This window comes from Streptomyces sp. NPDC058274 (assembly GCF_042881375.1).
Taxonomy (GTDB): domain Bacteria; phylum Actinomycetota; class Actinomycetes; order Streptomycetales; family Streptomycetaceae; genus Streptomyces.
Genome location: NZ_JBHVXW010000028.1, coordinates 1 through 57,671 on the forward strand (window position 1 = coordinate 1; position 57,671 = coordinate 57,671).

The 57,671-nt window shown below is 69.6% G+C and carries 45 protein-coding genes (1 of these 45 running past the window's edge); 26 read left to right on the forward strand and 19 right to left on the reverse strand.

What is annotated here, in order from left to right; all coding sequences use genetic code 11:
• Positions 1 to 409: 409 nt before the first annotated feature.
• Complete coding sequence (locus tag ACFVYF_RS35565) at positions 410 to 1,870, forward strand: aldehyde dehydrogenase family protein (RefSeq protein ID WP_389462175.1); 1,461 nt, start codon at positions 410 to 412, stop codon at positions 1,868 to 1,870.
• Positions 1,871 to 2,193: 323 nt separating this feature from the next.
• Positions 2,194 to 4,131, forward strand: coding sequence for an acyl-CoA dehydrogenase family protein (locus ACFVYF_RS35570; RefSeq protein WP_389462176.1), 1,938 nt, complete (start codon positions 2,194 to 2,196; stop codon positions 4,129 to 4,131).
• A 62-nt stretch (positions 4,132 to 4,193) separates the two neighbouring features.
• Here ACFVYF_RS35570 and ACFVYF_RS35575 read toward each other — a convergent pair whose 3' ends face one another.
• Positions 4,194 to 4,643: a lamin tail domain-containing protein gene (locus ACFVYF_RS35575; RefSeq protein WP_389462177.1), complete on the reverse strand. Its 450-nt coding sequence runs from the start codon at positions 4,641 to 4,643 to the stop codon at positions 4,194 to 4,196.
• Positions 4,644 to 4,827: 184 nt separating this feature from the next.
• On the opposite strand from ACFVYF_RS35575, the gene dxr reads away from it, so the two are divergent.
• The 6 genes from dxr (at position 4,828) to ACFVYF_RS35605 (ending at position 12,161) form a co-directional block, all read left to right on the forward strand.
• A complete protein-coding gene (gene dxr, locus ACFVYF_RS35580; RefSeq protein ID WP_389462178.1) occupies positions 4,828 to 6,090 on the forward strand; it encodes a 1-deoxy-D-xylulose-5-phosphate reductoisomerase in 1,263 nt (420 codons plus the stop codon).
• Positions 6,087 to 7,391, forward strand: coding sequence for a M50 family metallopeptidase (locus ACFVYF_RS35585; RefSeq protein ID WP_389462179.1), 1,305 nt, complete (start codon positions 6,087 to 6,089; stop codon positions 7,389 to 7,391). Before dxr ends, ACFVYF_RS35585 begins: the two co-directional genes overlap by 4 nt.
• 162 nt (positions 7,392 to 7,553) lie before the next feature.
• Positions 7,554 to 8,711 carry a flavodoxin-dependent (E)-4-hydroxy-3-methylbut-2-enyl-diphosphate synthase gene (gene ispG, locus ACFVYF_RS35590; RefSeq protein ID WP_389462180.1) on the forward strand — a complete coding sequence of 386 codons (1,158 nt, stop codon included), beginning with the start codon at positions 7,554 to 7,556 and terminating at the stop codon, positions 8,709 to 8,711.
• Between the two features lie 221 nt (positions 8,712 to 8,932).
• Positions 8,933 to 9,781 carry a GNAT family N-acetyltransferase gene (locus ACFVYF_RS35595; RefSeq protein WP_389462181.1) on the forward strand — a complete coding sequence of 283 codons (849 nt, stop codon included), beginning with the start codon at positions 8,933 to 8,935 and terminating at the stop codon, positions 9,779 to 9,781.
• Positions 9,782 to 9,811: 30 nt separating this feature from the next.
• Positions 9,812 to 10,381, forward strand: coding sequence for a GNAT family N-acetyltransferase (locus ACFVYF_RS35600; protein WP_389462182.1), 570 nt, complete (start codon positions 9,812 to 9,814; stop codon positions 10,379 to 10,381).
• An 88-nt stretch (positions 10,382 to 10,469) separates the two neighbouring features.
• Positions 10,470 to 12,161: a proline--tRNA ligase gene (locus ACFVYF_RS35605; RefSeq protein WP_389462183.1), complete on the forward strand. Its 1,692-nt coding sequence runs from the start codon at positions 10,470 to 10,472 to the stop codon at positions 12,159 to 12,161.
• A 110-nt stretch (positions 12,162 to 12,271) separates the two neighbouring features.
• On the opposite strand, the gene ACFVYF_RS35610 is transcribed toward ACFVYF_RS35605, so the two are convergent.
• The 3 genes from ACFVYF_RS35610 to ACFVYF_RS35620 are packed head-to-tail and all read right to left on the reverse strand — an operon-like array spanning position 12,272 to position 14,259.
• The gene (locus tag ACFVYF_RS35610; RefSeq protein ID WP_389462184.1) at positions 12,272 to 13,177 is read right to left on the reverse strand and encodes an aminoglycoside phosphotransferase family protein; all 906 of its coding nucleotides are present in this window, start codon (positions 13,175 to 13,177) and stop codon (positions 12,272 to 12,274) included.
• Positions 13,178 to 13,204: 27 nt separating this feature from the next.
• On the reverse strand, positions 13,205 to 13,678 hold the full coding sequence (locus ACFVYF_RS35615) for a ferritin-like domain-containing protein (protein WP_389462185.1): 474 nt from the start codon (positions 13,676 to 13,678) through the stop codon (positions 13,205 to 13,207).
• Entirely contained in the window at positions 13,675 to 14,259 is a 585-nt protein-coding gene (locus ACFVYF_RS35620) for a hypothetical protein (RefSeq protein WP_389462186.1), read from the reverse strand. Before ACFVYF_RS35620 ends, ACFVYF_RS35615 begins: the two co-directional genes overlap by 4 nt.
• 253 nt (positions 14,260 to 14,512) lie before the next feature.
• On the opposite strand from ACFVYF_RS35620, the gene rimP reads away from it, so the two are divergent.
• From rimP to ACFVYF_RS35665, 9 genes are all read left to right on the forward strand, one after another.
• Positions 14,513 to 15,019, forward strand: a complete 507-nt coding sequence (rimP, locus tag ACFVYF_RS35625; protein ID WP_389462187.1) for a ribosome maturation factor RimP — start codon at positions 14,513 to 14,515, stop codon at positions 15,017 to 15,019.
• Between the two features lie 2 nt (positions 15,020 to 15,021).
• Complete coding sequence (gene nusA / locus ACFVYF_RS35630; RefSeq protein ID WP_383281260.1) at positions 15,022 to 16,032, forward strand: transcription termination factor NusA; 1,011 nt, start codon at positions 15,022 to 15,024, stop codon at positions 16,030 to 16,032.
• 102 nt (positions 16,033 to 16,134) lie between these two features.
• On the forward strand, positions 16,135 to 16,428 hold the full coding sequence (locus ACFVYF_RS35635; RefSeq protein WP_389462188.1) for a YlxR family protein: 294 nt from the start codon (positions 16,135 to 16,137) through the stop codon (positions 16,426 to 16,428).
• A gap of 146 nt (positions 16,429 to 16,574) precedes the next feature.
• Complete coding sequence (infB, locus tag ACFVYF_RS35640) at positions 16,575 to 19,727, forward strand: translation initiation factor IF-2 (RefSeq protein WP_389462189.1); 3,153 nt, start codon at positions 16,575 to 16,577, stop codon at positions 19,725 to 19,727.
• A gap of 276 nt (positions 19,728 to 20,003) precedes the next feature.
• Positions 20,004 to 20,297 (forward strand): DUF503 domain-containing protein, encoded by a 294-nt coding sequence (locus tag ACFVYF_RS35645; RefSeq protein WP_355793302.1) that lies wholly within the window; start codon positions 20,004 to 20,006, stop codon positions 20,295 to 20,297.
• A 33-nt stretch (positions 20,298 to 20,330) separates the two neighbouring features.
• Entirely contained in the window at positions 20,331 to 20,780 is a 450-nt protein-coding gene (rbfA, locus tag ACFVYF_RS35650) for a 30S ribosome-binding factor RbfA (RefSeq protein ID WP_389462190.1), read from the forward strand.
• A complete protein-coding gene (gene truB, locus ACFVYF_RS35655) occupies positions 20,777 to 21,682 on the forward strand; it encodes a tRNA pseudouridine(55) synthase TruB (RefSeq protein WP_389462191.1) in 906 nt (301 codons plus the stop codon). The genes rbfA and truB overlap by 4 nt, the downstream gene beginning before the upstream one ends.
• A 346-nt stretch (positions 21,683 to 22,028) precedes the next feature.
• On the forward strand, positions 22,029 to 26,390 hold the full coding sequence (locus ACFVYF_RS35660) for a serine protease (RefSeq protein ID WP_389462192.1): 4,362 nt from the start codon (positions 22,029 to 22,031) through the stop codon (positions 26,388 to 26,390).
• Positions 26,391 to 26,527: 137 nt separating this feature from the next.
• On the forward strand, positions 26,528 to 27,481 hold the full coding sequence (locus tag ACFVYF_RS35665; RefSeq protein ID WP_389462193.1) for a bifunctional riboflavin kinase/FAD synthetase: 954 nt from the start codon (positions 26,528 to 26,530) through the stop codon (positions 27,479 to 27,481).
• 118 nt (positions 27,482 to 27,599) lie between these two features.
• Here the strand turns inward: ACFVYF_RS35665 and ACFVYF_RS35670 are convergent, their stop codons facing one another.
• The 8 genes from ACFVYF_RS35670 to eccE form a co-directional block, all read right to left on the reverse strand.
• On the reverse strand, positions 27,600 to 28,640 hold the full coding sequence (locus tag ACFVYF_RS35670; RefSeq protein ID WP_389462194.1) for an ABC transporter ATP-binding protein: 1,041 nt from the start codon (positions 28,638 to 28,640) through the stop codon (positions 27,600 to 27,602).
• The gene (locus tag ACFVYF_RS35675) at positions 28,637 to 29,632 is read right to left on the reverse strand and encodes an ABC transporter ATP-binding protein (RefSeq protein ID WP_389462195.1); all 996 of its coding nucleotides are present in this window, start codon (positions 29,630 to 29,632) and stop codon (positions 28,637 to 28,639) included. The genes ACFVYF_RS35670 and ACFVYF_RS35675 overlap by 4 nt, the downstream gene beginning before the upstream one ends.
• The gene (locus ACFVYF_RS35680; RefSeq protein ID WP_389462196.1) at positions 29,629 to 30,594 is read right to left on the reverse strand and encodes an ABC transporter permease; all 966 of its coding nucleotides are present in this window, start codon (positions 30,592 to 30,594) and stop codon (positions 29,629 to 29,631) included. The genes ACFVYF_RS35675 and ACFVYF_RS35680 overlap by 4 nt, the downstream gene beginning before the upstream one ends.
• Entirely contained in the window at positions 30,591 to 31,658 is a 1,068-nt protein-coding gene (locus ACFVYF_RS35685; RefSeq protein ID WP_389462197.1) for an ABC transporter permease, read from the reverse strand. Before ACFVYF_RS35685 ends, ACFVYF_RS35680 begins: the two co-directional genes overlap by 4 nt.
• A 20-nt stretch (positions 31,659 to 31,678) precedes the next feature.
• Positions 31,679 to 33,538: an ABC transporter substrate-binding protein gene (locus ACFVYF_RS35690; RefSeq protein WP_389462198.1), complete on the reverse strand. Its 1,860-nt coding sequence runs from the start codon at positions 33,536 to 33,538 to the stop codon at positions 31,679 to 31,681.
• 351 nt (positions 33,539 to 33,889) lie between these two features.
• The gene (locus tag ACFVYF_RS35695; protein WP_389462199.1) at positions 33,890 to 37,357 is read right to left on the reverse strand and encodes an SCO5717 family growth-regulating ATPase; all 3,468 of its coding nucleotides are present in this window, start codon (positions 37,355 to 37,357) and stop codon (positions 33,890 to 33,892) included.
• A gap of 336 nt (positions 37,358 to 37,693) precedes the next feature.
• Positions 37,694 to 38,488: a hypothetical protein gene (locus tag ACFVYF_RS35700; protein WP_389462200.1), complete on the reverse strand. Its 795-nt coding sequence runs from the start codon at positions 38,486 to 38,488 to the stop codon at positions 37,694 to 37,696.
• On the reverse strand, positions 38,485 to 39,819 hold the full coding sequence (eccE, locus tag ACFVYF_RS35705; RefSeq protein ID WP_389462201.1) for a type VII secretion protein EccE: 1,335 nt from the start codon (positions 39,817 to 39,819) through the stop codon (positions 38,485 to 38,487). Before eccE ends, ACFVYF_RS35700 begins: the two co-directional genes overlap by 4 nt.
• 207 nt (positions 39,820 to 40,026) lie before the next feature.
• Here eccE and eccB point away from each other — a divergent pair, with 207 nt between their 5' ends.
• The 3 genes from eccB (at position 40,027) to ACFVYF_RS35720 (ending at position 43,502) form a co-directional block, all read left to right on the forward strand.
• Positions 40,027 to 41,556: a type VII secretion protein EccB gene (eccB, locus tag ACFVYF_RS35710; RefSeq protein WP_389462202.1), complete on the forward strand. Its 1,530-nt coding sequence runs from the start codon at positions 40,027 to 40,029 to the stop codon at positions 41,554 to 41,556.
• A 132-nt stretch (positions 41,557 to 41,688) separates the two neighbouring features.
• Positions 41,689 to 42,903: a type VII secretion-associated serine protease mycosin gene (mycP, locus tag ACFVYF_RS35715; RefSeq protein WP_389462203.1), complete on the forward strand. Its 1,215-nt coding sequence runs from the start codon at positions 41,689 to 41,691 to the stop codon at positions 42,901 to 42,903.
• Positions 42,900 to 43,502 carry a hypothetical protein gene (locus tag ACFVYF_RS35720; protein ID WP_389462204.1) on the forward strand — a complete coding sequence of 201 codons (603 nt, stop codon included), beginning with the start codon at positions 42,900 to 42,902 and terminating at the stop codon, positions 43,500 to 43,502. Before mycP ends, ACFVYF_RS35720 begins: the two co-directional genes overlap by 4 nt.
• 86 nt (positions 43,503 to 43,588) lie before the next feature.
• Here the strand turns inward: ACFVYF_RS35720 and ACFVYF_RS35725 are convergent, their stop codons facing one another.
• The 7 genes from ACFVYF_RS35725 to ACFVYF_RS35755 all read right to left on the reverse strand — a co-directional run bounded on the left by ACFVYF_RS35725 (position 43,589) and on the right by ACFVYF_RS35755 (position 51,754).
• A complete protein-coding gene (locus tag ACFVYF_RS35725; RefSeq protein WP_389462205.1) occupies positions 43,589 to 44,083 on the reverse strand; it encodes a hypothetical protein in 495 nt (164 codons plus the stop codon).
• A 47-nt stretch (positions 44,084 to 44,130) separates the two neighbouring features.
• Positions 44,131 to 46,380, reverse strand: coding sequence for a hypothetical protein (locus ACFVYF_RS35730; protein WP_389462206.1), 2,250 nt, complete (start codon positions 46,378 to 46,380; stop codon positions 44,131 to 44,133).
• Between the two features lie 68 nt (positions 46,381 to 46,448).
• Entirely contained in the window at positions 46,449 to 46,922 is a 474-nt protein-coding gene (locus ACFVYF_RS35735; RefSeq protein ID WP_389462207.1) for a hypothetical protein, read from the reverse strand.
• Between the two features lie 164 nt (positions 46,923 to 47,086).
• A complete protein-coding gene (locus tag ACFVYF_RS35740; protein WP_389462208.1) occupies positions 47,087 to 47,728 on the reverse strand; it encodes a hypothetical protein in 642 nt (213 codons plus the stop codon).
• Between the two features lie 67 nt (positions 47,729 to 47,795).
• Positions 47,796 to 50,081 (reverse strand): hypothetical protein, encoded by a 2,286-nt coding sequence (locus ACFVYF_RS35745; protein ID WP_389462209.1) that lies wholly within the window; start codon positions 50,079 to 50,081, stop codon positions 47,796 to 47,798.
• 4 nt (positions 50,082 to 50,085) lie between these two features.
• Positions 50,086 to 50,535 (reverse strand): hypothetical protein, encoded by a 450-nt coding sequence (locus ACFVYF_RS35750; RefSeq protein ID WP_389462210.1) that lies wholly within the window; start codon positions 50,533 to 50,535, stop codon positions 50,086 to 50,088.
• Positions 50,536 to 51,349: 814 nt separating this feature from the next.
• Positions 51,350 to 51,754 carry a hypothetical protein gene (locus tag ACFVYF_RS35755; RefSeq protein WP_389462211.1) on the reverse strand — a complete coding sequence of 135 codons (405 nt, stop codon included), beginning with the start codon at positions 51,752 to 51,754 and terminating at the stop codon, positions 51,350 to 51,352.
• A gap of 498 nt (positions 51,755 to 52,252) precedes the next feature.
• On the opposite strand from ACFVYF_RS35755, the gene ACFVYF_RS35760 reads away from it, so the two are divergent.
• The 6 genes from ACFVYF_RS35760 to ACFVYF_RS35785 all read left to right on the forward strand — a co-directional run.
• Positions 52,253 to 52,687, forward strand: coding sequence for a DUF2563 family protein (locus ACFVYF_RS35760; RefSeq protein WP_389462212.1), 435 nt, complete (start codon positions 52,253 to 52,255; stop codon positions 52,685 to 52,687).
• Positions 52,688 to 52,689: 2 nt separating this feature from the next.
• Positions 52,690 to 54,468, forward strand: a complete 1,779-nt coding sequence (locus ACFVYF_RS35765) for a hypothetical protein (protein ID WP_389462213.1) — start codon at positions 52,690 to 52,692, stop codon at positions 54,466 to 54,468.
• A gap of 89 nt (positions 54,469 to 54,557) precedes the next feature.
• On the forward strand, positions 54,558 to 55,799 hold the full coding sequence (locus ACFVYF_RS35770; RefSeq protein WP_389462231.1) for a S8 family serine peptidase: 1,242 nt from the start codon (positions 54,558 to 54,560) through the stop codon (positions 55,797 to 55,799).
• A 120-nt stretch (positions 55,800 to 55,919) separates the two neighbouring features.
• Positions 55,920 to 56,267 (forward strand): WXG100 family type VII secretion target, encoded by a 348-nt coding sequence (locus ACFVYF_RS35775; RefSeq protein WP_389462214.1) that lies wholly within the window; start codon positions 55,920 to 55,922, stop codon positions 56,265 to 56,267.
• A 63-nt stretch (positions 56,268 to 56,330) separates the two neighbouring features.
• A complete protein-coding gene (locus tag ACFVYF_RS35780; RefSeq protein ID WP_389462215.1) occupies positions 56,331 to 56,633 on the forward strand; it encodes a WXG100 family type VII secretion target in 303 nt (100 codons plus the stop codon).
• Between the two features lie 141 nt (positions 56,634 to 56,774).
• A protein-coding gene (locus ACFVYF_RS35785) for a serine/threonine protein kinase (protein WP_389462216.1) crosses the window boundary here: on the forward strand, positions 56,775 to 57,671 show its 5' portion. 78 nt of this gene lie beyond the right edge of the window; 897 of the gene's 975 nt are visible here — the first part of the coding sequence; the start codon lies at positions 56,775 to 56,777; its stop codon lies beyond the right edge, outside the window.

A 57,671-nucleotide genomic window follows, 5' to 3' on the forward strand; every position in this document is an offset into this window, starting at 1 on the left:
CGGCTGTGCTGTCTTCTGGGGGCGCTCGGTTGGGTGTTCTCGCGCATGGCGACGGGCATTTGATGTACCGGCACGGACCCTTCGGCCGTCTTGCGACTGCAGACGGTCATAGCTGCGGGCATGCGTGCCGCTAGGGGCGGCACGGGTGGGCGCAGCGGCAACCCGTAGGCGCCGGGCTCGCCGACCCACCCCCACGCCGGCCCCGACGCCGGGTGCCCATGCAGGTACGGGACCTGGCCCACCCGGGCGGCACCCGCTCGCGCCGGGGGCGATGAGGGCTTGGACGGGGTGGAGCGTGCCGGTTGGCGAGTCCGACGTCGTGGATAAGTGGACGCGCCGCATCCCGGGCCTACCGTGGGGCAGGAAACGCCCAGGATCACCTCAACCTCGGAAGGGCCGGGACTCGAGAATGCCGAACGAGAACGTGGCAGCCCCCCACGCCTTCTGGCTCGCCGGCCGCCAGGCCACCGGCGAGACCACCTTCGACGTCACCTCCCCCTGGGACGGACGACTCGTCGCCCAGGTCAGCGTGCCGACCGAGGCCCAGGTCGAGGAGGCCGTGGCCGCCGCGTACGCCGTACGCGACGAGTTCGCCGCGACCCCGGCCCACGTCCGCGCCGCCGCCCTCGACCACGTCAGCAGGCGTCTGGCTGAGCGGACCGAGGAGATCGCGCAGCTCATCTCTGCCGAGAACGGCAAGCCGATCAAGTGGGCCCGCGGCGAGGTCGGCCGCGCGGTGTCCGTGTTCCGGTTCGCCGCCGAGGAGGCCCGCCGGTTCAACGGCGGCGAGGCGCAGCGCCTCGACACCGACCTGGGCGGACAGGGCCGGCTCGCGCTGACCCGCCGCTTCCCCAAGGGCGTCGTGCTGGGCATCGCCCCGTTCAACTTCCCGCTGAACCTGTGCGCCCACAAGATCGCCCCGGCGATCGCGGCCGGCGCGCCGATCATCCTGAAGCCCGCCCCCGCGACCCCGCTGTCCGGCCTCATCATCGGTGACCTGCTCGCCGAGACCGAGCTCCCGGCCGGTTCGTGGAGCATCCTCCCGGTGTCCAACGAGCGGATGCCCGCCCTGGTGCAGGACGAGCGGCTGCCCGTCATCTCCTTCACCGGTTCCGAGAAGGTCGGCTACGCGATCATGGACTCGGTGCCGCGCAAGCACTGCACCCTGGAGCTGGGCGGCAACGGCGCGGCCGTCGTGCTCGCCGACTTCGCGAGCGACGAGGACCTGGACTGGGCGGCGACCCGCATCGCCACCTTCTCCAACTACCAGGGCGGCCAGTCCTGCATCTCCGTGCAGCGGGTGATCGCCGACGCGTCCGTCTACGAGCGCCTGCTGCCGCGTATCGTCGCCGCCGTCGAGGCCCAGGTCACCGGCGACCCGACGGACGCCAGGACCGACGTCGGCCCCCTGGTCAGCGAGGACGCCGCCCAGCGCGTCGAGTCCTGGGTCGACGAGGCCGTCGGGTCCGGCGCCACGCTCCTCACCGGCGGCAAGCGCGACGGCGCCTCCTACGCGCCGACCGTCCTCGCCGACGTACCGGCCGACGCCACCCTCTCCTGCGAGGAGGTCTTCGGACCGGTCCTCACGGTGCAGAAGGTGGACGGGGAGGCGGCCGCCTTCGCCGCCGTCAACGAGTCCAAGTACGGCCTCCAGGCAGGCGTGTTCACCCACGACCTGCAGACCGCCTTCCGCGCCCACCGGGCGCTGGAGGTCGGCGGTGTCGTGATTGGTGACGTGCCCTCCTACCGCGCCGACCAGATGCCCTACGGCGGTGTGAAGCAGTCCGGCGTCGGCCGCGAGGGCGTGCGGTTCGCGATGGACGACTACACGTACGAGCGCGTTCTCGTGCTGACGGGCCTCGCCCTCTGAGCACTCCGTATACCGACGGCCGGAGCCCACTGTGCGGGGGCTCCGGCCGTTGTCGTATGCGGGAAGAGGGCGCCTGGCGTCAGGCGCCGGGCTCCCTGTGCGCCCGAAGGCGCCGGCGCGGTGGACGAGTTCAGGCCGTAGCGGCCGGCGGGTGGCGATCTGACCCGATGGATGACGGCTGTCGGCGGTCCGGGTCGGGCGCACGTTCGGCCGAACGCTGCGCGAAGACTGGTGGGGGCGAGCCGAATCGGGTACATACGATCGGGTAGCACCGGTCGGTAACGAACAGCCCCAAGATCCCTATTCGCGGCGAGGTGAGCCTCATGTCCGCAACACCCCCCAAGCCCACAGTCTCCGAACGTGAGGCACGCCAGGTCGCCGAGGCCGCGCGCGAACAGGACTGGCGCAAGCCCAGTTTCGCCAAGGAGCTGTTCCTCGGCCGCTTCCGGCTCGACCTGATCCATCCGCACCCCCTGCCGTCGGACGAGGCCGCCCAGCGCGGCGAGGAGTTCCTCGCCAAACTGCGCGACTTCTGCGAGACGAAGATCGACTCGGCCCGTATCGAGCGCGAGGCACAGATCCCGGACGAGGTGGTCAACGGGCTCAAGGAGCTCGGCGCCCTCGGCATGAAGATCGACACCAAGTACGGCGGCCTGGGCCTGACGCAGGTGTACTACAACAAGGCGCTCGCCCTGGTCGGCTCCGCGAGCCCGGCGATCGGCGCCCTGCTCTCCGCCCATCAGTCCATCGGCGTACCGCAGCCGCTGAAGCTCTTCGGCACCCAGGAGCAGCGGGACGTCTTCCTGCCGCGCTGCGCCCGCACCGACATCTCGGCCTTCCTGCTGACCGAGCCGGACGTCGGCTCGGACCCGGCCCGGCTCGCCACGACCGCCGTACCGGACGGGGACGACTACGTCCTCGACGGAGTGAAGCTCTGGACGACCAACGGCGTGGTCGCCGACCTGCTCGTCGTCATGGCGCGCGTGCCGAAGTCCGAGGGCCACAAGGGCGGCATCACGGCCTTCGTCGTCGAGGCGGCCTCCGAGGGCATCACCGTCGAGAACCGCAACTCCTTCATGGGCCTGCGCGGCCTGGAGAACGGGGTCACCCGCTTCCACCAGGTGCGCGTCCCCGCCGCGAACCGGATCGGCCCCGAGGGTTCCGGTCTGAAGATCGCCCTGACCACGCTGAACACCGGACGGCTCTCGCTGCCCGCCATGTGCGTGGGCGCGGGCAAGTGGTGCCTGAAGATCGCCCGCGAGTGGTCTTCGGCGCGCGAGCAGTGGGGCAAGCCGGTGGCCTTCCACGAGGCGGTCGGCGCGAAGATCTCCTTCATCGCGGCGACCACGTTCGCCCTGGAGGCCGTCCTCGACCTGTCCTCCCAGATGGCCGACGAGAACCGCAACGACATCCGTATCGAAGCCGCTCTCGCCAAGCTGTACGGCTCAGAGATGGCCTGGCTCATGGCCGACGAGCTGGTCCAGATCCGCGGCGGCCGGGGCTTCGAGACCGCCGAGTCGCTCGCTGCCCGCGGAGAGCGCGCCGTGCCGACCGAGCAGATCCTGCGCGACCTGCGCATCAACCGCATCTTCGAGGGCTCTACGGAGATCATGCATCTGCTGATCGCCCGCGAGGCCGTGGACGCGCATCTGAAGGTCGCCGGCGACCTCATCGACCCCGAGAAGTCCCTCTCGGACAAGGCGAAGGCGGGCGCGAACGCCGGCGTCTTCTACGCCAAGTGGCTGCCGAAACTGGTCGCGGGAGCGGGCCAACTCCCGGGCGCATACGGCGACTTCCACCCGGACGGCCACGTCGACCTGTCCGGGCACCTGCGCTTCGTCGAGCGCAGCGCCCGCAAACTCGCCCGTTCCACCTTCTACGCCATGTCCCGCTGGCAGGGCCGCATGGAGACCAAACAGGGCTTCCTCGGCCGGATCGTCGACATCGGCGCCGAACTCTTCGCGATGAGCGCGGCCTGCGTACGCGCCGAACTCCTGCGCACCACGGAGGAGCACGGCCGGGAGGCCTACCAGCTCGCCGACGCCTTCTGCCGCCAGTCCCGCATCCGCGTCGACGAACTCTTCGCCCGGCTGTGGACCAACACCGACGATCTCGACCGCACCGTGGTCAAGGGCGTGCTCTCGGGCACCTACGAGTGGCTGGAGCACGGCGTGATCGACCCCTCGGGCGAAGGGCCCTGGATCGCGGACGCCACCCCAGGCCCATCCCAGCGCAAGAACGTCCACCGCCCCATTCGCTGACGTCCCCGTCGCCCGGCCCGGGAGATCCGGGCCGGGTGATGCCGTGCGCGGCTGAACTCCGCTCAGCAGTACTTGTCGCTCGGGTCCCGTGTCGTCCACGAGCAGGAGTCCGCCTTCGTCCCGCTCGACTTGTACAGAGTCGCCGTGTCGCTGGTGTTGTTCCAGACGTACGCGCCACGGTCCTGGTACTTGTTCGCCGCCGTGTCCGAGCCGCTCCCGGTACGCACCTTCTTGGTCGACCCCGCGCCGATCTTCACGTCGAGGAAGGTGTACTTGTGCCGGGACGCGTCCAGGAGCGTCCAGTTCTTCAGCGAGATCGTCGAGGAGCTGGTGTTCTTGATCTGCACCCACTCGGCGTTGAGACTCGCGTTCGAGCGGTTGTCCGTGCCCGGACTGTCGAAGTACACGCGGTAGATGGTCACACCGCCGGCAGCCTGAGCCGGTGTACTGAGAAACGTGCCCGTCAAAGCCACCGCTCCGGCTAGCGCGGGCAAGGCAGCGCGTATGCGCATGGAAATCCCCCAGGGTTACATTCCGGTCAGTCGTCCACCGGCCGGTAGTGCAGTGTTGTCATGCGATATTCACCCTTTCTCCAAAAAGGGCATTTTGCTCTCACTCGGTACCCGGGGGTGCTATTAAGGCCCGGGAGTGGGACGCGCTGTCCTGCCGGTGCCGCGTTGCGGCAACAATGGGGGGATGAGCGACAGTCCAGCCCCCCTAGCTGATCCGCATCTCGTTTTCGACCCCGTGGACGGAGTCCGGGATGTCGTGATCCTCGGTTCCACCGGATCGATCGGCACCCAGGCCATCGACCTCGTGCTGCGCAACCCCGACCGGTTCCGGGTCACCGCGCTCTCCGCCGCGGGCGGGAGGGTCGGACTGCTGGCGGAGCAGGCCCGCCGGCTGCGCGTCGGCACGGTCGCCGTCGCCCGCGAAGACGTCGTACCGGCGCTGCGCGAGGCGCTGACCGCGCAGTACGGGACGGGCGAGCCGCTCCCCGAGATCCTCGCCGGGCCCGACGCGGCCACCCGCGTGGCCGCCTCCGACTGCCATACCGTGCTCAACGGAATCACCGGTTCCATCGGTCTCGCGCCCACCCTCGCCGCCCTGGAGGCGGGCCGCACCCTCGCGCTCGCCAACAAGGAGTCGCTCATCGTCGGCGGCCCGCTGGTGAAGGCGCTCGCCAAGCCGGGCCAGATCATCCCCGTCGACTCCGAGCACGCCGCCCTCTTCCAGGCCCTCGCCGGCGGCACCCGCGCCGACGTGCGCAAACTCGTCGTCACGGCATCCGGCGGCCCCTTCCGGGGACGTACGAAGTCCGAGCTGGCGAACGTGACCCCCGAGGACGCCCTCGCCCACCCCACCTGGGCCATGGGACCGGTCATCACCGTCAACTCCGCGACCCTCGTCAACAAGGGGCTCGAAGTCATCGAGGCGCACCTCCTCTACGACATTCCCTTCGAGCGGATTGAGGTGGTGGTGCACCCGCAGTCGTATGTCCACTCGATGGTTGAGTTCACCGACGGATCGACGCTGGCCCAGGCGACGCCCCCCGACATGCGCGGGCCGATCGCCATCGGGCTCGGCTGGCCCGAGCGCGTCCCGGACGCGGCTCCCGCCTTCGACTGGACGAAGGCGTCGAGCTGGGAGTTCTTCCCGCTCGACACCGACGCGTTCCCGTCCGTCGGACTCGCCCGTCACGTAGGACAGCTCGCGGGTACGGCCCCGGCGGTGTTCAATGCCGCAAACGAGGAGTGCGTGGACGCGTTCCTGAACGGCACCCTGCCGTTCAACGGCATCATGGAGACCGTCACGAGGGTGGTCGAGGAACACGGCACACCTCGTTCGGGAACTTCCCTGACCGTCGCGGACGTCCTCGAAGCGGAGACCTGGGCGCGTGCCCGGGCCCGGGAGCTCACCAAGACAACGGCGCAGACGACCGCGGAGGCGCGTGCATGACGACCCTGATGATGATCCTCGGCATAGTCGTCTTCGCGGTCGGCCTGCTCATCTCGATCGCCTGGCACGAGCTGGGACATCTCTCGACGGCCAAGCTCTTCGGCATCCGTGTGCCGCAGTACATGGTCGGCTTCGGGCCGACCATCTGGTCGCGCAGGAAGGGCGACACGGAGTACGGCATCAAGGCGGTCCCCCTCGGCGGCTACATCCGCATGATCGGGATGTTCCCGCCCGGCCCGGACGGCAAGATCGAGGCCCGCTCCAGCTCCCCCTTCCGCGGCATGATCGAGGACGCCAGGTCGGCCGCGTTCGAGGAGCTCCAGCCGGGCGACGAATCCCGCCTCTTCTACACGCGCAAGCCGTGGAAGCGGGTCATCGTGATGTTCGCGGGCCCCTTCATGAACCTGATCCTGGCCGTGGTGATCTTCCTCGGCGTGATGATGACGTTCGGCGTCAACACCCAGACGACCACGGTCGGCAGGGTCTCGGACTGTGTCATCCAGCAGAGCGAGAACCGCACGAAGTGCGCGAAGGGCGACGAGGCCGCCCCCGCCAAGGCCGCCGGGCTCAAGCTCGGCGACAAGATCATCGGCTTCAACGGCAAGCCGGTCCAGGACTGGTCGGCGCTGCAGTCCGACATCCGCGCCAACCCCGGCAAGGACGTCACCCTCACCGTCGAGCGCAAGGGCCGGCAGCTCGATCTCTCCGCCCACCTGATCAAGAACCAGGTCAGCAAGACCGACGGCAACGGCGGCTATGTCGAGGGCAAGTACGTGTACGCCGGCTTCCTCGGCTTCACGCCCGCCTCCGGCATCGTCGAGCAGTCCTTCGGACAGTCCGTGGACCGCATGGGCGACATGATGCAGAACGGCGTCGAGTCGCTGATCGCGCTCCCCGGCAAGGTCCCCGCCCTGTGGGACGCGGCCTTCGGCGACGGCCCGCGCGCCGCGGACTCCCCGATGGGCGTGGTCGGCGCGGCCCGGATCGGCGGCGATGTCTTCACACTGGACATCCCGGCCTCCCAGCAGATCGCGATGATGCTGCTGCTCGTCGCGGGCTTCAACCTCTCGTTGTTCCTGTTCAACATGCTGCCGCTGCTTCCGCTCGACGGCGGGCACATCGCCGGCGCGCTGTGGGAGTCGCTGCGGCGCAGCACGGCACGGGTCCTGAAGCGGCCCGACCCGGGCCCCTTCGACGTGGCGAAGCTGATGCCCGTCGCGTACGTGGTGGCCGGAATCTTCGTCTGCTTCACCATCCTGGTGCTGATCGCGGACGTCGTTAACCCGGTCAAAATCAGCTAGCAAGGCGCTGTTCGAGGCGGCCGGGCACCCTGGGTGCCCGGCCGCCCTCCATTGGGTGGGTTTGGGGGCGGGATGTGCTCGGGCGTTCGCCCGTGCCGTAATCTCGAAGCCTGGAGCCCACGATTCCGGGACCTTGATCCACAACTTGGGGTTGCACAGCAGATGACTGCGATTTCTCTCGGCATGCCGTCCGTTCCGACCAAGCTCGCCGAGCGCCGGAAGAGCCGGCAGATCCAGGTCGGAACGGTGGCCGTGGGCGGAGACGCACCCGTCTCCGTGCAGTCGATGACGACGACGCGTACGTCGGACATCGGTGCCACGCTGCAGCAGATCGCCGAACTGACCGCGTCCGGCTGCCAGATCGTGCGGGTGGCCTGTCCGACGCAGGACGACGCGGATGCCCTCGCCACCATCGCCCGCAAGTCGCAGATCCCGGTGATCGCGGACATCCACTTCCAGCCGAAGTACGTCTTCGCGGCGATCGACGCGGGCTGTGCGGCCGTGCGCGTGAACCCGGGCAACATCAAGCAGTTCGACGACCAGGTCAAGGAGATCGCGCGGGCCGCCAAGGACACCGGCACCCCGATCCGGATCGGCGTCAACGCGGGTTCGCTCGACAAGCGGCTGCTCCAGAAGTACGGCAAGGCGACCCCCGAGGCGCTCGTCGAGTCGGCCCTGTGGGAGTGCTCGCTCTTCGAGGAGCACGACTTCCGGGACATCAAGATCTCGGTCAAGCACAACGACCCGGTGATCATGGTCAACGCCTACCGGCAGCTCGCGGCCCAGTGCGACTACCCGCTGCACCTCGGCGTCACCGAGGCCGGTCCGGCCTTCCAGGGCACGATCAAGTCGGCCGTCGCCTTCGGCGCCCTCCTCTCCGAGGGCATCGGCGACACCATCCGGGTCTCCCTGAGCGCGCCGCCGGCCGAGGAGGTCAAGGTCGGTCTGCAGATCCTGGAGTCCCTCAACCTCAAGCAGCGCGGTCTGGAGATCGTCTCCTGCCCGTCCTGCGGGCGTGCCCAGGTCGACGTCTACAAGCTGGCCGAAGAGGTCACGGCGGGCCTGGAGGGGATGGAAGTTCCCCTGCGCGTGGCCGTCATGGGCTGTGTGGTGAACGGTCCGGGTGAGGCCCGTGAGGCGGACCTCGGTGTCGCCTCCGGCAACGGCAAGGGCCAGATCTTCGTCAAGGGCGAGGTCATCAAGACCGTCCCCGAGTCGAAGATCGTGGAGACCCTGATCGAGGAGGCGATGAAGCTCGCCGAGAAGATGGAGGCGGAGGGAATCGCCTCCGGTGAGCCCTCGGTGTCGGTCGCAGGCTGACGCGCTGCCGGGCGGGCCGGAGCGTCTTCGGTCCGCCCGGCGTGCGGGACCGGGCCGTTGGGCCTGACGACGGGGTCCGGGGCGGTGGCCCCGGGGACGCGCACGGGCGGGTGCGGAACAGGCCCCCGCGGGCGCCCGGCCCCGAGCAAACAGGACGGCGCCGCACACGCCTGACAGGTACAGTGCGGAGATCAGCAGACCGTATGGTGAGGCCCCCGCACGTGTTGACCCAGACCACCACCAGGGTCCTCGAACCGAGTGACCTGGACGCCGCGCTCGCCGTCCTCGACCGCGAGCCGGTGGCGAACGCCTTCGTGATGTCCCGGGTGCAGGTCGCGGGCCTCGACCCCTGGCGTCTCGGCGGCGAGATGTGGGGCTGGTACGAGGACGGCATGCTGACGTCCCTGTGCTACGCGGGCGCGAACCTCGTCCCCATCTGTGCCACCCCGCGCGCCGTGCGCGCCTTCGCCGACCGCGCCCGCCGGGCCGGACGCCGCTGCTCCTCCATCGTCGGCCCCGCCGAGCCCACCACCCAGCTGTGGCGGCTTCTCGAACCGAGCTGGGGCCCCGCCCGCGACGTGCGTGGCAACCAGCCGCTGATGGTCACCGACCGGCTCCCCGGCGACATCGCCCCGGATCCGTACGTCCGCCGGATGCGCAAGGACGAGATGGACACGATCATGCCCGCGTGCGTGGCGATGTTCACCGAGGAGGTCGGCGTCTCCCCGATGGCCGGCGACGGCGGGCTGCTCTACCAGGCCCGGGTCGCCGAACTCGTCGGCTCCGGACGCTCGTTCGCCCGTCTCGACCAGGACGGCAAGGTGGTCTTCAAAGCCGAGATCGGGGCCGCGACCCCGCACGCCTGCCAGATCCAGGGCGTCTGGGTCGCCCCCGAATACCGGGGGCGGGGACTGGCCGCGCCGGGCATGGCCGCCGTCCTGCGCTACGCCCTCGCCGATGTCGCCCCGGTCGTCAGTCTCTACGTCAACGACTTCAACACGGCCGCCCGGGCCACGTACCGGCGCGTGGGGTTCCACGAGGTCGGAGCCTTCATGAGTGTGCTGTTCTGACACCCGTGAGGTGCCTGTAGTCTCCCCGGCATGCTGCGCTTTCCCGGCCAGGGTCCCCGCAACCCCGACGACGTGGTCATCGGCCCGCTGGACCTCGCCGCGCGCGTCGACGAAGCGCTCGCCGTGCAGGCCCTGGCCTTCGGGCTCGGCGCCGAGGAGATCGCCGTACGACGGCAGATCGTGCTGCGGCACCTGACCCACCCGGGAGCCCGCGCGTTCGGTGCCACCACCCCCGGAGGACGGCTCGTCGGCTTCGTCTACGGCATGCCCAACGACCGCGCGCACTGGTGGTCCACCGTTGTCGAGCCCTATCTGCGCGCCCAGGGCCGTGACGGCTGGCTCGACGACTCCTTCGTGATCACCGAGCTGCATGTGCACCCGCACTACCAGAACCGGGGAGCCGGGCGCGGACTGATCACCACGATCACCGACGGTGCGGCGGAGCCCCGCTCCATCCTCTCCGCGATCGACACGGAGAGCCCGGCCCGCGGGCTGTACCGCTCGCTGGGGTACGAGGACCTGGCGCGCCGGGTCCACTTCCCGAGCGCCCCGAAGCCGTACGCCGTGATGGGCGCCCCGCTGCCGTTGCGGCGCCGCTAGAGGGTGTCGGCGGTAACCGATTTCCACCGGCCCGTACCGCCCGGCTAACCTCCTTGCCATCACCCTTACGCAGCAGGAGTCGAGAATCATGGCCCAGGTCCAGCGCATGTCCCGTTTGATGGTCAAGACACTGCGTGACGACCCGGCGGACGCCGAGACGCTCAGCCACAAGCTGCTGGTGCGCGCCGGCTATGTGCGCCGCAACGCCGCCGGCATCTGGACCTGGCTGCCGCTGGGCAAGAAGGTCCTCGACAACATCTCCCGGGTGGTCCGCGAGGAGATGGACGCGATCGGCGCCCAGGAAGTCCTGCTGCCCGCCCTCCTCCCCAAGGAGCCGTACGAGGCGTCGGCCCGCTGGGAGGAGTACGGCGACCTCCTCTTCCGCCTCAAGGACCGCAAGGGCGGCGAGTATCTGCTCGGCCCGACCCACGAGGAGATCTTCACGCTCGTGGTCAAGGACCAGTGCACGTCCTACAAGGACCTGCCGGTCATGCTCTACCAGATCCAGACCAAGTACCGCGACGAGGCGCGTCCCCGCTCGGGCGTCCTGCGCGGCCGCGAATTCCAGATGAAGGACTCGTACTCCTTCGACACCACGGACGAGGGACTGGCCGAGTCGTACGCGCTGCACCGCGCCGCGTACCAGAAGATCTTCGCTCGCCTGGGCCTCGACTACCGCATCGTGTCGGCCGTCTCCGGTGCGATGGGCGGCTCGGCCTCCGAGGAGTTCCTCGCCCCGGCCGCCGCCGGCGAGGACACCTTCGTGGACTGCCCCGCCTGTGACTACGCGGCGAACACCGAGGCGGTCACCTTCACGCTGACGCCCGTCGCGGCGGAGCACGGCCCGGTCGAGGAGCTGGACACCCCCGACACCCCCACGATCGAGACCCTCGCCCAGCACCTCGGCGTCCCGGCCTCCGCCACGCTGAAGAACCTGCTGGTCAAGGTGGACGGCGAGATCGTCGCCGTCGGCGTCCCCGGTGACCGCGAGGTCGACCTCGGCAAGCTCGGCGAGCACCTCGCCCCGGCCGTCGTCGAGCTGGTGACGGCCGAGGACTTCGAGGGCCGCGACGACCTGGTACGCGGCTACGTCGGCCCGCAGGGCCTGGAGAAGGTCCGTTACATCGCCGACCCGCGGGTGGCCCCCGGCACGTCCTGGATCACCGGTGCCAACAAGGAGGGCAAGCACGCCCGCAACGTCGTCGCCGGCCGTGACTTCGAGGTCGACGACTATCTGGACGTCGTCGTGGTCGAGGCGGGCGACCCCTGCCCGAAGTGCGGCACCGGCCTCAGGCTGGACCGCGCCATCGAGATCGGCCACATCTTCCAGCTCGGCCGCAAGTACGCCGACACCTTCCAGCTCGACGTCCTCGGCCAGCAGGGCAAGCCGGTCCGCGTGACCATGGGCTCGTACGGCATCGGTGTCTCGCGTGCCGTGGCCGCGCTGGCCGAGCAGTCGGCGGACGAGCAGGGCCTGTGCTGGCCCAAGGAGATCGCCCCGGCCGACGTGCACGTCGTCGCCGCCGGCAAGGCCCTGCAGACCGAGCTGGCGCTCGACGTCTCCGAGAAGCTGGCCGCGGCCGGCGTCCGGGTGCTGGTGGACGACCGCGCGGGCGTCTCGCCGGGTGTGAAGTTCACGGACGCCGAGCTGATCGGCGTACCGAAGATCCTCGTCGCCGGCCGTCGCTCGGCCGAGGGTGTCCTGGAGCTCAAGGACCGCAGGACCGGTGAGCGCGAGGAGCTGACGGTCGACGAGGCGATCGCCCGCCTGAGCGCGTAGTCGCCGGTGCCGCCGAAGGCGCCGCTCAACTGCCTCACCAGGGGCGGATGAGCGGCGCGCTGCTCTGCTGCCGTACGGCGACTGCGGTCGGTCGGCCGGAGGTACGGCGGTCACAGCCAGCCGGCGAACTCCAGCAGCAGCTCCGCGTCCTGGCGGCGTCCGACCCGCCGGGCCCGTACGCCGGACTCGACCGCCCGGAACAGGGTCCAGCCCCGCAGCCGGTCCTGGTCCAGGTCCAGTGACTCGGCCAGCCGCTTCACCCGGCGCCGGGTGGTGGACGCGCCCGAGGGCGAGGCGATCAGGTCCTCCACCCGGTCGCGGACCAGCCGGGCGAGGTCGAAGGCGCGCTCGCCGATCACCGGGTCGGGGCCCACCGCCAGCCACGGCAGCCGCTCACCGGCGAGGACCTTGCTCTGCCGGAAGGTGCCGTGCAGCAGCCGCGCCTCGGGAGCGTCGGCCAGCAGTTCCTCGCGGGCCGCGAGCGCCGCGTCCACCAGCGCCACGGTCTCGCCGTCGGCGCTCGCCCGCATCGCCCCGGCCTGCCGCCCGGTCCGCTCGGCCACGGTCTCGAAGACATGACCGGCGGGCGGTTCCACCCACAGCCTGCGCAGTGTCCCGGCCGCCTCCAGAAGTGCCTTCGCCTCGGGCAGCGAGCGCACCGACACCTCGGGATGCAGCCGCTCCAGGAGCAGTACGCCCTGGGTGTCGCCGGGGTTGAGCAGTTGGACGGCGCCGAAGCCGTCCCAGTGCGCCAGCGCGGCGCGCTCGCTCTCCGGCCGGGCCCGCTCGGGCGCGAACTTCAGCACGGCGGGCGTCCCGTCGATCTGCCGCACCAGCACCACGAGGCTGCTGCGTCCACCCGGCGCCTGCACCCGCTCGACGGTCAACTCACGCAGATCCACGGCCAGTTGAACCTGCTCGGGCAGCTTCTCCAGCCACTCGGTGGCCCCGTCGATCCCGTCCTGCGGCGTCTCGCCGAGTGCCCGTACGAGGCGCTGCGGCGGTTCGAAAGCCATGCGCGGGTGGTTTCCTTCCAGGTCGCGTTATGTCCCCGAGGTCGCCGGCGCGGAGGGCTCGGCCGCCCGCTCGGCGAGACCAGGGAAGGCTACGCTCTCGCCCCGCCAGCGCACCGCCCGCACCGCCGCTTCCCGCAGTGCGTCCGCCGCGGCCCGCCGCCGCTCGCCCTCGGTGGCCCGCACCAGATCGCCGTAGACCCCGGCCACCCGCTCCTCCAGCTCGGCCGCGAGCCGTACGGCGGCGGCCGAGTCCGGCACGGCGAAGGGCAGCGCGTACGCGGCCGCCGCGGCGACCGGCTTGCCGCCCAGGTCGCGCACGACCCGCTCCAGCTCGTCGCGGCGCGCACGGTGCGCGTCGTACGCCGTCCGTGCCTCGGCCCGGCGCCCCTCGCGGATCCTGCCGCCGACGACGCCGTAGCCGTACACCGCGGCGTGCTCCGCCCCGAGTGCGGCCTGGACGGCCTTCAGCTGCGCGCTCTTCTGCGCCTTCGGCGTGCTCACTTGCCGTCCTCCGTCAACAGGAACGCGTGGGCGGCACCGGCCGCCGCGACCGACGCCAGCAGCCTGGCCAGTTCTCCGGGGACCTCCAGCAGGGCCTTGGCCCGCCGGTCGGCCAGGGTGCGCTCCGCCGTGGCCAGGTCGGCGAGGGCGTCCTTCTCCGTGGCCGGCACGGACGCGGAGGCGCTCGCGGACGGGGAGGCGGACGCCGCGGCGGACCCGGAACCGGACCCGGACCTGGACCCGGAACCGGACCCGGACGCCGATGCCGACGCGGACGCCGGGGTCCGGCGCCCGGTGTCGAACGCCTTCGCATGGCGTACGACCTCCGCGCGCAACGGGCGCAGCCGCTCGGCGAGGGAGGGATGCGCGGCGATCACCGCGGCGTACCGCGCGGCGAGCGTCTCGCTGTCCCCGGCCGCACGCGCGCGTGCGCGATCGCCGGCGGACGGGCTCCCGCCGGTGGTGTCGGTGGCGGAATCGGGGGCGGAACAGCCCGCGAGCGCGACGGCGCCCGCGGCCGACGCGAGCAGGCTCCTTCGGCGCGGCCCCGAGGGGGTGCGCGGCGGCAGGGTGAACGGCACGGCAGACGTCCTCGGCAGGCTCGTACGAAAGGGAGGGCGGCACGCCCGTGATCACGGTACCCGCGTGCACGCCGATCGCCCGCCAGGTGCGGCCCGGCGGTGATCCCGGAAGCGGTCCTTTCGGCCACCCCGGGCGCCCCTGTACCGCATCCGGCCACGCCACGGTGGACGGCAACACCACCCGGGACCGGATACCCTTTGACCTGACACGCGACCAACCCACAACAGCACACGCGGCCGAGGAGTCACCCGGATGAGCACCACCCAGAGCGAGAGGCTGCGAGAACTGCTGGAACCGCTCGTCAGCTCCCAGGGACTCGATCTCGAAGAGATCGAAGTGGACTCGGTCGGGCGCAAGCGGGTGCTGCGTGTCGTCGTCGACTCGGACACCGGTGCCGATCTGGACCGGATCGCCGATGTGAGCCGCGCGCTCTCGGCGAAGCTCGACGAGACGGACGCGATGGGCGAGGGCGAGTACACCCTCGAGGTCGGAACCCCTGGTGCCGAGCGCGAGCTCAAGGAGCACCGCCACTACGTACGCGCCGTCGACCGGCTCGTGAAATTCCAGCTCGGAGAGGGCGACGAACTCGTCGCCCGGATCCTTCAGGTCGACGACGACGGGATCGACGTCGAGGTGCCCGGCGTGAAGGGGCGCAAGCCCACCGCCAAGCGCCTCGCCCTCGCGGACATCGCCAAGGCGCGCGTCCAGGTCGAGTTCAGCCGTAAGAACAAGAACGAAGAGAACGCAGAGGAGGCGTAGCCGTGGACATCGACATGAGTGCCCTGCGGGGCTTGGTACGGGAGAAGGAGATCTCCTTCGACCTGCTGGTCGAGGCGATCGAGTCGGCCCTCCTCATCGCCTATCACCGCACCGAGGGAAGCCGCCGCCACGCGCGCGTGGAGCTCAACCGGGAGAGCGGACACGTCACCGTGTGGGCGAAGGAGGACCCCGAGGACCTGGAGGAGGGGCAGGAGGCGCGCGAGTTCGACGACACCCCGAGCGGGTTCGGCCGGATCGCGGCGACCACCGCCAAGCAGGTCATCCTGCAGCGCCTGCGGGACGCCGAGGACGATGCGACCCTCGGTGAGTACGCAGGGCGCGAGGGCGACATCGTCACCGGTGTCGTGCAGCAGGGCCGCGACCCGAAGAACGTCATGGTCGACATCGGCAAGATGGAGGCCATCCTGCCGGTGCAGGAGCAGGTCCCCGGCGAGACGTACCAGCACGGCCTGCGGCTGCGCTCGTACGTCGTACGGGTGGCCAAGGGTGTCCGCGGTCCGTCAGTGACCCTCTCCCGTACGCACCCCAACCTGGTGAAGAAGCTCTTCGCCCTGGAGGTCCCGGAGATCGCCGACGGGTCCGTCGAGATCTCCGCCATCGCCCGTGAGGCCGGCCACCGCACGAAGATCGCGGTCCGCTCCACGCGCTCCGGGCTCAACGCCAAGGGTGCCTGCATCGGCCCCATGGGCGGCCGGGTGCGCAATGTCATGGCCGAGCTGAACGGCGAGAAGATCGACATCGTCGACTGGTCCGACGACCCGGCCGAGATGGTGGCGAACGCGCTGTCCCCGGCCCGGGTCTCCAAGGTGGAGGTCGTCGACCTCGCCGCCCGCTCCGCGCGCGTGACCGTCCCCGACTACCAGCTGTCGCTGGCCATCGGCAAGGAAGGGCAGAACGCGCGGCTCGCGGCCCGGCTGACCGGCTGGCGCATCGACATCCGCCCGGACACCGAGCAGCCGTCCGAGCAGGACGCTGACCGGGCCGGGGAATAGATCCAAGCCGCGGGTGGCTTAGATCACGACAGTTTTACGCGCAGCAACTGTTCGATTCTTGTCCCAAAGGGGTGAGGTCGGTGCGGGGAGGTAGACTTAAGCGTGTCTGGCCGGACGCATGCCCGCGCATGCCCTGAGCGCACTTGTGTGGGGTGCCGGGAGCGAGCGGCCAAGACCGATCTGCTGCGCATCGTGGCGACCGAGGGCGAATGCGCCCCCGATCCTCGCGGTACGCTGCCCGGCCGGGGTGCGTACGTTCACCCCGCCCTGGTCTGTCTCGACCTGGCGGTCCGCCGCCGGGCGTTCCCACGGGCGCTGCGTGCCCAGGGACCGCTCGACACGAAAGCGTTGCGCCGAGTGGTCGAGGAGACGGTTGCCCAGCAGGCAACACCGTAAGACGTGTCGCACGGAACCCCGTGCGGCCCTGGTACCCCGCGAGTTGGAAGTAGGTCGAGATTGCGATGAGCACTCGATGAGCACGCGATGAGTACGCCCATGAAGTAGCGACGGTCCGGACGCAACCCGGACCTAAAAGGAGCGAAGTGGCTAAGGTCCGGGTATACGAACTCGCCAAGGAGTTCGGGGTGGAGAGCAAGGTCGTCATGGCCAAGCTCCAAGAACTCGGTGAATTTGTCCGTTCGGCGTCCTCGACGATCGAGGCGCCCGTAGTACGCAAGCTGACCGACGCGTTCCAGCAGGGCAGCAACGGCGGCGGCAAGCCCGCCGCGCGCAAGTCCTCGCCGGCCCGTCCGGCAGCCCCCTCTCCGGCGCAGGCAGCCCGTCCGGCCGCCCCGCGCCCGCCGGCCCCGAAGCCGGCCGCGGCCGAGACGCCCTCCGCGGCTCCGGTCACCCCGGCTGCTCCGGGCTCGCGTCCGACCCCGGGTCCCAGGCCCGCGCCGAAGCCCGCTCCGGCGTCTCCGGCTCCGGCGGCGCCCGAGTTCACCGCGCCCCCGTCGGCTCCCGAGGCTCCGGCAGCCTCTGCGGCTCCGGCCGCCGGCACTCGTCCGGCTGCCCGTCCCGGCGCACCGAAGCCCGGTGTCCGTCCGGCCGGTCCTGCCCAGGGCGGCCAGGGTGGCCAGGGCCGTGGCGACCGCGACAACCGCGGTGACCGCGGTGACCGTCAGGGCGCTGCGCGTCCCGGCGGCCAGGCTCCGCGCCCCGGCGCTCGTCCGGCCGGTCCGCGTCCGGGCAACAACCCCTTCACCTCTGGTGGCTCCACCGGCATGGCGCGCCCGCAGGCGCCCCGTCCCGGCGGCGCCCCGCGTCCCGGTGGCGACCGTCCCGGTGCTCCGCGTCCGCAGGGCGCGGGTCAGGACCGTGGTCCGCGTCCCCAGGGCGGTCCCGGCGGCGCTCCGCGTCCGCAGGGTGGTCCCGGTGGCGCTCGTCCGACTCCGGGCGGCATGCCTCGTCCGCAGGGTGGCGCTCCGCGTCCCGGCGGCGGCCCCGGTGGTAACCGTCCGAACCCCGGCATGATGCCGCAGCGTCCCGCTGCGGGCACCCCGCGACCCGGTGGCGGTGGCCCCGGCGGCCGCGGTCCCGGCGGTGGCGGTCGCCCCGGTGGCGGCGCCGGCGGCGGTCGTCCCGGTGGCGGCGGCGGCTTCGCCGGTCGTCCGAGCGGTCCCGGTGGCGGTGGCGGCGGCTTCGCCGGTCGTCCCGGCGGTCCCGGTGGCGGCGGCGGCGGTTTCGCCGGTCGTCCCGGCGGCGGCGGTGGCGGCGGTGGCCGTCCCGGCTTCGGCGGTCGTCCGGGTGGTCCCGGTGGCCGTGGTGGCACGCAGGGCGCCTTCGGCCGTCCCGGCGGTCCCGCGCGTCGTGGTCGCAAGTCGAAGCGGCAGAGGCGCCAGGAGTACGAGGCCATGCAGGCCCCGTCGGTCGGCGGTGTGATGCTGCCTCGTGGCAACGGACAGTCCGTCCGTCTGTCGCGCGGTGCGTCCCTCACCGACTTCGCCGAGAAGATCAACGCCAACCCGGCGTCGCTCGTCGGCGTGATGATGAACCTCGGCGAGATGGTCACTGCCACGCAGTCCGTCTCCGACGAGACGCTGAAGCTCCTCGCGGACGAGATGAACTTCGTCCTCGAGATCGTCAGCCCCGAGGAGGAGGACCGCGAGCTGCTCGAGTCCTTCGACATCGAGTTCGGCGAGGACGAGGGCGACGAGGAAGACCTCGTGGTCCGTCCGCCGGTCGTGACCGTCATGGGTCACGTCGACCACGGTAAGACCCGACTGCTCGACACCATCCGCAAGACGAACGTCGTCGCGGGCGAGGCCGGCGGTATCACGCAGCACATCGGTGCGTACCAGGTCGCGACCGAGGTCAACGGCGAAGAGCGCAGGATCACCTTCATCGACACCCCGGGTCACGAGGCGTTCACCGCCATGCGTGCCCGTGGTGCCAAGTCGACCGACATCGCGATCCTCGTGGTGGCGGCCAACGACGGTGTGATGCCCCAGACGATCGAGGCGCTGAACCACGCCAAGGCGGCCGACGTGCCGATCGTGGTCGCGGTCAACAAGATCGACGTCGAGGGCGCCGACCCGACCAAGGTGCGCGGTCAGCTCACCGAGTTCGGTCTGGTGGCCGAGGAGTACGGCGGCGACACGATGTTCGTCGACATCTCCGCCAAGCAGGGCCTCAACATCGAGAGCCTGCTGGAGGCCGTGGTCCTCACCGCGGACGCCTCGCTCGACCTGCGGGCCAACCCGGAGCAGGACGCGCAGGGTATTGCGATCGAGTCGCACCTCGACCGTGGCCGTGGTGCCGTCTCGACGGTCCTGGTCCAGCGCGGCACGCTGCGCATCGGCGACACGATGGTGGTCGGCGACGCGTACGGCCGTGTCCGGGCGATGCTCGACGACAACGGCAAGAACGTCGAGGAAGCGGGTCCGTCGACCCCCGTCCTGGTCCTGGGTCTCACCAACGTCCCGGGTGCCGGCGACAACTTCCTGGTCGTCGACGAGGACCGCACGGCGCGTCAGATCGCCGAGAAGCGCGCGGCGCGTGAGCGCAACGCCAACTTCGCCCGGCGTGGAGTCCGGTTCTCCCTGGAGAACCTGGACGAGGCCCTCAAGGCCGGTCTGGTGCAGGAACTCAACCTCATCATCAAGGGCGACGCGTCCGGTTCGGTGGAGGCTCTCGAGTCCTCGCTGCTCCAGCTCGACGTCGGCGAAGAGGTCGACATCCGCGTCCTGCACCGCGGTGTGGGTGCGGTCACCGAGTCGGACATCGACCTGGCGACCGGCTCCGACGCGATCGTCATCGGCTTCAACGTCCGCGCTGCGGGCCGCGCGGCTCAGATGGCGGAGCGCGAGGGCGTCGACGTCCGGTACTACTCGGTGATCTACCAGGCCATCGAGGAGATCGAGGCGGCCCTCAAGGGCATGCTCAAGCCGGAGTACGAGGAGGTCGAGCTCGGCACGGCGGAGATCCGCGAGGTCTTCAAGTCGTCCAAGCTGGGCAACATCGCCGGTGTCCTGGTCCGTTCGGGAGAGGTCAAGCGCAACACCAAGGCGCGCCTCGTCCGCGACGGCAAGGTCATCGCGGAGAGCCTCAACATCTCCGGTCTGCGTCGCTTCAAGGACGACGTCACCGAGATCCGCGAAGGGTTCGAGGGTGGTATCAACCTCGGCAACTTCAATGACATCAAGGTCGACGACGTCATCGCGACGTACGAGATGCGGGAGAAGCCGCGCTCGTAAAGCGACTGTGTGAGCTGGCCGGCGGTGACAAGTCACCGCCGGCCAGCTCGCCGCTTTTAGGGGCGCGGGGAACTGCGCGACAAGCCCCCACCGGCCGACGGCCGAAGGACAACCCAGAGGGCCTGGGGCGCAGCCCCGGAAGGACGGGACGGGCAGGGGCGGCGGGGGCGAAAACCCCGTCGAGCGAGCCGGCGGTTCGTTGTACGGTTCTGATGTCCCCGCCAAGCATTTGGCTGGGCCATCTACCCCGTACCGGCGGGACATCCGGATACACCTATGTACGTGGGGACACTGTCCTTCGACCTGCTCCTCGGCGACGTCCACTCGCTGAAGGAGAAGCGCTCTCTCGTCCGGCCGATCGTCGCCGAACTTCAGCGGAAGTACCCGGTGAGCGTGGCGGAGACGGGCAACCAGGACCTTCACCGCAGGGCCGAGATCGGCCTGGCGGTGGTCTCCGGAGACACCGAGCACCTCACCGACGTCCTGGACCGGTGCGAACGGCTCGTGGCTGCGCGACCGGAGGTGGACCTGCTCTCGGTGCGACGCAGGCTCCACAAAGACGAAGACTGACGGAACAAGCAAGGCGAAGAAGGAGACGGACCAGTGGCCGACAACGCGCGGGCGAAAAGGCTGGCGGACCTCATCCGAGAGGTGGTGGCCAAGAAGCTGCAGCGCGGGATCAAGGATCCGCGGCTCGGCACCCACGTCACCATCACGGACACCCGGGTCACGGGTGATCTGCGGGAGGCGACCGTCTTCTACACGGTGTACGGGGACGACCAGGTGCGGGCGGAGGCCGCCGCGGGCCTGGAGAGCGCCAAGGGCGTGCTCCGCTCCGCGGTCGGTGCGGCGGCGGGCGTGAAGTTCACGCCGACGCTCACCTTCGTCGCGGACGCCCTGCCGGACACCGCCAAGACCATCGAGGACCTGCTCGACAAGGCACGCGCCTCGGACGAGAAGGTGCGGGAGGTCTCCTCCGGCGCGAAGTACGCCGGTGACGCGGACCCGTACAAGAAGCCGGGCGAGGACGACGAGGACGACGCCGCGGAATGACGCAGAAGCCCACGACGCCCGACGGGCTTGTCATTGTCGACAAGCCGTCGGGCTTCACTTCGCACGACGTGGTCGCCAAGATGCGCGGCATCGCCAGGACCCGCCGCGTCGGCCATGCCGGCACCCTCGACCCCATGGCCACGGGCGTGCTCGTCCTCGGCGTCGAGAAGGCGACCAAGCTCCTCGGGCACCTCGCCCTCACCGAGAAGGAGTACCTGGGGACCATCCGGCTTGGGCAGAACACCCTGACGGACGACGCCGAGGGTGACATCACCTCGTCCACGGACGCGTCCGGCATCAAGCGCGATGCCGTCGACGCCGGTATCGCCAAGCTGACCGGCGCCATCATGCAGGTGCCGTCCAAGGTCAGCGCCATCAAGATCGACGGCGTGCGCTCCTACAAGCGGGCGCGCGAGGGCGAGGACTTCGAGATCCCGGCCCGCCCGGTGACGATCTCCTCGTTCGCGGTGTACGACGTGCGGGACGCGGTCGCCGAGGACGGCACACCGGTGCTCGACCTGGTCGTCTCGGTGGTCTGCTCGTCCGGCACCTACATCCGGGCGCTCGCCCGTGACCTGGGCGCGGACCTCGGAGTGGGCGGCCATCTGACCGCGCTGCGCCGCACCCGCGTCGGTCCGTACAAGCTCGATACGGCGAAGACCCTCGACCAGCTCCAGGAGGAGCTGACCGTGATGCCCATCGCCGAGGCCGCCACCGCCGCGTTCCCCCGCTGGGACGTGGACGACAAGCGGGCCCGGCTGCTGCTCAACGGCGTACGGCTGGAGATCCCCGAGGAGTACGCCGGGGCCGGTGCCGTGGCCGTCTTCGACCCGTCGGGGCGGTTCCTGGCGCTGGTGGAGGAGCAGAAGGGGAAGGCGAAGAGCCTGGCGGTGTTCGGCTGACGGCCTGAGCGCCGTTGCCGTTTCTGTGTTGTCCGTGGAGCGGCGACGGCCTGAGCGCCGTTGTCGTTTCCGTGTCCTCCGTGGAGCGGCGACGGCCTGAGCGCCGTCGTCGTTTCCGCGTTGTCCGTGGAGCGGCGATCACGGGGTTGTTTCCTGGTCGCCGCTCCACGGCCCCCCTCGGTTCCCCCACCCAAGGTGTATCCATCCGTCCCCGCCTATTCACCCCTTCGGGCAGGCGCTCGGAGTGAACCGAGGGGGCGGAAGGGGGCGCGTTCGCGACGCGATCTGTCCCGCTGATCAGTGCGTGTCTACCGTCGGAAGCAGGCGCACGGCGGGGAGGTCGACCATGGCGGGACGGGGCCCGCGAACCGGCGGCCGGCAGACACCGGACCCGGCCCGGGAAGCGGCGTGGGACGCGGCCTTGGTACATGTCCGCGACCTCGCGGGACGCCCGCGCGGCACGGGATTCGTCGCCGACCACCACGGCACCCTCGTCACCAGTCACGAGGCGGTCGACGGCCTGGCCCGGCTGGTCCTGCACGCTCCCGGGGGCCGCACGCGCGTGGTGAGCGCCGACGAGGTCACCGCCCTGCCCGAGGTGGACCTGGCACTCGTACGCGCCGAGGGCCTCGGCGTGGACCCGCTCCCCGTCACCGTGCGGGACCACGTCGAGACCGGCGCGTACGTCCGGATCGCCGCGGGCGGCCTCCGGGAGGCCCGGGTGCTCGGCGCGACCGCCGTGACGTACGCGGCGACCGACCGTTTCCATCTCCTCGACGGGGCAGTGGAGCTGGCGATCGGCACGGCGGGTGCGGATGCGCTCCGGCTGGGCGGAGGGGCGGCCGGGGGACCGGTCGTCGACACCGCGACGGGGGCGGTCGTGGCGGTCCTCGGCACCGCCCTGCAGGCCGGACACCGGGCGGCGGGCCTGGCGGTCCCCCTGCGCGGAGCCGCGCGAGAAGCCGGCGGTCCGCTCGCCGAACTGCTCGACCGCAACGCCGCGACGGTGCCGGCCTATGGCGCGGATCTGAATCCGGCGGGAGTCCTGGAACTCACGGCCACCTCGGTGGGGTCGAACGGGCCGGTGGCCGGCGGCGATACGGGTCCGGCCGACGTACTCCCGGGTTCCGGTGCTTCGGCCACCGTCTCCACCGTGGTCGAACGGGCCGACGTGATCAGGGAGTTCGCCGCGTTCGAGACCGGACCGGCCGCCGTCCTCGGGCTCGTCGGCCGGCCCGGCAGCGGGCGTACGACGGAACTGGCCGCGCTCGCCGCACGCCGCGCTCAGGGGCCGGCACCCGCCCCCACCCTGTGGCTGCGCGGCGCCGACCTCCTGGCCTCGGACGTCTCCGTGGCCGACGCGGCGGCGCGGGCGCTGGAGCGGGCCGGGCGGATCGTGGCGACCTCGGGGGCGGGAACCGTAGGCCAGGGCGGCCGCCACCTCGGTCTCGCCGCAGGGCGGCCCAGCCGGTCCGGCGCCGCGGACGTGCTGCCGCCCGGCGGCTACGAGGGCGAGCTCGGCGACATCGGCCCCGACCGGCTGGCCTCGCTCGCGCACCTCGCCGGACGCCCCCTGCTGCTGCTCCTCGACGGCCCCGAGGAGATGCCTCCCGTCCTCGCCCACCGCCTGCCCGAGTGGACCGCGGGGACGGCAGCGTGGCTGCGGGAGGCGGGCGCGCGACTGGTGGTGGCGTGCCGGGCGGAGTACTGGGAGCAGGCGGGGGCGCACGTCCCGCGGGAGTTGCTGCACGGTGACCGTGGGCGTGGCGGCCGGTCCCTGTCGCACGGTGACCGGGGGCGCGGCGGCCAAGGGCTGCCGTACGGCGAGCGGGGCCCCGGCAGCAGGGGGCCACTGGACGGGGAGCGGGCTGCCGGGGGTGACCGGCTGCCGCCCTGCGTCCGGCTCGGGGACCTCGGGGAGGCGTCCGCCCGGGAGGCCCGCGCGCGCTACGGGATCCCGGACGGCGTTCTCCCGGACGCCGACGCACGCCACCCGCTGACGCTGCGCCTGCTGTCGGAGGTCCGCGCGGCCCTGCCGGACGGGGCGCTGGGCGAGGGTGCCGGCCAGGCCGGCCGGGACGAGGTGTTCGCCGCCCACCTGGATCTGATGTGCCTGCGGATCGCGGTCCGGCTCGCCGCCGCGAACGGGCTGCGGGGTGCGGCCGTACGGCGGCTCGCGGCGCGGGTCTCCGGGCAGGTGCACGAGGCCGCCCGGCGCTGTCTGGGCCCCGGACAGGGGGAGTTGGACCGGGAGGCCTTCGAGTCCGTCTTCCCGTGGGGGCCGGTACCCGGACGCCGGCTCGGCGCCACCCCGGGCTGGGCCTCCGCCGTGCTCACCGAGGGCCTCCTCGTGCCCGCGGGCAACGGTTACCGCTTCGCCCACGAGGAGCTCGCCGACTGGATCCAGGGCATGCACCTCGACCTGGACGCGGCCCTGCACGCCCTGGTGCACCGCGGCCGTGCCGTGACGGACGACGGCCCGCTCCCGTCCCGGCCGCCGACGCCCGCCGGCCGCCGACGCGCCCGCACCGCCCGTCGGACCGGGCCCGCCGGCCAGGCGCACCGCATGCTCCCCGTCCCGCGCCACCGCATCGGACCCGTCGTCGAGGCACTGCTCCTGCTGGCCCGGCAGCACGGCACCGCCGAACTCGCCCTCCGTCTGGAGGACCTGATCGACGCCCTGGACGCCCTGCCGCCCACGGGCGCCGACCCGGGAGGCGACTCCGTAGGCGACTCCGCCTGGTGGGCCGCCCGGCTCCTCGGCGAGGTTCTGCCGCGCGTGCCCGACGCGACTCCGTACGCCGGGGTGCTGCGGCTGCTGGCCGAGCGCATCGTGCGGTGGCGGCAGCAAGGGCGGGGCGTACCGGGGGAGTTCGGGCCGTGGTTCTGGGAGACGGTACGGCTGCGGGAGGCGGAGCGGTTTGATCTGCTGCGGCGGCTGGTCGTCGCGGACGAGGCCCCCGGCCCGGACCCGCGGGGCGCCGCGTCCGCGGGCGCGGGGAGCGCAGCGCAGAGCAGCTCTCCGGACGCGGGCGAGGAGCCGTCGTATCCGGCAGGCGGGGCGTCCCGGGGGCTCGACGTGGTGCCGGAGCAGCGCGTCGGCGACCCGAGGGGCGGTGGCGATTCCGTGCGCACCCAAGGGACTCCCACGGACGACTCCGGGGCGACGCAGCGGGCCCTCGACCGGGAGGCTCCCGGCTCCGGGGGCAGGGAGCGCGCCTTGGGCGTGGACGCTTCCGCGGCCGGGGGTGGGGAACGGGCCCTGGGCGTTGACGCTTCCGGGGCCGGGGGCAGGGAGCGTGCCTTGGGCGTCGGCGCTTCCGGGGCCGGGGGTAGGGAACGGGCCCTGGGCGTGGGCGCTTCCGGGGCCGGGGGTAGGGAGCGTGCCTTGGGCGTGGGCGCTTCCGGGGCCGGGGGCGGGGCCGGGGCAACAGGGCACCACCCCCTCGACCGGCCGGTCTCCGGCGCCGGGTCGCCCTCCGCCGGGCCCCGTGACACCCCCCGCTACCTGGACGCCGTCGCCCGGCTCCTCGTCGCCGATCCCGCCGTTGTACAGCCGCACCTCACCCGCTGGTTCGACGACGAGCGGCCGTTGCCCGCGACGCCCGACGCGACCGTGGCGGCCGCGGCGCAGGCGCTGCTGTACGCGCACCGGCGGCGGGCCCTCGACGATCTGGCGGAGGCGTTGGTCGGCTCCGCGCACCGGCGCGGGGACGAGCTGCTGGCCGTACTCGCGGAGGAGGAGCCGTCGGCCATGTGCCGGGCGGTCGACCGGTGGGCGCACGACGAGCGGCCGGCCCGGCGCGTGGCGGCCATGACGTACGGACTGCGCGCCGCACCCCACGTGCGCACGGAGGCCGACCGTGAGCTGCTGCGCTACGCGGCCCTCGCCCTGCTCGCCCGCCCCGCCGACTGCACCCTGCACGGCGCCGCCCTGGCCCTGCTCGTACACGACCCCGAGACCCGGTCGAGGTACCTCCCGCGGACGCTGGAGCGCTTCGTCACCGGGGACCCGCAGCTGCCCGCGAGCGCGCTCGTCGCAGCGCTCGCGACCCATCCGGAGCCGGTCCTCGCCGCCTTCCGGACGCGGCTGCGGCAGCCCGGCCCGGACGCCGGCGACACCCTGCGCACCCTGGCGGACGTCACCACGCCCGACCTCGCCCGCCGCGTCGCCCAGCTCGTACGGCAGGTCGTCGAGCTGCGCCCCGAGGCGGCCGGGCAGGTGGCCGCGTACGTCGACCGGCGCCTGGAGCACGGGCCGGCCGCACGCGCCGTGCTGCTCCCGCTGGTGAGCGGCCTGCTGGACGGCGGCCCGCTCCCGGCCCGGACCGCGCTCGCGCCCGTCCTCGCGGCCCGCGGCAGCCGGCGTTCCCGTGCGCTCCGGCACGAACTGCGGGAACTGCTGCTCACACACGAGCGGGACCCGGCCGTGCTCGACGCCCTGCTGAGGGCCGTCGCGGGCGCGGCCCACGGCGACCCGGAACACACCCGTGAGCTGGTCCGCCGTACCGGGCTGCTCCTCGTCCGCACCCCGGCCGGCGCCACCCGCTTCGACCGCGGTCTCGTCGACCTCGCGCGCGAGCTGCCGGGCTTCGCCGCGCAGCTCGCGGGCTGGCTCACCGACGCCCCGCAGGACTGGTCGGCGGTGGTCGGCCCCAGCGCGCGCCGGATGATCGAGAACCTGGCGGGGGTACGGGTCCCCGCCTGACCGGGGCCGCGGGCGTGCGCCCTGTCACAGCGTCCATGCCGATGCGAGCCGAACCCCCGCGGCATGGCACCCTTAGACCTGCGTATGAGGCAACCACGGACACGGGTTCGACGAGTTTGCGACAAGGAGCAGTCACAGTGCAGCGCTGGCGTGGCTTGGAGGACATCCCCGAGGACTGGGGGCGCAGCGTCGTCACCATCGGTTCCTACGACGGGGTGCACCGCGGGCACCAGCTGATCATCCGGCATGCTGTGGAGCGCGCCCGTGAGCTGGGCGTTCCCTCCGTCGTCGTCACCTTCGACCCGCACCCGAGCGAGGTCGTGCGCCCCGGCAGCCACCCTCCGCTGCTCGCCCCGCACCACCGCCGTGCCGAACTGATGGCCGAGCTGGGTGTGGACGCGCTGCTCATCCTCCCCTTCACCACCGAGTTCTCGAAGCTGTCGCCCGCCGACTTCGTCGCGAAGGTCCTGGTCGACAAGTTGCACGCGAAGGCGGTCGTGGAGGGTCCCAACTTCCGCTTCGGCCACAAGGCGGCGGGCAATGTCGACTTCCTCCGCGAGCAGGGCCGGACCTACGACTTCGACGTCGAGGTCGTGGACCTGTTCGTGACCGGTGAGGCCGGGGGCGGCGAGCCGTTCTCGTCCACCCTGACCCGGCGGCTGATCGCCGAGGGCGACGTGGAGGGCGCGCGCGAGATCCTGGGCCGCCCGCACCGCGTCGAGGGCATCGTCGTACGCGGCGCCCAGCGTGGCCGCGAGCTGGGCTTCCCGACCGCCAACGTCGAGACCCTCCCGCACACGGCGATCCCCGCCGACGGCGTCTACGCCGGCTGGCTGCACGTCCAGGGCGAGGCGATGCCCGCCGCGATCTCCGTCGGCACGAACCCGCAGTTCGACGGCACCGAGCGCACCGTCGAGGCATACGCCATCGACCGTGTCGGCCTCGATCTGTACGGTCTGCACGTCGCCGTCGACTTCCTCGCCTTCGTCCGCGGCCAGGCCCGGTTCGACTCCATTGAGGCGCTGCTGGTGGCCATCACCGACGATGTGAAGCACTGCCGGGCGCTCACCGAGGCGTACGAGATCGCTTAGTGCGCTCGCGTGGCGGCGCGGTTCACGTCCGGACCGGCCCGGCCGAGCGGTTCGCGTCTGCGCGCTGAGGGGCGCGGCCGGGCCTCGGCCACGCCTCTCGCTCAGTGCCGGGAGCCGCTCACTCGGCGGCGAGCCGCGCTGTCGGTTCGGTGGTCCTGGCGCGCGCCCAGTGGCATGCCACCTGCGCCTGACCGCCTCCGTCCAGCACCTCCAGGTCCTGGGTCCGGCACGCGTCCGCGACGCCCGCGCGCTCGGCCTCGCCGCTCGCCAGGATCTGGCAGCGGGCGTGGAAACGGCAGCCGGACGGAATGCGGGACGGGTCCGGCGGCTCACCGGTGAGGACGACCGGATCGCCCGGAGCCTCCGGGAGCACGGACAACAGCGCCTGGGTGTACGGGTGCTGAGGTGCCGTCAGGACCTGCTCGACCTTGCCGGTCTCCACGATCCGGCCCAGGTACATGACCGCGACCCGGTCGGCGATGTTCCAGGCCAGGCCCAGATCGTGCGTCACCACCAGTGCGGACAGGCCGAGTTCGGTACGCAGCCGCAGCAGAAGGGCCAGGATCTCGCCGCGGACCGACGCGTCCAGGGAGGCCACCGGCTCGTCGGCGACGATGAGTTCGGGCTCCAGGACCAGGGCGCCCGCGATCACCACACGCTGGCGCTGACCGCCGGAGAGTTCGTGCGGGTAGCGCAGGAAGAAGCGCTCCGGGGGGCGCAGGCCGGCCCGGGACAGGGCCTCCGACACGGCCGCCCGCTCGTCGCCGCCGTACCGGTGGATGCGCAGCCCCTCGGCCACCGCGTCGTACACGGTGTGCCGGGGATTGAGTGAGCCGCTCGGGTCCTGGAGGACCAACTGGACGCGTTTGCGGTACGCCTTCAGGGCGCGGGAGGTGTAGTCGAGCGGCTTGCCGTCGAAGGTGACGCGGCCGCCCGTCGGCGGGACGAGCCCGAGGAGGGAACGGGCGAGCGTCGTCTTGCCGCAGCCCGACTCGCCGACCAGCGCCACGATCTCGCCGGGCCGGATGTCGAGATCGACCCCGTCGACGGCGCGGGCGCGATCGGCACCGTGGCGTCCCGGGAAGGAGACGTGCAGGCCTTCGGCGGTGAGGAGCGGCGCCGCCGTGACAGCGCGCTCGACATCGGGGGAGGTCGTCATGAGGTGGTGCTCCTCGCTTCTTCCGCCGTCACCGGGACGGCGTCCGTCCCCACGTGCACGCACGCGGCCCGCCGCCCCGCGCTCGCCTCCCGCAGGGCCGGGTCGTCGGCGGAGCACGACTCCAGCGCCACCGCGCAGCGCGGGTGGAAGGTGCAGCCGGTGGGCAGGGCGGCCGGGTCGGGCGGGTCACCCGGCAGTCCGCGGGGTGCGAACCGGGACGCGGGATCGCCGATCCGGGGGAACGCGGCCGACAGGGCCTTGCCGTACGGGTGCCGGGCGTCCTCGTACACCCGCTCGGCGGGGCCCTCCTCGACGACGCGGCCCGCGTACATCACCGCGAGCCGGTCACAGGTGTCGGCGAGTACGGCGAGGTCGTGGCTGATCATGACGAGTCCCAAGTCCTCTTCCGCGACCAGCTGTTGGATCAGACGCAGGATCTGCGCCTGGATCATCACGTCGAGGGCCGTGGTCGGTTCGTCGGCGATGATCAGCCGCGGGTCGCAGGCCAGTGCCATGGCGATCATCACGCGCTGGCGCTGTCCGCCGGAGAGTTCGTGCGGGTAAGCGTCCGCGCGGGCGGCGGGAAGTCCTACGTGTTCCAGCAGTTCGCCGGTCTTCCGCTTCGCGCCCGCCGCGGTCGCCTTCCTGTGCAGCAGGATCGGCTCGGCGATCTGGTCGCCGATGCGGTGCACGGCGTTCAGCGAGTGCATCGCGCCCTGGAAGACGATCGAGGCGCCCGCCCAGCGGACCGCACGCACCCGCCCCCACTTCATCGTGAGCACGTCCTCGCCGTCGAGCAGGATCTCACCGCTGATCCGGGTCCCGGCCGGCAGCAGCCGCAGCAGGGCGAGCGCCAGCGTGGACTTGCCGCAGCCGGACTCACCGGCGATACCGAGCTTCTGTCCCGAGTCGAGCGAGAGGTTCACACCGCGGACCGCCGCCGCCCCGCCGGCGTACGTCACTTCCAGGTTCCGGACGTCGAGCAGGCTCAACGGGACACCCCCAGCCTGGGGTTGAGGACGGACTCCACGGCACGGCCGCACAGAGTGAAGGAGAGGGCGACGCCGGCGATCGCGACGCCCGGCGGCACCAGGTACCACCAGTCGCCGGAACTGACCGCGCCCGCCTCGCGCGCGTCCTGGAGCAGCCCGCCCCAGGAGACGACGGTCGGGTCGCCCAGGCCGAGGAAGGCGAGCGTCGCCTCGGCGAGGATCGCGGAGGAGATGATGAGGGTCGTCTGGGCGAGCACCAGCGGCATGACATTGGGCAGCACATGGCGGGACATGATGTGCCAGTGGCCGCCGCCGAGCGCCTTGGCGCGTTCGATGTACGGCCGCGACTCCACGGCGAGGGTCTGCGCGCGCACCAATCGCGCGGTCGTCGGCCAGGTCGTGACGCCGATCGCCAGGATGATGGTGCCGAGCGAGCGGGACATCACCGTCATCAGCGCGATCGCGAGCACCAGGGTCGGCATGACCAGGAACCAGTCCGTGATCCGCATGATCACGGTCGCGTACCAGCCGCGGAAGTGCCCGGCGGTGATGCCGATGAGCGCCCCGATCGCCACCGACAGGACGGCGGCGAGCAGCCCGACGAGCAGCGACACCCGCGAGCCCCATACGACGAGCCCCAGCAGATTGCGCCCGAACTGGTCGGTGCCCAACGGGAATTCGGCGCTCGGGCTCTCCAGCGGGCCACCCGGCGCGTCCGTCACGTTCTGCACGTCGGCACCGACGGTCAGCGGCGCGGTCAGCGCGATCAGCGCGAAGAGGCCGAGCGCGGCCAGACCGAGGACACCGGCCCGATGCGTGCGGTACTCCCTCCAGAAACGGGCGGCGGAGTGCCGCCGGCGCTGCCGGGCGAGGGCACGGGGGCTCTTCGCCGAGGCCGGTGCGGTCTTCTCGGGCGCGGTGGATTCGGGCGTCAGCGGCCCGTCCGACTCGGTCGTGGTCATCGGCCCACCCGGGGGTCCAGCAGCGGATAGATCAGATCGGCCAGCGTGTTCATCACGATCACCGCCGATGCGAAGACGAAGAACAGCCCCTGGACCAGGGGCAGATCGGGCACGCTCAGTGCCTGGTAGAAGAGGCCGCCGAGGCCCGGCCAGGAGAAGACGGTCTCGACGAGGATCACGCCCGCGACCGTCCGGCCGAGGTTGACGAAGATCAGCGTGACCGTCGGCAGCAGCGCGTTGGGGACGGCGTGCCGGCGGCGCACCAGATCGTCCCGCAGACCCTTGGCACGGGCGGTGGTGAGATAGTCGCTGCCCATCTCGTCCAGCAGCGCGGAGCGGGTGACCAGCAGCGTCTGCCCGTACTCGACAGCGACCAGGGTGATCACCGGCAGGACCAGATGGTGGGCGACATCGAGGACGTACGCGAAGCCCTCCTCGCCGCCCGACTCCATGCCACCCGTCGGGAAGAGACCGGGGATCGGCCCCATGCCCACCGAGAAGACGATGATGAGCAGCAGCCCGAGCCAGAACGACGGGATCGAGTAAAGGGTCAGCGCCAGACCGGTGTTGATCCGGTCGCCGGCCCCGCCACTGCGCCACGCGGAGCGGGTGCCGAGGAAGATGCCGAGCGCGGTGTAGAGGACGAACGCCGTGCCGGTGAGCAGCAGGGTGTTCGGCAGCGCTTCGGTGATCTTGTCGATGACGGGCGCCCGGAACTGGTACGACGTGCCGAGGTCACCGGTCAGCGCCTTGCCGCAGTAGTCCGTGAACTGCTGCCACATCGGCAGGTCGAGCCCGAACTCCTTGCGGTAGTTGGCGAGTTGCTCGGCCGACACCTGCCGGCCGCCCGTCATGTACTTCACGGGGTCGCCCGGGATCAGCCGGAAGAGGAAGAAGCTGGTGACGAGGACGGCGAGCAGGGAGACGGCCGCGCCGCCCAACTTGCCCGCCACATACCGCAGATAAGCGGTGGTGGTGCGCGCCCGTGGTCCGCGGGCCGACGGCCCGGCCTCAGCCGGACCGCCGGTTGCCTCGACCAGCGCTGGTGTTGCCTCAGCGGTCATGAATGGCTCTTACTACTCGGCTATTCCCGGTCTTCGGCGGTGGAACGGCGGCGCATCGCGAAGAACACCCCGGCCCCGGCGAGGACGATCACACCGGCGACGATGCCGATGATGACGCCCGTCGAGCTCGAATCGTCGGAGGACTCACCGGAGGACGCGGCCGGAACCGCCGACCACCAGCTCCAGTAGCCGTCCTGGCCGTAGATGTTGCCCGCGGCCTCCGGCATGGTGGTGATCGACTTGATCTGGTCGGTGCGATAGGCCTCGACCGCGTTCGGGTACGCCATGACGTTCATGTACCCGGTGTCGTACAGCCGCGACTGCATCTGCTTGACGAGATCCGCCCGCTTCGCGGTGTCGTACTCCGCGAGCTGCTGGTCGTACAGCTCGTCGTACTTCTTGTCGCAGATGAAGTTGTCCGTCGCGCCGGTGTCCTTGGGGGTCGCCGGCAGGGCGTCGCAGGTCTGGATCGACAGCAGGAAGTCGGGATCCGGGTTGGCGGACCAGCCGTCGAAGGCGAGGTCGTACTTGCCCGCGAGCCAGGGATCCGTCACGTTGTCCAGGCAGTTGAGCGTGACGCCGATGCCGAGCTTGCCCCACCACTCCTTGAGGTACTTGCCGACCGCCTTGTCGTTCGGGTCGGTGGCGTGGCACAGGACGCGGTAGTTGATCGGCTTGCCGTTCTTGCCGACGCGCTTGCCGTCACTGTTCTTCTTGTAGCCCGCCTCGTCGAGGAGCTGGGCCGCCTTGGCCGGGTCGTACGACAGCTTCTGGTCCGCGGACGGCTTCCAGAAGTACGTCGAGAAGCGCGGCGGGAGATAGCCCTCGCCCTCGACCGCGTGGCCCTGGAAGACCTTGTCGATGATGGCGCTCCGGTCGACTCCCATGAAGAGGGCGTGCCGGACCTGCTCGTTCTGCAGCGACTCGGCGCCGTCGCCGAACTTCTGGCCGTTCTTGGCCTTGGCACCCGGGTTGACGGCGATCCCGTAGAAGCGGCGGCCCGGGGCGTCGTTGACCTTGATGTTCTGCTGCTTCTTCAGCGTGGCCGCCTGAGCGGGCGTCAGGCCGAAGGTGAAGGAGACCTCGCCCTTCTGCAGCGCGGCCACGGCGGCGTCATTGTCCTTGTAGTACCTGAAGACGAGCTCGTCGAACTTGGGAGAGCCGCGCCAGAAGCTCTTGTTGGCCTTGAGCCGCACATAGCTGTCGGCCTTGTAGTCGGTCAGGATGAACGGCCCGTTGCCGACGATCGGGAAGCTCTTGTCGTTGGTGAACTTCGAGAAGTCGTCGACCTTCTCCCAGACGTGCTTGGGCACGATCGGCACATCGAGCGCGGCCATCGTGGCCTGCGGCTTCTTGAGCTCGATGACCAGCTTGGTGGGGCTCGGGGCGGTGACCTTCTTGAAGTTGGTGACGAAGCTGCCGTTCGCGGTGGCGGCACCGTCGTCGGTCATCATCTTGTTGAACGTCCATGCCGCGTCCTCGGCCGTGGCCTGCTGACCGTCCGACCACGTGGAGTTGGAGCGGATCGTGTACGTCCAGGTGAGCTTGTCCGCGGAGGGTGTCCACTTGGTGGCGAGCCCCGGGATCGCGTGGTTGTCCTTGGGGTCGTAGTTGGTCAGGTACTCGTACATGAGCCGGTGAATGCTCGTACTGACCAGACGCGTCGCCAGGAACGGGCTCAGCGAGTCGACACTCTGCGCGACCGCGACCGTGAGGACCTTCTTGCTCTCCTTCGCCTGCGCCGACTGCGGTGCCGGATTGAGCGGAGTCGCGAGGCCGGCGGTGAGCGTGAGCGCCGCGGCGCCGGCGAGGGCGATGAGCCGGGGCAGTCGGGTCCAGGGGCGTGGGCGCCTTCTGTCGTACTGATCTTGTGTGTTCATGGGTCGGTGACCTCGCGTCATCGCTCGCACAGGGATGGCTTGTCGAACTGCTGCATCAGGGTTGATCGGGTGACGCCGGCGGGGTTGATGTGTGTGTCTATCAGCGGCGGTCTCAGCACGTCAACGGCGTATGAACCCCATGTGGCCTGCGGAAATAACGAGTTGATGCTGATTTCGCGCTTATTGGTCCAGACCGGTGAAGCCCCCCTGGTGGGGGCCTGACGCCCCGTAACGCCCGTGGACAGACCAGGTGTGCGCCAAGAGACCTTCCGCGGACACACGAAGGGCCCGCACCGAGGTGACCGGTGCGGGCCCGAGCGTGAACCGGCCCTCGAAAAGGGGCCGATCGGGTTACTGCTGAGGGGGCGGGGGCGGACCCTGCTGCCCCGGGTGCGGCGGATAGCCGGCACCCGGACCACCCGGCTGCTGGTACGCCGGAGGCGGCTGCGGCGGATAGGGCTGACCCTGCTGCGGCGGGTACGCCTGACCGGACTGCGGCGGCTGCGGGGGCAGGCCCGGCACCGGCTGCCCGGGTACGTGCTGTCCGGGTACGTGCTGTTCCGGTCCCGCTTGTTGGCCGGGAACGTACTGCCCCGGCACCGGCTGCTGCTGGTGGCCCGGCAGCGGCGGTGCGGCCACCGGCGGCGGATTGCCGTCGGACGTCCACAGACCGTGCGACTGCTGGTGGCGCGCGATGTCCTCGGCGACCATCGCGGAGAGGTTGAAGTACGCCTCGCGCACCTTCGGCCGCATCATGTCGAGATCGACCTCGGCACCGGCGGCGAGATGCTCGTCGAACGGTACGACGACGACGCCTCGGCACCGGGTCTCGAAGTGGCTGACGATGTCCTCCACCTTGATCGTCTTGCCCGTCTCACGCACTCCGGAGATCACCGTGATGGAGCGCGAGACGAGCTCCGCGTACCCGTGCGCGGACAGCCAGTCCAGCGTCGTACTGGCGCTGCTCGCCCCGTCGACGGACGGCGTCGAGATGATGATGAGCTGGTCGGCGAGGTCGAGCACCCCGCGCATGGCGCTGTAGAGCAGACCGGTGCCCGAGTCGGTGAGGATGATCGGGTACTGCCTGCCGAGCACGTCGATCGCCCGCCGGTAGTCCTCGTCGTTGAACGTCGTCGACACGGCGGGGTCGACGTCGTTGGCGATGATCTCCAGACCCGAGGACGCCTGCGAGGTGAACCGCCGGATGTCCATGTACGAGTTGAGGTACGGGATCGCCTGGACGAGGTCGCGGATCGTTGCCCCGGTCTCCCGGCGGACGCGACGCCCGAGCGTACCGGCGTCCGGGTTGGCGTCGATCGCGAGGATCTTGTCCTGCCGCTCGCTGGCGAGCGTGGACCCGAGCGCGGTGGTCGTGGTCGTCTTGCCCACGCCACCCTTCAGGCTGATGACGGCGATCCGGTAGCAGGACAGCACCGGGGTGCGGATCAGCTCCAGCTTCCGCTGCCGCTCGGCCTCCTCCTTCTTGCCGCCGAGCTTGAACCGCGAACCCCCCGCGGCCGGCCGCCCGCTCTTCGCCTTCTGCTTCTTGTTGTTGAGCAGCCGGTCGGAGGACAGCTCCACCGCGGCGGTGTAACCGAGGGGCGCGGCACCGGGGTTGGTCGGCTGACGCTGGTCGTGCTGAATGGGCTGCGGCCAGGCGGCACCGGCGCGGGGATCCACGGGAGCGGCCGGGGGCTGCGCCTGCGGGTGGCCGGGCTGCGGCTGTCCCTGCTGCGCGGGCGGCTGCGGGAAACCGTAACCGCCCTGCTGGGCAGGGGGGTTGGGGGTGCCCGGCGTGGCGGGCTGCGGGAACCCGTAGCCGGCCGGGGGGCCCGGGGGCTGCGGCGCCGCCTGGTTCGGGGCGGGTGCGCCCTGCTGGGGGAAGCCGTAGCCACCCTGCTGCGGGACGGGCGCTGCGGGCTGCGGGAAACCGTAACCGGGCTGCTGGGCCGGTGCGTTGGGCGTCGACGGAGGCGCGGGCGGAGTCGGCGCTCCGGGCTGCCCGGGCGGAGTCGGCGCTCCGGGCTGCCCGGGCTGCGGGAAGCCGTAACCGGGCTGGGGCGTGGGCTGCCCCTGCCCCTGCGCGGGGTGGGGCGGCTGCGGCGCGGGGGGCTGATTCCAGGCAGCCGGCGCGGGCTGCGGCGCCTGGGGCTGGAACGCCTGCGGCGGCTGCGGTGCCTGCGGGGGCTGGTACGGCTGCTGCTGCGCCGGTGCCGGTGCCTGCGGGGGCGCCGCGTGCTGCTGTCCCTGGGCGGCGAAGGGCTGCGGCTGGGCGGCCGGGGGCTGTGCGGGAGCGGGCCTTTCCGGTGAGCCCGGCGCGGTCGGACCGGCCGGCTGTGTGGCTCCGGGCCACTGTGCCGCAGCGGCGGGCGCGGCCGGCTGATAGGCGGGCGGCAACGGCGGGAGGCCGCCCTGCGGTGCCGGCGGGGGAGCCCAGGCCGGGGGAGCCGCGGGTACGTCGGCGGGGGCGCTCGTGGTGACGCCGGATACGGGGTCCTGTTGGCCGCTCTCGGGGGTGGCGACCGGGGAGCCGTGCGCGTCCGCGCCCGGGGTGTCCTCAGCCGCGGCCGCGGTCGGGCCGGCCGTCCGGTCTTGCGACCCCGTGTCCGGTTCTTGCGACCCCGTGCCCGGTGTGGCCGAACTGTCGTCGACGGCAGCCGCGTCCTGCCGGGCGGCGGCTTCTGCGTCCTGCGCGCCTGTGACGCCAGCGTGTGCGCTCGTGGCGTCCTGCGCGCCGGCGACGCCTTGCGTGCTCGTGGCGTCCTGCGTGCCGGTGACACGAGCGTGTGCGCCCGTGGCGTCCTGCGTGCCTGTGACGCCAGCGTGTGCGCCCGTGGCGTCCTGCGTGCCTGTGGCACCAGCGTGTGCGCCCGTGGCGTCCTGCGCGTCAGCAGTGTCCTCGGCGCCGGCGGCGTCCAAGGCGGCGACCGGGCTCGCGCCCTCGGAGTCCGCGCCCTGCGACTCCGCGCCTTGCTGACCGCCGGTCCCGGCCGACTTCGCGGTGTCGCCGTCGCCGTCGGTCCCACCGGCCGTCGTCCGACCCGGTCCGCCGACGGCGGACTCCGGCTCGGGCTCGGACTCGGGCTCCGGCTGCGGTTCCTGAGCCGCGACCGGGGAACCGTCCGCGGCGACCGGCGAACCGTCCGCCGCGACCGGGGAACCGGCGACCTCGTCGGGTGCGCCGGCGTCGTCGGACGCGGCGGCTCCCTCCGGGGCCTCGTGACCGTCCCCGTCACCGGGACGTCCGCTCACGTCGACACCGGCGCCCTGCGACTCGTCACCGGCACCCGGGCCGCCCGGAACTCCACCCGGAGTCCCGGCCGGCGCGGCGGCGGACTCGCCGGCGGCCGCGGCCGCTTCCGCCGCCTCGGTCCGCACCGCGATCTCGCGCTTCAACGCGGCGGCGGAGAACCGCATGGTGGCGCCGCTCTCCAGGTCCCCGTTCCCACTGTCGGGCTCGGCGGGCGTCCGGGGCGGGTTCCAGCCGGGCTGCTGATAGCCCTCAGGAGGCGGAGGAGGCAGGTCGACGGGCCGGCCGGCCGGCGGCGGAGGCGGGGTGCCCCCGGCGAGCGGCGGGACGGGCGGCACGGGGTACGACGGAGGCGCCGGAGGCACGGGCGGAGCCGACTGTGCGGCCACGTCCGGTTCCGGAGCGGGCGACGCCTCCGCCGAGGCGCCCGACGCGTTCTGCGTGTACCAGGCAGGCGGTGCGTAGTCGATGGTGAACTCGCCCGTCGTCTCGATGGCGGACTCCGCGTCGGACTGGTCATCGCCGGGTGTGGCCCAGCCCCCGCGGATCCCGTCCCGATCGCTGTTCACAGTTCCTCCTGGTGTGGTCGAGCACCCTCATGCCGTACTGGGGCGACCGCTCTCGTTGTCCGAAGTCGTCCGAGTCCGCCCGGATGTCCCCCTGGGGCGCCGACGGCCCGCTCACGGGTCGCGGTGCGCGCCCGGTCCCAGCCTAATCACCACAAGCGCCCCCAGGGCAGGCCCGTCCACCCCTCCGCGCCCGCCCGCTCGGTCCCGTCCGGCCCAGAGGTGGCGTACCCGCCCTCCGTAACCAGGAACAAAGCGGGTGAATATGGTGAACACGTCGGACGAAAGAAGGGGTAAAACGGTCTCAAATGCCCCATGTTGATCGGCTGTTGTGCCGAATCAGTCCATCCTGCGTGGCGTACCCAACAATCCGGTCTCGGCGTCCGTCGGCTGGGTCATCACATACTGCCGGTCGCGGTCGGCGCACCAGAGCGTGACGCCGTCGGCGAGCGTGGGCAGCGAATCCATGTCCGCGCGCGGCAGCGCCAGCGTGCGGCCTATCTCCGCGGCCTCGTCCGGCGAGACCCGCTGGACTCCGACGAGCCGCGCCTGGCGCATGAGCCGAGGGGCCACCGGGCTGAGATACGGCAGCAGCGTCAGCACCGCCTGCCACGGTCCCGCGACGACCCGCCCACGCGGCGGCCGCATGCCGCAGTCCCGCACCACCAGCACCGGATTACCGGCGGAGGCGCCCTGCGGCGGCACCCGGCCGACGTCGTACACCGCCATCCCGTTCTGTCCGCCGCCCATGGCGTGCACCATCTGCATCCAGGACTGCGGGCGCCCCGTCTCCACGGCCACGCGCGCGCCGGTCGCCGCCGCGCGCAGGGCCAGCACCTGCGCGGTCCACAGACTGCCGATCAGGACGACGTCGTACGGAGTCGGCCGGTTGAGCCCCAGCACCGCCGGCTGCCCCTCCGCGTCCACACCGACGACGACACCGTCGTCCCCGATGGGCAGCGCGAGGGAGTCCAGCTGGTCCGCGGACAGCACATGGCGTCCGTGCCGCGGCCCGATGAGCCCGAAGCCGGTGCGCAGCCGACCCCGCGGCCGCTCCGGGACCGAGGGCTGTGCCGCGTCGGGAGAGCCGTAGGCCCCCGACGGCCTGGGCGAGTGTGTGGTCATCGAGGTCATCGCGCGCCTCCGAGGGGCAGAGTGGCGAGCACGCCCGGAAGCTGCTCACGGTCGAGCCGGGCCAGGCCCGCCCCGGCCTGGCGCGCGGCGTCCTCCAACGCCCGCCGCGCCGCGACCAGTTCGTCATCGCTGCGCCCGGTCACCCGCAGGTGTCCGGTCAGGGAGACCTCCTGCCGCTCACCGCGTCCGAGCGTGAGGCTGAAGGTCGTGGCCAGCGCGGGCACGGCCGTGAGCTGCGCGACGAGGTGCGGCAGCGAAGGTCCCTGGCCGCCCAACTGCGGCCACCGGCGCACCCAGTACGTCGTATGCCTGCGGTTGTCGCAGCGCCAGCTGCGGCTGGACTCCTCGGTCCGCCGCGCCGGCGTATCGGTCCGGCCGGCCTCGGCCGTCACGAGGGGGTTGGCACACGCCGAGGTGGCGATGGCCGCGATCAGCTCCTCCTCGTCGAGCACCGTCGTATGGAAACCGGCTCCCTTCAGCCGGCTCGCGAGGTGGTCGGCGACGCGCACGACACACTTCTGCGCCCCGACGAGACCGCCCCCGCGCGCGGCCACGGCCTCCGGGCACAGCTCGGGATCCAGCTTCAGCGCGATCCAGGTGATGCGGACCGCGGGTGCTCCGGTCTGGGCCTGCAAGGGCGCGTAGTTGCTCACCGCGACCGACTGCTGCGGCAGATGCAGCGCGGGCGCGGGCTGCGTGTGCAGCACGATCTGCGCCGACTCCAGCCGGATCCCGTCCACTTCCAGAGCATCCCGCACCAGCCCGAGGGGCAGTGGCAGCCGGCTCCGCTCGGCCCGCAGCGCGGTGGCGTCGGCCTCGACCTGGAGCACGGCCGCGACGAACGTGCCGTCGCCGATCATCCCGACCGAGCGCCGGTCCCGGCCGCCGTACGCGTACGTCCGCAGGCTCGGGTCGCACTCGACGGCGGGCGCGAGGCCAGGTTCCGTACCCGGCTGTATCGGCGTGCCGGCCGCGCGGCGCCGACGGGCGCGCAACGCCCGTGCCGTGCCGAGCCATTCGGGCAGCGAACGCCCGCGACGGCGGACAAAGGCGAGCAGGACGAGCGCTACGGCGATCACGGCCGCCGCGATCAGCGCCACCGGGCCGATGACCCAGCCGGTGAGCGTGACGGCGGCGGCGAGTTCGAGAAGAACGACCCGTTGCAACCGGAACGACCCGAACTGCCCGGGGCGCGTCCTGAGATGCAGGGCGCCCGATTCCTGCTGCCGCGCGCCCGGCGCGGCCGGCCGCTGTGTCCGCGGCGCCCCGGATGCCGGAGAGCCGTGCGCCTGCGACCGGTCGCGCGACCGGGTCCGCGGTCCGGAAGCCATCACGCCATCCCCCCGTAATACTCACAACTCGCTGCAATTTCGGCACCGCACAGGGCGCCGAAGGCCCCTCGAAGATCCAGGTACCCTACCCGTTCCACGAGACCGTTCCTTTACCAGGCATAGTAGGGGGCCGGTCCGACAACGGAGGGCGGGGGACGGTGACCCCCGAGCGCCGCGCAGGCGAGACACGGGGAGAAGCAGGCACACATGGCATCTCGGCGGGACCAGCTCAACGCCTACACCTTCGCGAAGCGGCGCATGCTTGCGTCCTTTCTTCAGCCTTCTCCTTCGGGCTCGGAAGAAGGGGCGCCCAAGCCACTGAGCTCGCTGCTGCCCGGCGTCATTGTCGGCGTAGTGATCCTCGCGGTGTTCGGCGGGATCGGAATGTTCAGCCCGACGGCACCCAAAGGGTGGGCCGAGCCGGGCGAGCACGTCATCGTTGCGAGTGACTCGACCACTCGGTACGTGGTGCTGACTACGGGCGGCGAGACGCAACTGCACCCGGTCCTCAATATGGCCTCCGCCAAGCTCCTGCTGGATCCCAGCAAAGACAGCGTCATCACTGTCGACGAGAAGATCCTGGACGGCGGAAAGCCACCGCACGGCGCCACCATCGGCATCCCTTACGCCCCCGACCGCTTGCCTTCGTCCGACGAGGCAGAGTCCGCCAAGCGCTGGGCCGTCTGCGAGACCCCCGGAGAAGGCGGCCGGGCCATCCAGAAGGCGGCGTTCGTCTTCGCCAAGCAGGACTGGTCCAAGACCGAGGGCAGCAACAAGCTCTCCGGAGGCGACCTCATGTATGTCGTCGCCCCGGACGGCAAGACCCAGTACGTCGTCGACGCGCACGGGGTGGCCTACCCGCTGGCCGACCCGGCTGACAACGAACTGCTCAAGGCGCTCGACACGCAGGGCCGTTCACCGCAGCGCGTTTCTCAGCAATGGCTGGACACCCTCCACCAAGGCGACAAGATCTCCATCCCCACCATTGACGGCACACCGGGCACCAAAGCAAACGCCGCCAGCGCCCTCGGGCAGTACGACAAGGTCGGCATGGTCATCAAGGCGTACGACGGCCAGTTGATGGAGTACTACGTAGTGCTGCCCGGCCGCGTGGCCCGTATCTCCGAGTTCACCGCCACCCTGCTGCTCAACAGCGGAGACCTTGTCCGCGTAGGCCAGGCGGGCGAAGCACAGCAGGTCAGTCCTGGTGCGGTCGCAGACAGCACGACGTTCGACCGGGACAAGGCCTGGCCGACGCACAAGCCGAAAACGGTGAACGACGGCACCGGCGCCACGACCGGCCGCAACACGGTCTGCAACGTCCTGCGGTCGGTCAGCAAGAAGGACAAGGGCAGGACAACCCTTTCCACGTGGGTGGGCACCGACTTTCCCGCCCAGCTGCCCACCGGCTCCTCCAGCGCGTACGTCACCGCCGGCTCCGGCCAGCTCTTCCGCCAGTTCACCGGCACCGACACGAGCGCGGGCGGCGTTTTCCTGGTCACCGACACAGGTCTGCGCTACGCCCTGCAGTCCAACAGCGACAGCGCCACGGATGACAAGGGCATCGGTACCTCCGCCAAACAACGCAAGGAAGAGCTGAGCGAAACCAAGATCGCCCAGAGCCGCCTCGGCTACGAGAAGGCGACCCCGGCGCCGATCCCTGCGGAATGGTCGACCTTCCTGCCGACGGGCCCGCGCCTGTCGGAGACGGCGGCGCGACAGCCGCAGGGTTCGTAGGGGCGTAGGAGAGCGAATCTCATGTTGAACACAGGTGGGTTGAAGACGCCGCGGCTCGCGGCACGGAGCGCGGGAGCGGCAACCCGGACGGCGGCCGCCGGCCGGTGCGCGACCCGAACGGCAGTGCTGGCCATGGTCACTGCCCTCTCCGCGACAACCTCGGTCCTTGCCCTGCCCTCGTCCGCCGCCTGGGCCGACGACGGTGGCCAGTGCACATTCCCCTCGAAGAACTACTCGGGCCGTCCCTGGGCACTGCAACGCGCAAACCTCGACGAACTGTGGGCGCAGTCCACGGGCAAGAACGTCAAGGTGGCTGTCATCGACACGGGCGTCGACGTCAAGAACAAGCAGCTCACCCGTGCCGTCGACGCGTCCAAAGGCAAGAACTACCTCCCCTCCAAGAACTCCAAGGGCGAGAAGATCGACCGCGGCAACAACCAGGGCACCACGGACACCGTTGGCCACGGAACGCGGGTGGCCGGCATCATCGCGGCCCGCCCGGCCAAAGGAACCGGCTTCGTCGGCCTGGCTCCCGATGCCATGATCATTCCCATCAAGCAGAACAACGCGGAGGGCGACGGTACGGCCGCCACGCTGGCTCAGGCGATCGGTTACGCCGTCGACGCCGGTGCCGACGTCATCAACATCTCCCAGGACACGGCCAACGCTGTCGAACCCGATCCGAGACTGCGGGAGGCCGTCGACCACGCCCTGGGCCAACAGGTCGTGGTCGTCGCCTCGGCCGGCAACGACGGCCTGGGCGGCAACGTCAAGGTCACCTACCCCGCGTCGTACAAGGGCGTCCTCGCGGTGGCGGCCTCCGACCGCAACAACGAGCGCGCTTCCTTCTCCCAGTCCGGTGATTTCGTCGGAGTGGCGGCCCCCGGCGTCGACATGATCTCCACGGTTCCAGGCGGCGGCCACTGCTCCGACAACGGGACCAGCTTCTCGGCTCCCTATGTGGCCGGCGTGGCAGCCCTGTTGAAGTCCAAGTATCCGAAGTGGACGGCCCGCGAGATCGTCGCCCAGATCGAACAAACGGCAGAACGCTCGGTCCCCGTGCACGACCGCCTGGTCGGCTGGGGCGTGGTCGACCCGGTCAAGGCCCTGACGGATGTGGACCCCGCCCATCCCGTGGAGACACCCAAGGCCGATGGGGGAGTGACCAGGGCTGAGGCACCCTCCGTCGCGCCCCTGCACTTCGGGGAGACGGCGGAGGAACGGAACACCCGGCTGGCGACGTACGTGGTCGTCGGGGGCCTTGTCGTGGTGGCGGGGCTGGGTGGCACGGCTGTGGCGGTGCGGGACGCGCGACGCCGGCGCCGGAGGCCGGGGGACGAGGTATGACGAAGCTGGTGGTGATCAGCTTCGTACTGGCCGCCGTGATGGCGGCGGCTGGCTGCATCACAGCGGACCGTGTACGCGCCTGGCGCAGCGCCTTGAACCCTTCGGCGCCTGAACTCCCGGGTGCCGCGTTCGCTGTCGGCCGCGTTGTCTTTTTTGGGTTGGCCGGGGTGATGGTCTTCACGGGATTCCAGCTAATGACCGTCTCCGACAACGCCGAATGGAGCGACGACGAACTGACCAGCGCGGTACGTCAGGCGACATCGGCTCTCGACGGAAGCACTCACTATGGCGACATCTACGGCGACGACAGCGGCTTTGACGCCGAATACGCGACGATGATCGAGGACAAGGTCGTCACGAAGGGGAGCGGCGACGCTCCCCAGCTCGGCGTGGACGCCGCCCCGGCCGATACGAACAAGGCCTCAGACGCTCGGTACACGGTCACAGCCTCCGGCGCGAACACGACCTTTTGCTTGCACATCGAGCGCACCCGGTCGAAGGACGGCGACTGGGATGCGCCCGGTGTCGCGGGTGGCGAGGGGACTGTGACGGTGCCGGTGTACGAGTTCGGGGTGACGTCCCGCTCGGGGGCGTGCTGACGGCACACTGCGCCGCATCGATGGGGCCGAAGGAGGCGGCACTTTTCGCCATCTCGGTCAGACCTGCCGGCCTCTTGGCATCCTCTTCAGGACCCTTTCCTGCAGGGCTGTTCTTTCTTGAGTGCCGCCGTGTAGCCGGAGATCAGGGTCTTCATGGCGGACTCGTCCTGCCGCCCTGGTTTGAGAGTCCTGATGTAGGTACTGACAGCCTCGTCCTCAGCGCCCTTCTCCTGGCACTGGACGACCGACACCGCCGCTCGGTCCACGTAGGCGATGGTGCCGCCCTCGCCGGTCTTCGCGTGGCCGATGGCGTGGTCGTAGGACGCCACGCGCCAAGCAGACTTACCGGCGTCGATGACGTCCCTCTGGACCGAGAGCACCATGTTCCCGTCCACCGTCACCTCGCAGGTCGTGACGGCATCGCTCACGGGAGTCGCATGATCGGATGTGAGGTGCTGTCCCGTTGCGGGAAGCAGACGGGAGAGGGCGTTCGCTGGGACGGCGACTCCGCACAGAGCCTTCGGCACCGAGAACTCTCGCTTCGGCTCCTCCGATGTACAACCGGCCACAGTGTTCGCCATCAGAGCAGCGAACAGCACGCTCCCTCCCAGCCGGTATGTCCTGTACCTCAATTCGCGTCACTCTCCGAGTTCCACTGGGCGCCGGCCGAATGACTGTTACCGGCGGAGACACGAGCGGCGCGGCGCAGGTCGCTGGCTGTGTCGTAGTTGACGTCGGAGTTGTTGACCAGGGCGCGGTCGACCGCATCCTGCGCGGAGTCGATGCTGGCCTCGCGCCCCTTGGAGTACATGTCTCCGGCCTTCATCTCCGCTTCGGTCGTGGTGTCCTTCTCAATGCTCTTCATGATGGAGTCCTGGATGTCCTCTGAAGCCCATCCCAGAGGAGCGCCTACAACCGGGACGCGTTCCGCGGCCTTGTCGATCCCCATCCCGAGGATCCGGTCCACCCACTTCTGCTTGTCTGCAGCCGCCTCGTTGAACTCGGTGTCGGACGCGGCATGGTACTCGTAGATCGCGTCGGCCCGGGAGTCGCTCATGATGCCGGCGATCGCGGCACCGGGCGCTACGGCATCGCCTACGCGACCATCTAGCGAGGCCGCCGAATGGCTTTCGCCGTTGATGACATGATCCACAAGCTGAGCCGTGTAGGCCTGCTGTGCGCTGGTGATCGCCGAATAGGCTTGCGGGTCCTGCCCTACCTCACCGAGGAACCGCTGCGCATGGCCGGGGTCCAGCCCGGCCGGCTCGCCGAACGTCGAAAACTGCTCGCTGTCATCGCCTTCCCCGTACATGGCCCGCTGGAAGTCGCCCATGTACTCGGCGGTGATGTCCCCGAGACTCCCGCGCATGCCGTAGAGCGGCCCAGAATCGACGTCGACGTCGCCGTTCTCGTTGTGCCGGATCAGTTCGGGGTGCTCGCCAAACTTTTCGACGATGTCGTGCACCAGATCCGCGCGCGCCTGCGTGTGCCGGATGGCGTCGCCGGTGTCGTCACTGTCGTACGGCCGCCCCGTCGTCGCCGACTCAAGGGCGTGACCGAGCGCTTCGGGTCCGAAGCCCAGTGCTGCCCTGGTTTTGTCCTCGTCGGCCAGGACATTCGTGTCGTTGGTGTCGATTGTCCACTCGAAGTCCTTGTCGGTGAACAGGTCGAGATACGAGCTGAAGCCGGAGTCACCGTCCTTCTTGACCGTGCCGTCCTCGTTGTACGCGGTCGGCGGCTCGGTGAAGAACTTCTCTGACGCCTCGGGACTGTGACCGAGCGCCTCCAGGACGCTGTTGAGCGGATCGTTGCCGGTGCCGAGCTCACCGGAGGGGTTGAAGCCGTAGATGTCCGGGTTGCCGGCCGGCTTATTCGACAGGAACTGGTACGGATCCTCCTTGTGGAGCTGGGTGATGTGCTCCGCGATGGGGGTCAGGAACCTTGCGTCGTAGTCGCCGTAACGTAGGAGACCGCCCAGGACCTGGTATCCGTACGGCTTGTTCATCTGTCCCTTTTCCCAGCCGATCTGCTGGGTGCCCAGCCGTCGGAACTCCGCGTTCCAGCTGTTGGGCAGATGCTGCTTGTGGTCTGGGTCCGTGGCGTTGGCCAGCGTGTAGCCCATGACCTTCTGCAGGTCCTTTACTTCGTCGAGCCGTGTCTTGGTCGCGTCGGCGTCAGTGCCGTCGATGGACATCTCGGCGTAGAACTCGAGTGCCTTCTCCGGGCCGCCGAGTCCCTGGTAGAACTCGGTCGCAAACTCGCCGTCCTTCTCCCCGGAGTTGAACCGCAGCAGGCGGTTGAGCTCGAGCAGTTCGGTGTCGGACATCTGGTCGCCCTTGCGGGCCAGCTCCACGGCGCGCTCGACCTCGGCGTCATTCAAGGACTCGTACTTGCTGTGTCCCGCGTTGTGGGCATCGTTGCCGTGGCTCTTGCCGAGGGCCCGGGCGACCGAGGCGTCGATCTCGGCGGCATGGGAGAGGAGCCGGTTGATCCGGCTCTCCAGTTCCCGCTTGGCGTCGAGTTGCTCTTGCGTACGTTCGTCGGTGTCACCACGAATGTGAGGGAAGTAGCAGCGGACCTTGCCGTCGCCGATGTCTTCGACACGGACGCCGAGATTGCTTGCGTCGCTCCCCACGGCGGTCTTGATCTGCTTCTGGAGCGAGGCGAGTTCCGAGTGCCCGTCGCTGAGCACCTGGTAGATGCTGTTCGCCTCGGTGTGGAGATCTGAGATCTCCTTCGTCGTCTTGGTGATGAAGTCACGCGTCACCGTCGCATTGACACCGGCCCACTGAGCGGAGTCTGACTTTGCCTGCAGCCCTTTGCGGGAGTTCTCCGCCAGCGTCTGGAGGCCGTCGACGGTCTTCTTCCAGTCCGACACTGAGGTGGCGAGCTTGCCGAGGTCGACCTCAACGAGGTCCGTGAATGTGAGAGCCATGGACGGTTCCCCTATTTGAAGTACTCGTCGAGCTGGGACACCGACATGGCCGAGCCATCGCGGCCGCTGACGACAGCTGCGATCTTCGCGTCGTCCTGAGTGTGGAGTTTCTGGCTGAAGTCCAGGTGATTGGAGATGTGGGCGCAAGCCTGGAGAACGGATTTGACCTGAGACGTCCAGATCTCGACGGTCGTCTCCAAGGCGCTCCCCGTCTCAAAACCGTGCGACTTCAGCGTGGCCGCGGCTTGCATGGTCGAGCCGGCTCCGTCCTTGCCGGCGCCTGCTCCTGCGATGTCGGCCTCCTTGCTGAGGTCGCCATACAGGATGTTCGCCTCGTGTCCGACGGCACCCAGGTCGTCCTGGTGCACGACGAGGTCGCCGGTACCTCCGCCTCCACCCTCCGGTGCCAGCTGGTTGAGGCGCATGCGAGTTGGCTGCCGCTCGGCTGCCTGGGCCTTCAGCTGCTCCCACTCTTCCCATGCCATGGGCCGACTCCTTCCCCGTGTGCCCGGTCGTCGGTGCGCCTGTCAGCTGGACGCCAACGTTGCGACCCTGGTGCCGGTCAAATTAGCAACTCTGCCCAGGGACAGGTTCGGCGACGTCCCTTGTGTGCTGTTTGTCTGACGTGAAGGTTCGAAGGAGAGCCCCCTCAGTCGGCCTCGGCTTCCGGGACTTGTGAGGGGAGCGCCGCCTGCGATGCGCAACCTGCTTTGGCGGCCACTTTGCGGGACATGGAGTTGAGGACCATCATGCGGTCCTTGTTCACGTTGTCACCCCGCATCTTGCTGGTCACCGAAAACATCTCCGCCTTCACGTAGTTCGTGTTCCCGACGTAGGCGTCGTTGGTCGTCGCGTTGGTCGGGCAGCGAAAGAACATGTCTGCTCCATTGCGGCCTGCGACCGCATAGACGCCCAAGTGATACCTGACCCGGTCGTCTTCGGACTCCTTTCCGGAGCCCGAAGGGTAGGTGAGGGACGCTGAGAACCGGACCTCGAAAAGCGGCTGTCCGCTCTCGTCACCTGACTTGTACACCCAGCACGCGCTCCGCTTGAGGTACTCGCCGTGCAGGTGCTTGACCGCTCTGTCCAAGGAGAACGTGTTGGGCTCGCCGGCATCATTCGTTCCGACGCGTTCGTCGAATCGATCTGTACCGGACAAGCGTTGCAACGCTGCCGCAGCCGACGCGTCGAGCGCTCCGTCGCAAACCTTGCTCGCGGCCACATCCGTGATAGCGCCCTCGGGTTGGCTTTTAGCGGGGTCGTTGCTGCAACCGGTGGCGAGAGCGGCCACAGTTGCTATACCGAGGGCTCTACTGAGAGCACTAAGCTCTGAGATCCGACGCATTGCCTGTCCTTACTCAGTCCTTGTATGAAGGTCGACCTCTGTAGTCATTCTCGTGCGAGCCCGTACCCATGTAACTGTTCTTCGTTTCTTCGACCCACTGTTGGTCGTCAGCTGAGTCCCTGGCCTTTGGATGGTCCTTGAAATACGAGTCATAGGTCGATCCGAGGTCGTCGACCCCCCTGCCGTAGAAATCCCGGCTGGTCATCTGCGACTGAGTCATCGGGTCAGATTCCGCACTGTCCGTGGCTTTGTCGATCTCGTGCCCGACCAGCGTGTTAGCCGCCTCGGTGAGAGTGTCCGCGGCAAGTGGGGCGATGACGAGTGCGGCTGCTGTCGAACCCGGCACCGGAACCGCGGCCACACCGCCTGCGATGACTGCTCCTGCCATCAGTTTCTTCCAGTCGGCCGACCGGCCTAGCGCCTTATTTGCTTCCTCAGAATCCACGCCGTGGGTCGTTTCTTCCTGCTGCACGCGGGAGTTGTCCAGAATTCCGCGAGCCTCTGCACCGACAGCCATCACGTCCCGCGCCTGATGCAAGTTGGCGTCGCTCGTGGCTGGGTGGGCATCCAGCATGCTCAAGGTGTACAAGTGTTGAGCGGTGGTCACGGCCTTGTGTGAGTCCTCGTTTTGGCCGAGGACGCTCAGGAAGTCGATGGCTCCCTGATTTCCGAACTGCGCGCGTCCGGCGTATTGGCCAGGGAAATCCCCGGCGTCCTTCCCGTGGTCGCCGATACCGGACAACTCGTAGTCGATGTCGTCGATGTACGCACCGGCCATCTTGCCCAGGCTGTCGGCAAGTTCGGGCTGGTTGTGCAGCATCGTCGGGCCGCCTTCACCGCCGTACAGGTAGGCGACCTGTTCCATGACACCGGCGGTCGCGGCAGTGCGTTGTTCGCCACCGGCCTTGATGGTGTCCGTACTCGCGTCGTATGCATATCCAGTCGTGGCGGCTTCCAGTGCATGACCGAGTGAGTCGCGTCCCGCGACGTAACCGTCCTTGCCCTCGAGCGTTTCGTCAGATACCCAGACGCGCTCTTGTGTCAAATACTTCAGGTGATCGTTGATCTCGGAATCCTTGTCGACGCTGTCCCTGTCGACTGCACCGTCAGTAACGTCGGGCCGGGCAAAGAATTCCTCCGAGGCACCTGGGTTGTGCCCCAATGCCTCCAAGAAGCCCGTCACAGGATCACGACCTCGGTCGTTCTTGTAGCCCCAGTAGTTCAGGTCGCCCTGGTTGGCATTGTTGACCCAGAGACTGATGCCCTCGCCGTTGACCTGCTTGTCGTAGGCCAAGAGCTTGTCGCCGTAGTTGTTGAGGAACTGATCGTCGTAGTCACCGAAACGCATGAGGTTGCTCATGACGGCGTACCCGGTCGGATTGTTCGCGTCGTCGGTACCGAGCTGGCCCGGCCCGAGCTTGACCATCTGTTTTTCCCAGCTCTGCATCTTGTCGCTGTCCGAGAGCGTGGCTTGACCGATGGTGATCCCAAGGTTCTTCTGGAGCTGTTTGGCCTGTTTGCTGCGTTCGGGGTCGTACTGCCCCTGGTAGGGGTCGGCGATCCCGGCGTAGAAGGTCAGCAGCTTCTTCGGCCCGACGCGCTCGGCGAACTCCTCTGCGAAGAGCGGGTCGTTCTTGTACTTGGCCAGGTTGGCGTTGAGCGTGGCGAGCTCCGTGTTCGTCACGTCGTGCGGATTCTTTGCGAGGATCTTGGCCAACGCGTCGGCCTCGGCGACAGCCTTGGCCGCGGAGTCGCGGTCCTCATAACTAGCGTCGGAGAAGCCGTACTTGGCTTGGTCGACAATGAGACGAAGCACTTTCGCAGCGGTGGTGTCGCTTTCAGTCGCCTTGTCGAGGATGCCCTGGATCTCATCGCGAAGAGCAGTGATGTCGCCTTGGTTCGTCTTGTCCTCTGTGGCACGTCCCTCTGGGGGCACATTGGTGGTGACGGTGAACCCGCCCTCGTAACCGATCACCGTGAGATTCTTCCGCTGTCCGCCCTCAATGGCGCTGTTGACCTGTGTGCGGTAGCCGACGAGCTCGCCACGGGTGTCGCTGAGGATCTTGGCGACCGTGTCGGCCTGAGTGTGGGCGTCGGCGAACTCGCCGGCCGTCTTGTCGATGAACTCGCGGGTAACGGTGGCGTTCTTACCGGCCCAATCTGCCTTCTGCGCCTTGCCCTTGAGGTTCTTGTCAGCGTCCGTGGCAAGGTCCTTGAGGTTCTTTGCCATCTCCTCCCAGTCCGTGATCGCCTCACTAAACTGGTGGAAATTTCCGTAGCGGAGCGCGTCGAGGTCCATCGACTCAGTTGCCCTTCCGCTCATCGAAGCCCTTGTCGAGCGTGGCGATGCTGCTGATCGTGCCGGCGATGTAGACCTCGTCGCCCGCATGCGCGCCCTTGGTGTAGTCGAGGTGATTGGAGATGTGGGCGGTTGCATCAAGTAGCGACTGGACCTGGTCCACCCAGTGCTCCGCTACATGGTCCAGCGCCGAGCCGATCTCGTACCCCTCGCTCTTCAAGCCGCCGGCGGCCTTCATCGAGCTGATGCGAGCATGGTCGCTGTAATGGTCGAATGCCTGATGCAACTCATACGCGGCATCGCCGATTGCGGCGAGGTCGCTCTGGCTGACGCGGAGGTCGCCCTGTGAGTTCCCGCCCGGATCGGACGGGATCTGGTTGAGTCGCATGTGCGTAGAACTCTGCTGGCGCTCGAGCGCCTCACCTTTGAGTTGCTCCCACTCGTCCCATGCCATGTAAAAGGCCCTTTCCCCGTGATCGTGACCGGCCGCCAGTGCTTGCTGCGGAGTCTGGGGCTTCGCAGCAAGAGACCCGGAGCACGGTAGCAACTCCCTTACACCTGAGGTCAGTTGCCCTGCTGTCGTGAGTTGCCCCGCAGTTGTGATCAATCGTATGTGGGAGTCTGATGGAGATGACGCGTGGAGCCAAGCTGACGGCGTCGCCCGTGGTCACGATCCGCCAGAGCGTCGGTGGCGACAGCGGTTCGACGACGAATGCGCGACGCTGATCGAGGACAGGTCATTGAAATGGGCAGCGGCAATACGCCGCAGCTCGGCGTGGAGGCCGCCTCGACTGACACGAAAAGGGCGTCAGACGCTCGATACACGGTCCTGGGTACGAGCACCGCCGCGTGTACGCGTATCGAGCACACATGATCGAAGGATGGGACTGGGAGGCGCCAGGTGTCGCTGGGGGTGTGAGCGGTACCGACCTGCGCGTTCGAGGTGACATACCGCCCGGGGAGTGCTGACTCGCTGCCGATCAGGCGCAAGGGGCGGCGACTGTTCACCGTCCGCCTTCAGTTGTCCCCGAGGCGGGGAGTCACTCCTCGAGCTTGGACGGCATGTCGCACTTCGCTTCGGTGTGGGCGTACGAGGCTGCGCTTGTCGCCAGATTGATCAGATCCGCGCGCGTCTCGGAACTGCCGGAATCCCCTGCATGCTTCAGTTGAACAACAACACTGAGGTTGTACTGGCCACCCGGGATCTTCCCCGTGGACGTCCAAGGCACGAAGACAGCGGCAACTGAGGAGGAGGCGACCGCCTTCGCTCAGGCCTCGAACGAGGTGAGTTGGTCCGACCCCTTGGCGTACTGCTGAATCTCGCCGTCGACCCAACTCGCGCCCGGCTCGGCGCGCATCATCTGGGTCCGAGCGCTCATGAGCTCCTGCCTTCCACCCGCGACTGAGCAGGCCGAGCCGTAGCTGTCATCACCGTCGTCCACGCGCAGAGTCACATCGTCGTCAAAGGCGTACGACGAATTTTTCGGTAGCACGGACTTGAGCGCGGGCAGGGACTGTGACGACGGGCCGAGTGATTCGCACACCGCACTCGCCGCGATCTTCCCCGTTCCATCGTTGAACGGTGAGAACCTGAAGAGATAGGCGGCGGCCAGAAGGCCCCCGACTGCGACGGCGGTACCAGCGATCAGGAGTTTCGCCCTTGTGGCGTTCACGTCAGTCTTCCTTTTCCAGCTGCTGGGGGCGCCTTGTCCAGCGCCCAGTCGGCCGCCAGCGCTGCCTGCGGAGCCTGGGACGTCGCAGAAAGAGGCCGAAGAACGGTAGCAACTCCCTTATAGCTGGGGTCAGTTGATCCGCGGATCGCTAGTCGCCCTCCGGTCGCGGTCAATCGCATGTGGAAGTCTGATGAAGATCAGGCGTGGAACCGCGCTTGCGGCGTCGGCCGTGGTCACGATCGGCCAGGCCCTCGTGGGTGGCGAGGTGGGAACCGTGTGGTCTCAAGCGTAGCCAACCGGCAAATAGGTCAAAGGGTGACATTCGATTCAGTCTCGTAACTGAGTTAAGACATAGCCCGGTTGGCCCCGATGTACAGGTTGACTACAGTGGTAAACGCGTTGTGAGGTACTGATCGCTTTGCGATCGTATGGAGTGTGGGCGGTCCACCGCAGTCGGGGTGTGGCCGATGGATGTACGGGGAAACGGGGAGGAGCGTCGTGCTTCCGGCAGACATGGTGGGGGGCGTGTCGGCAACCAGGGCAGCGAACCTGGAGGCCAGCAGTGAGGCGTTGACTACGTTCATGAAGCGGGTTGACACGGTGCTGCACGACCTTGAGTCGTCGGCCGGCAATCCGGCGCGGGTCGGCGCTCAGACGATCAATGCAGGGTCGCTGAACAGCGGTGCGCAGGGTGCCTTCCCTGAGGCGCACGCCCTGTATCAGCAGTACAACCAGGTCCATGAGCGACTCACGTCTCTCTCCAAGACCCTGCACCTGCAGATCGAGGCGATTGGTATCGCCGTCCTGGGCGCGCATCGGGGCTTCGGCAACCTCGAAGAAGAGCAGCGCCAACGGTTCTGGGAGATCCAGACGGAGATCCGGAATGCGACGGACGACAAGCGCACCGGCAACGGCACCGGCCTGAAGGCGTGACGATGACTGACGAGCAGCACAAGGCGGACCTTGACCGGGTCTCCCAGCAGAACTCCTTCACGGATTTCACCCGCGGTATCGAGGAGCGGCCGCAAGGCGACGGGCTCCTCGACAGTCTCGTATTCGGTCCCCTGCGTGCAGCGGTCGAGAGCACCCCATACGGGCAGTCCATGCACGGGCGTACGAGTTTTGAGGACTACGACCTCAATCGGATGCTCGACCTGGTCGAACAGACGAACCCAGAGGACCTGGAGTCCTCCGGCAAGGCCCTGTGGGACGCGCGCGACGCCATCAAGTCGGCGGCCACGGAACTCAGCGGTCACGTCGACACCGTCCACTGGGTTGGAGAGTCGGGCGAGGCGTTCCGTACGTGGGGCCGTTCACTCGTCACTGACACACACAAACTGAGCGACTTCGCCGGCGGAGCGGGCGATCAGATCACCGCGGCTTCCGTGGGCCTGGCGTCCGTGCGCAGCGCCCTGCCGCCTCGTGATACGCATGCGGCCCGGAAACGCCCCGAGAAGTTCACTGAAGCCGAGAAGGCGGGCAACAGCGACGAGTACGCCACGGCCGTACGAGTGGAGAAGAACCGCCAAGAGGCGATCAACCAGTTGAACCGGTTGTCGTCGTACTACGCGGTGTCGACGGATCAGCTGAAGGCCTTGAACGACGAAGCGCCGGAGTTCAAGCCGATGCCCAATGTGGGGGTGCCTCCGCCTCAGAAGGCAGCGCGCCGCGACACCTCGGGAAGTTCCGACTCCGGCAACTCGCAGACCGCCGGAACAGCAGGGGTAGCGACTCATCACACCACGGTTACGTCCGGGACGGGCCACGTCGGTGAGCATGTCACAAACGATGTGACGCCCCCTGTCAAGGACGTGACCGGGCACGTTGCCTACCCTGATGATCCCGTCGGTACCAATATCGACGACGTCGGCACCCTTCCACCGCCGACGACTACGCCCGTGACCGGTCACACGTCCCCGGTCACCCCCGCCACTGGTGGAGGCCCGACCGGCGGGTTCGAGACCGGCTACGGGACTCCCATCCCGAACGGCACCTCAGGCAGGGGCCTGGGCGGAGCAGGTGGTGTCCGTAACCCCGTGTCCGCTCAGGGGCGAGCCGGGGTGTCCGGTTCGGGCAACTCGGGCTCGGGCCGAGGGCCCGCGAATCAGATGGGCCGCGCCACGTCGACGGGTCAGTCGGCTGCCAAGGGCACTGCTTCCGGAGCGAAATCGTCCCCGATGGGCCGAGGTGTCACCGGTGGCACCCCGCGGGCCGGCGGCACGACAACGCCACGGGCCAAGGGTGGCCCGAGCACCGGCGCCGGCCGAGCGAACGGTGTGGTCGGGGGACGACCCACGACATCTGCCGGCAATGCGTCGAAGAGCGGGCCGAAGCTTCCTCGGGGCACGGTCGTCGGTGCCGAGGGAGCGGCCAACTCCCGACCTGCTACTGGCCGACCCGGGCAGCGTGCTGTCGGCGGAACGCCCGAGTCCACTGTGCGGCCCGGTTCGAGCGCGGCTGCCTCTCGGGGAGGCGCGGGCACGTCCGAGGCCGTCACCGGCAGGCCGGCCGCACGCACTTCCGTCGCCCGTGCCGAGCGAAACGGTATGACGCGCGGCGGAGCGGGCCTCGTCCGCGGGTCCGGCGGCACCCGGGGGAAGCCCGGTGACGGAGAAAACACGGACGGAGCGTCGCGTCCCGACTACTTGGTCGAAGACGAAGAGACGCACCTGCCCACCAAGCCGCGGCGCGATGTGCCGCCGGTCACCAACTGAGCGCGAGCGAGGACCAGAACGCCATGGAGTCAGGGACCAGCCGACGAGCCGAGCGGGCTGCGATCCTCAGGACGCGCTGCGGAAGGCGACTGCGCGCTGTGGGCGCGGTCGTCGGCGCCCTGGCCGCCGTCAGTGTGGGGTTCGCCCCGAGCGCCATCGCGTACGACGCCCAGTCGAAGCAGTGGTACTTGGAGCCGATGCAGACTGCGGCAATGTGGAAGGGCAGCACGGGCAAGGGGGTCAATGTCGCTGTCATCGACAGCGGGGTGAACCCGAATACGCCGTCTCTGAAGGGACAAGTTCTGGCTGATGAAGTCCCCAAGGCCGTTGCGTACCGTTCCACAGACGACTACAGCGGTCACGGATCGACCATGGCCGAGTTGATCGCGGGCACGGGAAGCGGGGGCGGCCTCCAGGGACTGGCGCCGGGAGCGAAGATCGTTCCGTATCGAGTCGATCTCGAGGGAGTTCCGGGCGGCGCGGAGGGAAGGAAGAAGACCCCCGAGCCCTGGCAGGCGATCAGGGCAGCCGCCGACAGCGACGCAAAGATCATCAGTATGTCGTTCGGAGGACTGGTCAGCCCGCACGAGGAAGAGGCGGTCAAGTACGCCGCCTCCAAGGGCAAGCTGATGATCGCCGCAGCGGGTAATGCGGGTCGCGGGAATGGCCAGATCGACTATCCCGCCGCCTACCCCTACGTAATCGGCGTCGCAGCAGCCAACAAGTCCTTGACCGTCTCGAAGTTCTCCTCATACGGAAACTACGTCGACCTCGCGGCGCCGGGTGAGGCGATTCCAGGCTGGTGCAATGCCGACTTCCGCTCGTACTGCGACGAGCAGGGTACGAGTGCCGCGACCGCCCTCACCTCAGCCGCTGCCGCACTGATCTGGTCCGCCCATCCTGACTGGACGGTGAACCAGGTCACCCGCGCCCTGATCGACACGGCCGGCCGCACGTGGGCGAAGAGCAACCCGAGTAAGTACGCCGGTTACGGGTTCATCCGTCCTCGCCTGGTTCTCGAGAACCCCGACTACAACGCCGGCCCCGCGAATGTCGATCCGCTCGCGAAGGACAACGGCGGGGACCTCTTGGCCAAGTCCTCATCGAAGTCTTCATCGTCGTCCTCACCTTCCGCGTCTGCATCAGCCTCGTCACAAGCCCCGGAAAAGGGTTCTGCAAAGGGTTCTACGGGCGGAACGTCAGCAGCAGGATCAAGCGTGGAGTCGTCGGACGACAGCAACACGCTGTGGATTGCGCTGGGGGCAGCCGCTGCGGTGGTTGTGATCGGGGGCGCAGGTGTGGCAGTGACACGAGCACGACGCGCCAGGTGACCTCGTCAGTTACCCGAGCCATGCGCTGTCGGGTGGGGCGTGGAGAAAAGGCTCACCGTTGCTGTGCGATGAGCCGAGACAGCTGGATCAAGAAGCAGAGAGAGAAAGGGCAGGCTGACGATGGTTAGCAAGCAGAAGCTCGAAGATGCCAAAGTCATCGATCTCCAGAAGAAGATGTACGACAAGTACGACGGCATCCGGAAGCGCGTGCACGGGCTTCAGGGAGTGATCGACGGCCTTGAGGGCCAGTGGCACGGTATCGGCCGTGCCGCGTTCGACAAGAAGCAGTACGAGATCAACGAGTCCCTGCAGAACATCGGCAGGATCCTCGGTGATGTCATCGAAGCGATGACTGCGACGCGCAACATCACGGACAGCAAGGAAGACGAGGTGCGCGCGGCGGTCAACAAGATTGACATCCAGGACGGCGCTCCCACGGTCCAGACGTCTCCCCTGACCTCCTACTGAGTCGGGCATCGGCCGGACGGCCGGGCATCCATCAGGCACACAAGCGAGACGAGGTAAACAGCAATGGGCGGTAAGAACGCTGAGGGACTGTCCGTCACTTACGACGGGCTCGACGTGGCAGCCACCAAGATCGGCAACGAGGCGACGGCCCTTGAGCAGGACCTGCAGGAGCTCAAGCAGCTGGTGGTGAGCAGCCTGCAGTACTGGGAGGGTGAGTCCCAGGGCACCTTCAACGAGAAGCTGCACAAGTGGGACAAGGAAGCCAACGACATTCACACGGCGCTGACCGGCATCGGCCACGTCGTCTTCACGTCGGGTGGTACCTACATGGAAGGTGACAAGAAGGGCGCCAGCTACTTCCGGTAGAACGAGCGGCCTGAAGAAGTCGTGGGGTGGGCGCGCGCGGGAGGCGCCCACCCCGCTGCTGTGCCCGCAAGGGCCGCATCCCCGCCCTTGGGGCGGACAGGACAAGGGACCAGGTGTGAGCCGTAAGGAGGAAAGCTGACGATGCACGTGCAAGATGCCGGGCGAGGTACGAGGCGGATCGGCCCCTACACAGTCGTCACCCGGCTCGACATCGGGATCCCGGCGCATACGCCCGTCCCCGAGCATCGGTACATCGCCCGCAGCGTCGATGGCGATCGCACCGTCCATCTCAGCAGGCCTCTGGCGACGATGGACCCGCAGCGGTTCATGGCCGAAGCCGGCTCCTCCCGCTACCTCCTCGGGCCATGGGTGCTCCCGGCTGTCGAACTCGCCGCGCCTGGCCATGAGGTGTGGTGCGCCCGTCCCTATGTGCCCGCGCTTCCGCTCCCCATCGCCCTCGCGGTGTACGGCGGTCCACTGCCCGAGCGAACCGTTCGGTCGCTAGCTGTCGCGCTGGCCGAGACCCTTGCCGTAATCCACGGGCAGAACCTGACCCATGCCGGGCTGTGCCCGTCCGCCGTGCTGCTCGCGGCTGACGGCCCCCGGCTGACGTGCTTCGGGGCAGTGCGGGCTGCCACGCAGGATGGCGACGTGCGCCAGGGAGTGCCCGGGCTTGATGCCGGCAGTCTCCCACCCGAGCAGGCCGCGGGTGGGCAGCCGCGTCCGCTGGGCGACGTATACGCGCTGGGTGCGACGCTCGCCTATGCCGCTACGGGGTACACGATGCCGGAACGGGACGAACTCCCGCCCGAACTGCGTTCGCTGGTTGCGCGGTGCCTGAGCCGGGATCCGGCTCATCGCCCTCAACTCTCCGAAATCATTGGCGAGTTGGCGGGCGGCCCTGTGCAACCGGATGTTCCCGCGGGATTTGGCATCGCCTCGCGCGCCGACGCACTGCTCGGCCCCGGCTGGTTGCCCGCTCGGGTCGTCGCTGCCATCGCGCACCAGTCGGCGTCCGTGCTCGCAGCGGAGGTGGAG

Bases quoted from the DNA above. Each gene is read 5' to 3' on its own strand.
- ispG (WP_389462180.1), top strand. From the start codon at position 7,554: ATGACTGCGATTTCTCTCGGCATGCCGTCCGTTCCGACCAAGCTCGCC.
- ACFVYF_RS35750 (WP_389462210.1), bottom strand. From the start codon at position 50,535: ATGGCATGGGACGAGTGGGAGCAACTCAAAGGTGAGGCGCTCGAGCGC.
- eccE (WP_389462201.1), bottom strand. From the start codon at position 39,819: ATGGCTTCCGGACCGCGGACCCGGTCGCGCGACCGGTCGCAGGCGCAC.
- ACFVYF_RS35720 (WP_389462204.1), top strand. From the start codon at position 42,900: ATGACGAAGCTGGTGGTGATCAGCTTCGTACTGGCCGCCGTGATGGCG.
- ACFVYF_RS35570 (WP_389462176.1), top strand. From the start codon at position 2,194: ATGTCCGCAACACCCCCCAAGCCCACAGTCTCCGAACGTGAGGCACGC.
- ACFVYF_RS35735 (WP_389462207.1), bottom strand. From the start codon at position 46,922: ATGGCATGGGAAGAGTGGGAGCAGCTGAAGGCCCAGGCAGCCGAGCGG.
- ACFVYF_RS35575 (WP_389462177.1), bottom strand. From the start codon at position 4,643: ATGCGCATACGCGCTGCCTTGCCCGCGCTAGCCGGAGCGGTGGCTTTG.
- rimP (WP_389462187.1), top strand. From the start codon at position 14,513: ATGAGCACCACCCAGAGCGAGAGGCTGCGAGAACTGCTGGAACCGCTC.
- ACFVYF_RS35670 (WP_389462194.1), bottom strand. From the start codon at position 28,640: ATGACGACCTCCCCCGATGTCGAGCGCGCTGTCACGGCGGCGCCGCTC.
- eccB (WP_389462202.1), top strand. From the start codon at position 40,027: ATGGCATCTCGGCGGGACCAGCTCAACGCCTACACCTTCGCGAAGCGG.
- ACFVYF_RS35780 (WP_389462215.1), top strand. From the start codon at position 56,331: ATGGGCGGTAAGAACGCTGAGGGACTGTCCGTCACTTACGACGGGCTC.
- ACFVYF_RS35745 (WP_389462209.1), bottom strand. From the start codon at position 50,081: ATGGACCTCGACGCGCTCCGCTACGGAAATTTCCACCAGTTTAGTGAG.
- ACFVYF_RS35605 (WP_389462183.1), top strand. From the start codon at position 10,470: ATGGCCCAGGTCCAGCGCATGTCCCGTTTGATGGTCAAGACACTGCGT.
- ACFVYF_RS35700 (WP_389462200.1), bottom strand. From the start codon at position 38,488: ATGACCTCGATGACCACACACTCGCCCAGGCCGTCGGGGGCCTACGGC.
- ACFVYF_RS35610 (WP_389462184.1), bottom strand. From the start codon at position 13,177: ATGGCTTTCGAACCGCCGCAGCGCCTCGTACGGGCACTCGGCGAGACG.
- ACFVYF_RS35680 (WP_389462196.1), bottom strand. From the start codon at position 30,594: ATGACCACGACCGAGTCGGACGGGCCGCTGACGCCCGAATCCACCGCG.
- ACFVYF_RS35765 (WP_389462213.1), top strand. From the start codon at position 52,690: ATGACTGACGAGCAGCACAAGGCGGACCTTGACCGGGTCTCCCAGCAG.
- ACFVYF_RS35645 (WP_355793302.1), top strand. From the start codon at position 20,004: ATGTACGTGGGGACACTGTCCTTCGACCTGCTCCTCGGCGACGTCCAC.
- ACFVYF_RS35685 (WP_389462197.1), bottom strand. From the start codon at position 31,658: ATGACCGCTGAGGCAACACCAGCGCTGGTCGAGGCAACCGGCGGTCCG.
- ACFVYF_RS35690 (WP_389462198.1), bottom strand. From the start codon at position 33,538: ATGAACACACAAGATCAGTACGACAGAAGGCGCCCACGCCCCTGGACC.
- mycP (WP_389462203.1), top strand. From the start codon at position 41,689: ATGGTCACTGCCCTCTCCGCGACAACCTCGGTCCTTGCCCTGCCCTCG.
- ACFVYF_RS35565 (WP_389462175.1), top strand. From the start codon at position 410: ATGCCGAACGAGAACGTGGCAGCCCCCCACGCCTTCTGGCTCGCCGGC.
- dxr (WP_389462178.1), top strand. From the start codon at position 4,828: ATGAGCGACAGTCCAGCCCCCCTAGCTGATCCGCATCTCGTTTTCGAC.
- ACFVYF_RS35585 (WP_389462179.1), top strand. From the start codon at position 6,087: ATGACGACCCTGATGATGATCCTCGGCATAGTCGTCTTCGCGGTCGGC.
- ACFVYF_RS35600 (WP_389462182.1), top strand. From the start codon at position 9,812: ATGCTGCGCTTTCCCGGCCAGGGTCCCCGCAACCCCGACGACGTGGTC.
- ACFVYF_RS35775 (WP_389462214.1), top strand. From the start codon at position 55,920: ATGGTTAGCAAGCAGAAGCTCGAAGATGCCAAAGTCATCGATCTCCAG.
- ACFVYF_RS35725 (WP_389462205.1), bottom strand. From the start codon at position 44,083: ATGGCGAACACTGTGGCCGGTTGTACATCGGAGGAGCCGAAGCGAGAG.
- ACFVYF_RS35660 (WP_389462192.1), top strand. From the start codon at position 22,029: ATGGCGGGACGGGGCCCGCGAACCGGCGGCCGGCAGACACCGGACCCG.
- truB (WP_389462191.1), top strand. From the start codon at position 20,777: ATGACGCAGAAGCCCACGACGCCCGACGGGCTTGTCATTGTCGACAAG.